The organism is Flavobacteriaceae bacterium, from assembly GCA_014075215.1.
In the GTDB taxonomy this organism is placed as follows: Bacteria; Bacteroidota; Bacteroidia; order Flavobacteriales; family Flavobacteriaceae; genus Polaribacter.
Window position 1 is genome coordinate 2,938,941 of record CP046177.1, and the last position, 57,671, is coordinate 2,996,611.

Annotated in this window: 62 protein-coding genes and 4 pseudogenes (2 of these 66 cut by a window edge); 27 read left to right on the forward strand and 39 right to left on the reverse strand. The window is 33.7% G+C overall.

Annotated elements, in window-relative coordinates; all coding sequences use genetic code 11:
- Window positions 1–1,154 carry the 3' portion of an alanine dehydrogenase gene (locus tag GKR88_14525; GenBank protein QMU65383.1) on the forward strand. 43 nt of this gene lie to the left of the window's left edge, so 1,154 of the gene's 1,197 nt are visible here — the last part of the coding sequence; the start codon falls outside the window, past its left edge; it ends in the stop codon at window positions 1,152–1,154.
- Window positions 1,155–1,173: 19 nt separating this feature from the next.
- Here GKR88_14525 and GKR88_14530 read toward each other — a convergent pair whose 3' ends face one another.
- On the reverse strand, window positions 1,174–1,317 hold the full coding sequence (locus tag GKR88_14530; GenBank protein ID QMU65384.1) for a hypothetical protein: 144 nt from the start codon (window positions 1,315–1,317) through the stop codon (window positions 1,174–1,176).
- Window positions 1,318–1,392: 75 nt separating this feature from the next.
- On the opposite strand from GKR88_14530, the gene GKR88_14535 reads away from it, so the two are divergent.
- Entirely contained in the window at window positions 1,393–1,764 is a 372-nt protein-coding gene (locus tag GKR88_14535; protein ID QMU65385.1) for a DUF4258 domain-containing protein, read from the forward strand.
- Between the two features lie 4 nt (window positions 1,765–1,768).
- Here the strand turns inward: GKR88_14535 and GKR88_14540 are convergent.
- Together GKR88_14540 and GKR88_14545 are read right to left on the reverse strand one after the other, a co-directional pair.
- A pseudogene (locus GKR88_14540) lies at window positions 1,769–2,356 on the reverse strand (hypothetical protein).
- Window positions 2,357–2,365: 9 nt separating this feature from the next.
- Window positions 2,366–2,770 (reverse strand): VOC family protein, encoded by a 405-nt coding sequence (locus GKR88_14545; protein QMU65386.1) that lies wholly within the window; start codon window positions 2,768–2,770, stop codon window positions 2,366–2,368.
- A gap of 172 nt (window positions 2,771–2,942) precedes the next feature.
- Between GKR88_14545 and GKR88_14550 the strand changes: the two genes are divergently transcribed.
- Complete coding sequence (locus GKR88_14550; GenBank protein QMU66733.1) at window positions 2,943–3,635, forward strand: NAD-dependent deacylase; 693 nt, start codon at window positions 2,943–2,945, stop codon at window positions 3,633–3,635.
- Here the strand turns inward: GKR88_14550 and GKR88_14555 are convergent.
- The 7 genes from GKR88_14555 to GKR88_14585 form a co-directional block, all read right to left on the reverse strand.
- On the reverse strand, window positions 3,607–4,074 hold the full coding sequence (locus tag GKR88_14555) for a hypothetical protein (protein QMU66734.1): 468 nt from the start codon (window positions 4,072–4,074) through the stop codon (window positions 3,607–3,609). The genes GKR88_14550 and GKR88_14555 overlap by 29 nt on opposite strands.
- Before the next feature lie 70 nt (window positions 4,075–4,144).
- The gene (locus GKR88_14560) at window positions 4,145–4,594 is read right to left on the reverse strand and encodes a 50S ribosomal protein L9 (protein ID QMU65387.1); all 450 of its coding nucleotides are present in this window, start codon (window positions 4,592–4,594) and stop codon (window positions 4,145–4,147) included.
- 17 nt (window positions 4,595–4,611) lie between these two features.
- Window positions 4,612–4,911: a 30S ribosomal protein S18 gene (gene rpsR / locus GKR88_14565; protein QMU65388.1), complete on the reverse strand. Its 300-nt coding sequence runs from the start codon at window positions 4,909–4,911 to the stop codon at window positions 4,612–4,614.
- A gap of 3 nt (window positions 4,912–4,914) precedes the next feature.
- Window positions 4,915–5,256, reverse strand: coding sequence for a 30S ribosomal protein S6 (locus GKR88_14570; protein ID QMU65389.1), 342 nt, complete (start codon window positions 5,254–5,256; stop codon window positions 4,915–4,917).
- Window positions 5,257–5,615: 359 nt separating this feature from the next.
- Entirely contained in the window at window positions 5,616–6,707 is a 1,092-nt protein-coding gene (locus GKR88_14575) for a hypothetical protein (protein QMU65390.1), read from the reverse strand.
- A 23-nt stretch (window positions 6,708–6,730) separates the two neighbouring features.
- Entirely contained in the window at window positions 6,731–7,567 is an 837-nt protein-coding gene (locus GKR88_14580; protein QMU65391.1) for a hypothetical protein, read from the reverse strand.
- A complete protein-coding gene (locus GKR88_14585; protein ID QMU66735.1) occupies window positions 7,557–8,117 on the reverse strand; it encodes a sigma-70 family RNA polymerase sigma factor in 561 nt (186 codons plus the stop codon). Before GKR88_14585 ends, GKR88_14580 begins: the two co-directional genes overlap by 11 nt.
- Window positions 8,118–8,499: 382 nt before the next feature.
- On the opposite strand from GKR88_14585, the gene GKR88_14590 reads away from it, so the two are divergent.
- Both GKR88_14590 and GKR88_14595 read left to right on the forward strand, forming a co-directional pair.
- A complete protein-coding gene (locus tag GKR88_14590; GenBank protein ID QMU65392.1) occupies window positions 8,500–8,796 on the forward strand; it encodes a hypothetical protein in 297 nt (98 codons plus the stop codon).
- Window positions 8,781–9,227, forward strand: coding sequence for a hypothetical protein (locus tag GKR88_14595; protein QMU65393.1), 447 nt, complete (start codon window positions 8,781–8,783; stop codon window positions 9,225–9,227). Before GKR88_14590 ends, GKR88_14595 begins: the two co-directional genes overlap by 16 nt.
- Window positions 9,228–9,429: 202 nt before the next feature.
- On the opposite strand, the gene priA is transcribed toward GKR88_14595, so the two are convergent.
- Window positions 9,430–11,874 (reverse strand): primosomal protein N', encoded by a 2,445-nt coding sequence (gene priA / locus GKR88_14600; protein ID QMU65394.1) that lies wholly within the window; start codon window positions 11,872–11,874, stop codon window positions 9,430–9,432.
- Window positions 11,875–12,232: 358 nt separating this feature from the next.
- Between priA and GKR88_14605 the strand changes: the two genes are divergently transcribed.
- On the forward strand, window positions 12,233–13,453 hold the full coding sequence (locus tag GKR88_14605; protein ID QMU65395.1) for a T9SS type A sorting domain-containing protein: 1,221 nt from the start codon (window positions 12,233–12,235) through the stop codon (window positions 13,451–13,453).
- 71 nt (window positions 13,454–13,524) lie between these two features.
- Here GKR88_14605 and xerD read toward each other — a convergent pair whose 3' ends face one another.
- The 4 genes from xerD to GKR88_14625 all read right to left on the reverse strand — a co-directional run bounded on the left by xerD (window position 13,525) and on the right by GKR88_14625 (window position 18,469).
- Window positions 13,525–14,427, reverse strand: a complete 903-nt coding sequence (gene xerD / locus GKR88_14610) for a site-specific tyrosine recombinase XerD (GenBank protein QMU65396.1) — start codon at window positions 14,425–14,427, stop codon at window positions 13,525–13,527.
- A 20-nt stretch (window positions 14,428–14,447) separates the two neighbouring features.
- Entirely contained in the window at window positions 14,448–16,925 is a 2,478-nt protein-coding gene (locus tag GKR88_14615) for a TonB-dependent receptor (protein QMU66736.1), read from the reverse strand.
- Window positions 16,926–17,013: 88 nt separating this feature from the next.
- Window positions 17,014–17,355: an arsenate reductase (glutaredoxin) gene (gene arsC, locus GKR88_14620; GenBank protein ID QMU65397.1), complete on the reverse strand. Its 342-nt coding sequence runs from the start codon at window positions 17,353–17,355 to the stop codon at window positions 17,014–17,016.
- A gap of 22 nt (window positions 17,356–17,377) precedes the next feature.
- Complete coding sequence (locus tag GKR88_14625) at window positions 17,378–18,469, reverse strand: peptide chain release factor 2 (protein ID QMU65398.1); 1,092 nt, start codon at window positions 18,467–18,469, stop codon at window positions 17,378–17,380.
- 254 nt (window positions 18,470–18,723) lie between these two features.
- On the opposite strand from GKR88_14625, the gene GKR88_14630 reads away from it, so the two are divergent.
- From GKR88_14630 to GKR88_14645, 4 genes and pseudogenes are all read left to right on the forward strand, one after another.
- Complete coding sequence (locus tag GKR88_14630) at window positions 18,724–21,114, forward strand: DUF5117 domain-containing protein (protein QMU65399.1); 2,391 nt, start codon at window positions 18,724–18,726, stop codon at window positions 21,112–21,114.
- 5 nt (window positions 21,115–21,119) lie between these two features.
- A pseudogene (locus GKR88_14635) lies at window positions 21,120–21,443 on the forward strand (threonine aldolase).
- A 288-nt stretch (window positions 21,444–21,731) separates the two neighbouring features.
- Entirely contained in the window at window positions 21,732–22,727 is a 996-nt protein-coding gene (locus GKR88_14640; protein QMU65400.1) for a transposase, read from the forward strand.
- A gap of 54 nt (window positions 22,728–22,781) precedes the next feature.
- Window positions 22,782–23,484: pseudogene (locus GKR88_14645) on the forward strand (hypothetical protein).
- Window positions 23,485–23,563: 79 nt separating this feature from the next.
- Here the strand turns inward: GKR88_14645 and GKR88_14650 are convergent.
- Window positions 23,564–23,791 carry a hypothetical protein gene (locus tag GKR88_14650; GenBank protein ID QMU65401.1) on the reverse strand — a complete coding sequence of 76 codons (228 nt, stop codon included), beginning with the start codon at window positions 23,789–23,791 and terminating at the stop codon, window positions 23,564–23,566.
- A complete protein-coding gene (locus GKR88_14655; protein QMU66737.1) occupies window positions 23,778–25,106 on the reverse strand; it encodes an MATE family efflux transporter in 1,329 nt (442 codons plus the stop codon). Before GKR88_14655 ends, GKR88_14650 begins: the two co-directional genes overlap by 14 nt.
- Window positions 25,107–25,273: 167 nt before the next feature.
- Here GKR88_14655 and GKR88_14660 point away from each other — a divergent pair, with 167 nt between their 5' ends.
- The 5 genes from GKR88_14660 (at window position 25,274) to ribB (ending at window position 31,561) form a co-directional block, all read left to right on the forward strand.
- Window positions 25,274–25,780 (forward strand): thiol peroxidase, encoded by a 507-nt coding sequence (locus tag GKR88_14660; GenBank protein QMU66738.1) that lies wholly within the window; start codon window positions 25,274–25,276, stop codon window positions 25,778–25,780.
- Window positions 25,781–25,927: 147 nt separating this feature from the next.
- Entirely contained in the window at window positions 25,928–28,279 is a 2,352-nt protein-coding gene (locus GKR88_14665) for a DNA translocase FtsK (GenBank protein ID QMU65402.1), read from the forward strand.
- Entirely contained in the window at window positions 28,263–28,937 is a 675-nt protein-coding gene (locus GKR88_14670; GenBank protein QMU65403.1) for an outer membrane lipoprotein carrier protein LolA, read from the forward strand. The genes GKR88_14665 and GKR88_14670 overlap by 17 nt, the downstream gene beginning before the upstream one ends.
- A gap of 30 nt (window positions 28,938–28,967) precedes the next feature.
- Window positions 28,968–30,416 (forward strand): LptF/LptG family permease, encoded by a 1,449-nt coding sequence (locus GKR88_14675; protein QMU65404.1) that lies wholly within the window; start codon window positions 28,968–28,970, stop codon window positions 30,414–30,416.
- Window positions 30,413–31,561 carry a 3,4-dihydroxy-2-butanone-4-phosphate synthase gene (gene ribB / locus GKR88_14680; protein QMU65405.1) on the forward strand — a complete coding sequence of 383 codons (1,149 nt, stop codon included), beginning with the start codon at window positions 30,413–30,415 and terminating at the stop codon, window positions 31,559–31,561. The genes GKR88_14675 and ribB overlap by 4 nt, the downstream gene beginning before the upstream one ends.
- A 131-nt stretch (window positions 31,562–31,692) precedes the next feature.
- On the opposite strand, the gene GKR88_14685 is transcribed toward ribB, so the two are convergent.
- The 4 genes from GKR88_14685 to GKR88_14700 all read right to left on the reverse strand — a co-directional run bounded on the left by GKR88_14685 (window position 31,693) and on the right by GKR88_14700 (window position 33,827).
- Window positions 31,693–32,226 carry a DUF4252 domain-containing protein gene (locus tag GKR88_14685; GenBank protein QMU65406.1) on the reverse strand — a complete coding sequence of 178 codons (534 nt, stop codon included), beginning with the start codon at window positions 32,224–32,226 and terminating at the stop codon, window positions 31,693–31,695.
- 128 nt (window positions 32,227–32,354) lie between these two features.
- A complete protein-coding gene (locus GKR88_14690; protein ID QMU65407.1) occupies window positions 32,355–32,891 on the reverse strand; it encodes a DUF4252 domain-containing protein in 537 nt (178 codons plus the stop codon).
- An 11-nt stretch (window positions 32,892–32,902) separates the two neighbouring features.
- Entirely contained in the window at window positions 32,903–33,331 is a 429-nt protein-coding gene (locus tag GKR88_14695) for a hypothetical protein (protein ID QMU65408.1), read from the reverse strand.
- The gene (locus tag GKR88_14700; protein ID QMU65409.1) at window positions 33,318–33,827 is read right to left on the reverse strand and encodes a sigma-70 family RNA polymerase sigma factor; all 510 of its coding nucleotides are present in this window, start codon (window positions 33,825–33,827) and stop codon (window positions 33,318–33,320) included. Before GKR88_14700 ends, GKR88_14695 begins: the two co-directional genes overlap by 14 nt.
- Before the next feature lie 155 nt (window positions 33,828–33,982).
- On the opposite strand from GKR88_14700, the gene GKR88_14705 reads away from it, so the two are divergent.
- On the forward strand, window positions 33,983–35,410 hold the full coding sequence (locus tag GKR88_14705; protein ID QMU65410.1) for a peptidase S41: 1,428 nt from the start codon (window positions 33,983–33,985) through the stop codon (window positions 35,408–35,410).
- Between the two features lie 201 nt (window positions 35,411–35,611).
- On the opposite strand, the gene GKR88_14710 is transcribed toward GKR88_14705, so the two are convergent.
- The 3 genes from GKR88_14710 to GKR88_14720 all read right to left on the reverse strand — a co-directional run bounded on the left by GKR88_14710 (window position 35,612) and on the right by GKR88_14720 (window position 37,657).
- Window positions 35,612–36,070 (reverse strand): hypothetical protein, encoded by a 459-nt coding sequence (locus tag GKR88_14710; GenBank protein ID QMU65411.1) that lies wholly within the window; start codon window positions 36,068–36,070, stop codon window positions 35,612–35,614.
- 97 nt (window positions 36,071–36,167) lie between these two features.
- Complete coding sequence (locus GKR88_14715; protein ID QMU65412.1) at window positions 36,168–36,626, reverse strand: hypothetical protein; 459 nt, start codon at window positions 36,624–36,626, stop codon at window positions 36,168–36,170.
- 2 nt (window positions 36,627–36,628) lie between these two features.
- Window positions 36,629–37,657, reverse strand: coding sequence for a hypothetical protein (locus GKR88_14720; protein ID QMU65413.1), 1,029 nt, complete (start codon window positions 37,655–37,657; stop codon window positions 36,629–36,631).
- Window positions 37,658–37,873: 216 nt separating this feature from the next.
- Here GKR88_14720 and GKR88_14725 point away from each other — a divergent pair, with 216 nt between their 5' ends.
- The 3 genes from GKR88_14725 (at window position 37,874) to GKR88_14735 (ending at window position 39,702) form a co-directional block, all read left to right on the forward strand.
- The gene (locus GKR88_14725; GenBank protein ID QMU65414.1) at window positions 37,874–38,119 is read left to right on the forward strand and encodes a hypothetical protein; all 246 of its coding nucleotides are present in this window, start codon (window positions 37,874–37,876) and stop codon (window positions 38,117–38,119) included.
- Window positions 38,109–38,411 (forward strand): type II toxin-antitoxin system RelE/ParE family toxin, encoded by a 303-nt coding sequence (locus GKR88_14730; GenBank protein QMU65415.1) that lies wholly within the window; start codon window positions 38,109–38,111, stop codon window positions 38,409–38,411. The genes GKR88_14725 and GKR88_14730 overlap by 11 nt, the downstream gene beginning before the upstream one ends.
- 125 nt (window positions 38,412–38,536) lie before the next feature.
- Window positions 38,537–39,702, forward strand: a protein-coding gene (locus GKR88_14735) for an IS3 family transposase (protein QMU65416.1) whose coding sequence is annotated in 2 segments (ribosomal slippage) — window positions 38,537–38,801 and window positions 38,801–39,702 — 1,167 coding nt in all. Because the reading frame shifts where the segments join, the coding sequence is not laid out codon by codon here.
- A 140-nt stretch (window positions 39,703–39,842) separates the two neighbouring features.
- On the opposite strand, the gene GKR88_14740 is transcribed toward GKR88_14735, so the two are convergent.
- The 7 genes from GKR88_14740 to GKR88_14770 form a co-directional block, all read right to left on the reverse strand.
- The gene (locus GKR88_14740; GenBank protein QMU65417.1) at window positions 39,843–40,358 is read right to left on the reverse strand and encodes an IS3 family transposase; all 516 of its coding nucleotides are present in this window, start codon (window positions 40,356–40,358) and stop codon (window positions 39,843–39,845) included.
- Window positions 40,355–40,708 (reverse strand): IS3 family transposase, encoded by a 354-nt coding sequence (locus GKR88_14745; GenBank protein ID QMU65418.1) that lies wholly within the window; start codon window positions 40,706–40,708, stop codon window positions 40,355–40,357. The genes GKR88_14740 and GKR88_14745 overlap by 4 nt, the downstream gene beginning before the upstream one ends.
- A gap of 333 nt (window positions 40,709–41,041) precedes the next feature.
- Window positions 41,042–41,272 (reverse strand): hypothetical protein, encoded by a 231-nt coding sequence (locus GKR88_14750; protein QMU65419.1) that lies wholly within the window; start codon window positions 41,270–41,272, stop codon window positions 41,042–41,044.
- Window positions 41,273–41,277: 5 nt separating this feature from the next.
- Entirely contained in the window at window positions 41,278–41,406 is a 129-nt protein-coding gene (locus tag GKR88_14755; GenBank protein QMU66739.1) for a hypothetical protein, read from the reverse strand.
- Between the two features lie 84 nt (window positions 41,407–41,490).
- A complete protein-coding gene (locus GKR88_14760) occupies window positions 41,491–42,417 on the reverse strand; it encodes a hypothetical protein (GenBank protein QMU65420.1) in 927 nt (308 codons plus the stop codon).
- Window positions 42,418–42,424: 7 nt separating this feature from the next.
- Window positions 42,425–42,748, reverse strand: coding sequence for a hypothetical protein (locus tag GKR88_14765; protein QMU65421.1), 324 nt, complete (start codon window positions 42,746–42,748; stop codon window positions 42,425–42,427).
- 25 nt (window positions 42,749–42,773) lie between these two features.
- Entirely contained in the window at window positions 42,774–44,327 is a 1,554-nt protein-coding gene (locus GKR88_14770) for a hypothetical protein (GenBank protein QMU65422.1), read from the reverse strand.
- Between the two features lie 202 nt (window positions 44,328–44,529).
- On the opposite strand from GKR88_14770, the gene GKR88_14775 reads away from it, so the two are divergent.
- The 7 genes from GKR88_14775 to GKR88_14805 all read left to right on the forward strand — a co-directional run bounded on the left by GKR88_14775 (window position 44,530) and on the right by GKR88_14805 (window position 51,488).
- Window positions 44,530–45,426: an IS982 family transposase gene (locus tag GKR88_14775; GenBank protein QMU66740.1), complete on the forward strand. Its 897-nt coding sequence runs from the start codon at window positions 44,530–44,532 to the stop codon at window positions 45,424–45,426.
- Window positions 45,427–45,701: 275 nt separating this feature from the next.
- Window positions 45,702–46,871 (forward strand): hypothetical protein, encoded by a 1,170-nt coding sequence (locus GKR88_14780; GenBank protein QMU65423.1) that lies wholly within the window; start codon window positions 45,702–45,704, stop codon window positions 46,869–46,871.
- Between the two features lie 110 nt (window positions 46,872–46,981).
- On the forward strand, window positions 46,982–48,142 hold the full coding sequence (locus GKR88_14785; GenBank protein ID QMU65424.1) for an IS4 family transposase: 1,161 nt from the start codon (window positions 46,982–46,984) through the stop codon (window positions 48,140–48,142).
- Window positions 48,133–48,744 carry a hypothetical protein gene (locus tag GKR88_14790; protein QMU65425.1) on the forward strand — a complete coding sequence of 204 codons (612 nt, stop codon included), beginning with the start codon at window positions 48,133–48,135 and terminating at the stop codon, window positions 48,742–48,744. The genes GKR88_14785 and GKR88_14790 overlap by 10 nt, the downstream gene beginning before the upstream one ends.
- A gap of 458 nt (window positions 48,745–49,202) precedes the next feature.
- Window positions 49,203–50,003 carry an ion transporter gene (locus GKR88_14795; protein QMU66741.1) on the forward strand — a complete coding sequence of 267 codons (801 nt, stop codon included), beginning with the start codon at window positions 49,203–49,205 and terminating at the stop codon, window positions 50,001–50,003.
- A complete protein-coding gene (gene miaA / locus GKR88_14800) occupies window positions 50,004–50,903 on the forward strand; it encodes a tRNA (adenosine(37)-N6)-dimethylallyltransferase MiaA (protein QMU65426.1) in 900 nt (299 codons plus the stop codon).
- A gap of 69 nt (window positions 50,904–50,972) precedes the next feature.
- Window positions 50,973–51,488 (forward strand): OmpH family outer membrane protein, encoded by a 516-nt coding sequence (locus GKR88_14805; GenBank protein ID QMU65427.1) that lies wholly within the window; start codon window positions 50,973–50,975, stop codon window positions 51,486–51,488.
- Between the two features lie 316 nt (window positions 51,489–51,804).
- On the opposite strand, the pseudogene GKR88_14810 reads toward GKR88_14805, so the two are convergent.
- The 6 genes and pseudogenes from GKR88_14810 to GKR88_14835 all read right to left on the reverse strand — a co-directional run bounded on the left by GKR88_14810 (window position 51,805) and on the right by GKR88_14835 (window position 55,492).
- Window positions 51,805–52,717: pseudogene (locus GKR88_14810) on the reverse strand (pyridoxal-phosphate dependent enzyme).
- A 397-nt stretch (window positions 52,718–53,114) separates the two neighbouring features.
- The gene (locus GKR88_14815; GenBank protein ID QMU65428.1) at window positions 53,115–53,423 is read right to left on the reverse strand and encodes a helix-turn-helix domain-containing protein; all 309 of its coding nucleotides are present in this window, start codon (window positions 53,421–53,423) and stop codon (window positions 53,115–53,117) included.
- A 4-nt stretch (window positions 53,424–53,427) separates the two neighbouring features.
- The gene (locus GKR88_14820) at window positions 53,428–53,769 is read right to left on the reverse strand and encodes a type II toxin-antitoxin system RelE/ParE family toxin (protein ID QMU65429.1); all 342 of its coding nucleotides are present in this window, start codon (window positions 53,767–53,769) and stop codon (window positions 53,428–53,430) included.
- Window positions 53,770–53,879: 110 nt separating this feature from the next.
- Entirely contained in the window at window positions 53,880–54,737 is an 858-nt protein-coding gene (locus GKR88_14825) for an IS3 family transposase (protein ID QMU65430.1), read from the reverse strand.
- The gene (locus tag GKR88_14830; GenBank protein ID QMU65431.1) at window positions 54,737–55,108 is read right to left on the reverse strand and encodes a transposase; all 372 of its coding nucleotides are present in this window, start codon (window positions 55,106–55,108) and stop codon (window positions 54,737–54,739) included. The genes GKR88_14825 and GKR88_14830 overlap by 1 nt, the downstream gene beginning before the upstream one ends.
- Before the next feature lie 192 nt (window positions 55,109–55,300).
- A complete protein-coding gene (locus tag GKR88_14835) occupies window positions 55,301–55,492 on the reverse strand; it encodes a type I addiction module toxin, SymE family (GenBank protein QMU65432.1) in 192 nt (63 codons plus the stop codon).
- Window positions 55,493–55,551: 59 nt separating this feature from the next.
- Between GKR88_14835 and GKR88_14840 the strand changes: the two genes are divergently transcribed.
- Window positions 55,552–55,770 (forward strand): helix-turn-helix domain-containing protein, encoded by a 219-nt coding sequence (locus tag GKR88_14840; GenBank protein QMU65433.1) that lies wholly within the window; start codon window positions 55,552–55,554, stop codon window positions 55,768–55,770.
- Between the two features lie 327 nt (window positions 55,771–56,097).
- Here GKR88_14840 and GKR88_14845 read toward each other — a convergent pair whose 3' ends face one another.
- Entirely contained in the window at window positions 56,098–56,760 is a 663-nt protein-coding gene (locus GKR88_14845) for a hypothetical protein (GenBank protein QMU65434.1), read from the reverse strand.
- Between the two features lie 4 nt (window positions 56,761–56,764).
- A protein-coding gene (locus GKR88_14850) for a hypothetical protein (GenBank protein ID QMU65435.1) crosses the window boundary here: on the reverse strand, window positions 56,765–57,671 show its 3' portion. 179 nt of this gene lie beyond the right edge of the window; only the last 907 of its 1,086 coding nucleotides appear in the window; its start codon lies beyond the right edge, outside the window; it ends in the stop codon at window positions 56,765–56,767.

Genomic DNA, 57,671 nt, shown 5'->3' on the forward strand with positions numbered 1-57,671 from the left:
AGGCAGAAATGCTTGAAATAAAAAAACAGAAAGGAGAACTTCTTATTGGCCTTCCCAAAGAGACTCATTATGAAGAAAAAAGAGTATGCCTCACTCCGGACGCAGTAGCAGCACTTTCTGCACAGGGGCACAGAGTAGTTATTGAAACAGGCGCAGGTGAAGGTTCAAATTATACTGACCGGGAATACGCTGATGCCGGTGCTAAGGTTTCTTATGATATCAAAGAAGCTTTTGCTTGTACTATTATTTTGAAAGTTGCTCCTCCATCTCTTGAAGAAATTGAGTTTATCAATCCGCAAAGCATACTCATATCTGCATTGCAATTAAAAACTCAAAAGAAAATATTTTTTGAAATCCTAGCTAAGAAAAGAATTACTGCCGTAGCTTTTGATTATATAAAAGACGAACACGGAGTATATCCTGTTGTGAAATCATTAAGTGAGATTGCCGGTACTGCTGCGATTTTAATTGCCGGGGAGTTTATGAGTAGTGTTCACAAAGGAAACGGGCTGCTGCTCGGAAATATAGGAGGGGTACCTCCGACAGATATTGTGATTCTTGGTGCCGGAACGGTGGGTGAATTTGCAGTGAGAACCTCTTTGGGTTTTGGTGCAAGGGTAAAAGTGTTTGACAATTCTATTACTAAATTAAGAAAGCTGCAACGTTTTTTTAATACGCCTTTATATACATCAACCGTACAGCCCAAAACGCTGGCAAAAGCACTCAGAAGGTGTGATGTAGCCATAGGTGCCATCAGGGGGAACAACAGGTCGCCTGTTATAGTTACCAAAGAAATGGTTGAACAAATGAAAGACGGAGCCGTTATCGTAGATGTAAGTATTGACAGAGGCGGATGTTTTGAAACTTCCGGTGTTACCTCTCATAGCGACCCTACTTTTATAAAATATGGGGTTACTCACTATTGCGTACCCAATATACCTTCCAGATATGCAAGAACGGCTTCTTTTTCAATCAGTAATATTTTTACTCCTTATTTGTTGGACATAGCTAATGAAGGAGGATTTGAAAATGCTGTCAGATATGATAAGAGTTTAAGAAACGGTATGTATTTTTATCATGGAATACTAACTAATAAAACAGTTGCTAATTGGTTTGATTTACCTTATAAAGACATTAATTTATTAATTATTTAAGGAACTCATTTAAACTTTTTCAATTTGCTAAAAAATTACTGTTTTCCGCTCTGTTTTTATCTTTTTTTCCTTCCGTAACGCTGCTATGCAACTCAAAAAATCCTTCAACAGCCCTAAAAACTTCTAATTTTCGCTTACATCCAAAAAGTTTAAATGAGTTCAAGGAATAAAAAGCGTTAAAAATAGTTATCAATCTTTAATTTCAGTTATTTTTGTAATTCGTTAGTAATTATTTTGTGTGCGACTTATAAAGCGAATCGGGTATTATGTAGTAGGCCTTTCATTAGGAAGTGTCGTTGTATTCTTTATTTGGAAAGAAAAAGGTGTTACTTTTGATTATGGTCCGGATGCAAGGACTTTAAAAACCATAAGAATCAAACATAGATTGTATTCTGAACAAGCAAAAAGAACATTATTAAAAAATAACTTGGATACCTTAGCAGTCAATTCAATTCTTAAACATGGGGATGTACATTTTGGAAAAAGCAATCAACATAAAAAGCCCTGTGCAGAATACTATATCAGTGACACATACGATAGTAAAAAATTAGCTATTTGGGTAATTCGCTGCGATTCTACAGCCACGATAGATACTATTTGGTTACGATAGTTTTTCAACATTTTTTATACTTGTCATGTAGGCCTACTCTTTTTATAATCATAGGAATAATCTTCTCCAGACGTTTTTGTTTTGTGGTTTCTCTTTTGGCTTCGGAAATATAAGCTGCATATTCCCTTTTACAACTCAAAGACAACGATTCAAATTTTTCTTTTAGCACTGTATTTATATCCAATTGTTTTTGTAAATCGTCGGGTATGATCAAAGGTTTTTTTTGTTGTTTTATAACTTTTCCCTGTTGTTGGTTTTGGATAGCCTCCAAAATGTATTTCTTAATAATTGATTCGTCAATATCATGAATACTTGTAAATCTCCATTGGCGCATAGCAGTAGTTTTTCCTTCTTGTGCATTCACAAGTTTACCATGTGTGTCTTTTAACAAAGCACCTTGAACAAACCATAAACCAAAATGATGTTTAAAGCCTGATATTCCAACAATATTTTTCCCTCCGCTGGTATAAAAAGGAACTCCTCACTTTATTGTTTCTTCAACAGGCAGTTTTAATAAAATAGTGCGTACTAATTTTAAGGCTTCTTTCCAGGTAGTTTGTTTTTCTATATATGCAGTAACTTTTGCATTCATGATCAATTACTAATGCGGGCTGCTAATCATCCATTGTATTCCAAATTTATCAATAAAGCTTCCAAACTTACCTCCCCAAAATACATCCTGATATGGCATCTCTATTTTACCTCCGTCAGCTAATCCGTGAAATAGTTTCTCTCCGTGTTTGGCATCATCTGCCATAATAGATATATGATAGGCACTGCCTTTTACAATAGGTTTGTGAAATGCATCGGAAGCTTTTAACTCACACCCCTTACCGAAAGTCATCGTAAGATGCATTATTTTATCTTCCGCACCTTCGCTGAGATATTCCGGTGGCCCGTCCGAATAACGCATAAGCACTTGAAACTCTCCGTTTAATACTTCTTTATAAAAAAGCATCGCCTCTTCACAATTTCCTTCAAAAGTCAGGTATACATCACATTTCATAAATAGTTCTTTATGTTTGTACTATAAATATATCATTTATGAGCTATATTTTCAAAATAATGTTTCTTAATTTTTTCTACATTTTTAATCGTTTTCTCAATCCATTCCAGATATAGCTCCTCTTTTTCACAGGTCTCTTACAAACATAATAAAATTTCCTACTTTTATGAGTATGAAAAGATTGGTAGTTTTGACCGGTGCGGGGATGAGTGCGGAAAGCGGATTAAAAACGTTCAGGGATGCTGGTGGCTTATGGGAAGGGCATGATATCATGGAAGTTGCTACACCACAGGCATTTGAAAGAAATCCGGAATTGGTATTGGAATTTTATAATCAGCGTAGAAAGCAACTTTTAGAAGCAATACCTAATGACGGGCACCATCAGTTAAGACATTTGGAAAACTATTTTGATGTACACGTCATTACGCAAAATGTAGATGATTTACACGAAAGAGCGAAAAGCACTCATGTTTTGCATTTACACGGAGAGCTTAAAAAGGTACGAAGTGTTTCAAATGAAAACCTTATTTTAGATTGGACCGAAGATCTAAATATAGGTGATTTGGCAACTGACGGCAGCCAGTTAAGACCTCATATTGTTTGGTTTGGAGAAGCAGTTCCTATGTTAGATAGGGCTATTGAAATCACTAAAAAAGCTGATATGCTGGTTATTATCGGAACATCTATGCAAGTATATCCTGCTGCGAGTTTGATTAACTTTATTGAACCAAACATACCTATCTGTTTTATAGACCCGAAACCATCTATAGTCGGGTATTACAACCAAAATTTGACCATCATAAAAAAGAAAGCTGTTGACGGGACTCGGGAACTGGTTAAGTTATTAACCCGTCAAAAAATTTGAATAATCTCCCTTCGGTAATAATACTGCCTTTTTCTATCAGGCTAAACAGTTCCGTATTTCTTTCCGGAGTGTATTTTTTCTCTCCGGTCAAGTATGTTACGGAAGCATCTTTTGGATGATGCAGTAACCATCGATATCCTTCTTCCGTAAACAAATCAATATCGGAATGAATAGTAATCACAATTCTTTTGATAACTGTTTTTCCGCATTCAAATAAATTCAAAGATTTTTTGGAAAAGTGTTCCAAATACTGCACTTTATGCAACACATCTTCCCATACAAGATCGCTATATACGTTTAGCTCCTCTTCCACCAAAGAAGGTTTTTTAACTTTTATGATCTCCCATTCTTTTACATCGATCTTTTGAGTGGCTAAGAATTGTGCAAATTCTTTGTGCAAAGATTCAAACTGTTCTTTGGAAAGCTGCCTGTATTTCATTTTAAAAATAAAAAAGCCCGCCAAATGGCAGGCTTTCATTTATTATTTTACATCAATTATTAAGTGGTTTTTATTTTTCAGCGACTACTTCAAAAGTAATATCGGCTACCACTTCTTTATGTAGTCTTACGGAAGCACTATATTTGCCTAGCCTTTTGACTGATCCGCCGACTACTTTAATGTATTTTTTATTTATTTCCGTACCGGATTTTGCAATTGCTTCCGCAACATTTATATTGTTTACAGAGCCAAATAATTTATCTCCCGCACCTACTTTAGAAGGAATTTTAATTTCCAAACCTTTGACAGTCTCTGCCAGTTTATTGGCATCTTCAATTAATTTAGCTTCTTTGAATGCGCGCTGCTTTAAATTTTCCGCCAATACTTTTTTAGCAGAAGAAGTAGCTAAAATTGCAAAACCTTTAGGAATCAAAAAGTTTCTGCCATAACCGTTTTTAACGGTTACTATATCATCTTTAAACCCCAGATTTTCTACATCTTGTTTTAATATCAATTCCATAATACTACTTCTTTTAATTATTTTAACATATCTCCAACATAAGGCATCAAGGCTAAATGACGAGCTCTTTTAATGGCCTGTGCAACTTTACGCTGGTATTTTAATGATGTTCCTGTCAAACGTCTCGGTAAGATCTTACCTTGTTCGTTTACCAAATACATTAAAAAATCCGGATCCTTATAATCTATATATTTAATACCGCTCTTTTTAAAACGGCAATATTTGGCTTCTTTTTTAGTATCGATATCAAGCGGAGTTAAATAACGTACTTTACCTTGCTTGTTTCCTTTTACTTGTTCTTCTATGGATGATGCCATGTCTTACTTTTTTGCAGATGTTATACGTTCCCTTCTTTTTTCAGCCCAAGCTGCAGCATGTGCATCTAACTTTACAGTTAAATAACGCATAACGCTATCATCTCTTCTGAACTCAAGTTCAAAAGGCGCTACGGCTTCTCCGGCTATTTTATACTCAAATAAGTGATAAAAACCACTTTTTTTATTTTGAATGGGGTATGCCAACTTCTTTAAGCCCCAATCCTCTTTGGAAATCATTTCGGCACCTTTGGAAACCAAATAGTCCTCAAACTTTTGTACTGTTTCCTTTATCTGAGTATCAGATAAAACGGGATTCAAAATGAAAACAGTTTCGTAATGATTCATAATAGGTATTAATTGTTTTTTAAATTGAGGTTGCAAAGGTACAAAAAAAATCAACATTTCAAATTTATATACTCATTTAACCCAGGGTAAACGCATTAAAGTTAACATGCTTTTAATCAATACTTTATGATTTTTTGATCCAAGTTAACCTGTAATTATTTTCAAAAAAATGAATAATCATTAAAGGTAAGTTTAAAAAATTACGAATAAAATCCATTATTAAATGTCAATTCTTTAATGAAAAATTAGTTTTATTGATATATTCATAAAAGTTTAATGCGTTTGCCCTGTCATTTAACCCGAATGATGTTTTTCGGTGTACGGGATCCTTTTCCAATGAAAAGAAGTTTTTTTAAGAACTAATCAAAATCAAACCGAAGCCCCATAGAAATATTTCTAGTTTCCGTATTCTTAAACAATGAATTGAGGTCGTATTTTACATATAAACCGTAACTCCGATAAGCCAAATAAGCACTCAATCCGTAATTATAAATATTGGTATTGAAACCTGCTTTTTGTAACTCCTCTACCCTGATTCCGGAAGCATTTCTGTATTTCAAATATTGTCTTGTTCCTAACTTAAACCCTAGAAAACCTCCCAAACCCACTCTCCATGATTTGTTTCTACGATCGCTAATCGTTCCGTCATCATACGTTCTGTTTTTAGAAAAATCGATTTCCAAATGAACCGGAAAAATCATTTGTACATGGCGCAATCTACTTTCTGATGTCGAAAATTGAAATACTTCCAGTCTTGTATTTCCACCGTCCACTACGTGATATTGATTACCTTCAGGTCTTAAATTATTCCAAAGAAATGAAAAACCATATTTCAAATAAGCTTTGGATGCTTTTTCACTTAAACGATATTTAAAAGTAAAACCTACTTCATAAAACCTGGATTTCCAAAACTTATATGGAGAATCATTTAAAGAGGTAATTCGATGGTTTGTTAATATATTATTTGCACCTAATGCAAAGACAAACTGACTTGTAGTTCTTCTATTTCTCCTTCTTTTAGAGCGCCTTTCTCTTCGCCCCCTTCTTCCTTCGTCATCTTCCTCTGTAAAACGAAGTTGAAATGTCTTTCCTCCTATAGAGAATGTACTTTCTTCATAATATCTATCTTCCCCTAAAATTTTCCCATCTGTTTTTGCCTGTACTAAAAGTTGAAGATTCCGTTCTTCAATTACTACTAAAGTTTCAATTCTTTTTGCATGATATGCTGCAGCTTCTTTTTTTAATTGATCTGCCTGAGTTTTGGTAATTTTTCCTTCTTCCAGTTGCATATTGATTTCTTTCACCCTACTTTTTAGAGAATCCTTCTGTTGTTTGATAATTTGGTCGATATTTTTTGAAATTTTTTTTACTTCGCTCTCAAAAGTTTTATTTTGAGATATGGCAGTAGCTGTATAGAACAACACTACTATAAATAGTATGCTTTTCATGATAATATACTTTAAATTTTTTGGTATTAGTTATTTCTATTGGCAATAGCTATTGCCACATCTGAAACTCTTTTTTTAATAAACTGATAAAAATTGTTTTGAAAACTTTCTTCCCGAACATCTCTTTCTACTTCTGCTAAAATGATTTTCGGATCTATTTTTAAATTTGTTTTTTGCAATTCTTTTTCAATGGCTTTTAAAACTGCTGCCCGAGATACCTTATACTTTTGATAATACTTTTTTACTTCCTCTTTTGTATGTGTTACTGCATACAAAAGAGCATCACTACTAACTGAAATCCTATAATTGGTTTCTTTAAAATTTGTTTCTTTGTCCCATATACCATCCTTATTAACCCGGGTTTCGACAACTGTTTGTTTTTCTTTTTGAGGAATGAATACTTTTTTTTGAACTTTCAAATCTGTCACTAATTCTTTTTGAAGGTTTTTTTGAGCAGTTGAAAGTTGTTTTACAGCTACCTGAGATAATTTACCTTCCTGTATGTTCCTATCAGCTACTTCTTTCCGTATTATCCGTTTGGCGGAATTTGTAACGACCGCATCTTCTTGTTTTACAACTTCTTTTACTTTCTGCTTGTCAATTTGAGGAATAGTCATATCTTTTTTTACAATAGTATTTTCCAGTATGATTTTCTCATTTTTCGAAGTATCATTCAAAAAAAAGAACAGCGAAATCATCAACAAAACAGACGCTGCATACCCTATGTATAAAAACCGTCCTCTCTTTTTCTTCTCCTCCAAATAATTTAACTGATAAGACAAACGCTCCCAGGCAGAGGCCGACGGTTGTATTTTTCTAGTCTGTAATTTTTTTCTAAACTCTTTGTCTAACTTATTTTCCATGAGTACTCATATAATTTATTTTGTGATAATGCTCTTGTAACCATTTTCTTGCTTTAAATAATTGTGATTTGGACGTGCTTACCGTAATGTTCAATTTTTCGGCAATCTCCGTATGTTTATACCCTTCTATAGCATATAAATTAAATACCATTTTATAACCTTTCGGTAAACCATCAATCAATTTTTGTATATCTTCCGTTGAAGTATTTTCCAAATTCTCAGCTGCATAATTATTGTATACATACTCTTCATCCGTCATCTGTATAGCGTTCTTTTTTCGTAAATATGACAGACATGTATTGACCATAATTCTCCGAATCCAATTCTCAAAATTTCCTTCGTGCCTGAACTTGTGTAAATGTGTAAAAACTTTTAAAAATCCTGACAACATCAATTCTTCCGCATGACGGCTGTCTTTTACATATTGTCTGCAGACACCTAGCATTTTTGGAGAAAACTTATCAAAAATTGCTTTTTGGGCTGTTCTGTCTCGTTGTATTGCTTTTTGTATTACCAATTTTTGCGAATGATGTAATGAAATAATTTTCATGAGTGATTCTTCTACTATAAATGAACTCAATAATTAAAATTTATAAATATGTTTTTCACCTCAATTGTTTTGTTTTTACACATGATATAATTAAAGACTACATCAAAAGTAAAAAGGTTGCTCCAAATTATGAATTGAAAGAATGATAAAGCACAACATGTATTTTCTAAAAATAATTTTACTAGCTTAGCTTAACGTTTTTTTGAATATCCGTTAAATGCCTAAGAAAAATACAGTTGAAAAGTTGAAAAATTTGAAAGTTGAAAAATGTAAAAGCCCGCATTTTAGTGCTTATTTTTAACTTTAAACTATATTAGGTGTCATAACGGGTAATCAAACGTATTTAATTCTCGGAGGAACTAGTTTCTTAGGCCCACACCAAGTGGCATATGCTATTTCCGGAGGGCATTCGGTCAGTATTTTTACCAGAGGAAAGACAAAACCTACCATTCACAAAGAATATTTTGAGAAAGTTGAACATTTGATCGGCGATAGAGAAGACAATCTAAAAGCATTGGAAAATAGAAGCTGGGATATTGTGATTGATAATTCGGGAAGAAAAACAGCATGGACAAAAAAAACCGCAAACCTCTTAAAAGAAACTGATAAGGTACTGCTAAAAGAGCCTGATAGCATTGAAGATGAAACCTTAAAAATGGAATATTGGTATGCGTTATGAAAGCTACTTCCGAGTTAGAAGCAAGCAACGCTTTTGGAAAAGAAAGAACCATTATTGTAAGACCGACCTATGTGTTTGGCCCGGGTGATAGAACCGATCGTTTTACACATTGGCCGATTCGACTGGCAAAAGATGGCGATATTCTTGTTCCGGGAGAAAAAGAGGATCCCGTACGGTACATCGATGTCAGAGGTGTTGCCGAATGGTGTATCCGACTGGCAGAAAACAAAGCTTCGGGAACATATAATGCGGTAGGATCATCGGAAAATATTACTATGCACGGTTTTATTGACAAAGCAAAATCAACTTTTGATGTGGAATCGAATTTTGTATACGTAGATAATTATGATTTCTTAAAAGAAAATAATCTATACTATATTCATTCCCTGGATCATACAAGATCAATACACCTACGGTTCAGCTCGAATTAATAATGATAAAGCAAAAAATAACGGATTGACCTTTAGAAATTTAAATACTTCCATCAAAGAAACTCACGATTGGTGGTATTCCGACACATTAACTGATGAGAGAAGAAACTAATTTGAGAAAAATCCGAAATCTATTTTATTTAGGGAACAGGAACTTCTAAAAAAATGGAAAGCATTTAAGAAGCAGTAATACTTCGGCAATTCAATACGCATCCACATCAATGATAAAACGAATCGGGCGAAAATCTGCTACTGCCTGAAATGTATTTTTGATTTTATCCACTTGCCTTTTGGTTTTTCCAAGAGATTGTTTTGGCGGAATCTTAATCGCCAAATTTTTAATATATTGATTGCGGATTCTGGAAACCGCAGGAGCCGAAGGGCCAAGAACGTTTTCAAAAAACACGTTTTGAAATGCCTTTGCCAACCAGGTAATTCCTGCATCTACTTTCTGATAATTTTTGTGTTTTAATGTAATTTTTATCAGGCGATAATACGGCGGATAATGAAATTGCCATCGATCTTGTAATTGTTCTTTGTACATTCCCCAATAATCTGTAGTGGAAACTTGCTGTAAAATCCGATGATACGGGTTATAGGTTTGTATCATTACTTTTCCCTGCTTGTACGAACGCCCTGCCCTACCCGATACCTGTACCATCAGTTGAAAAGCGCGCTCATGTGCTCTAAAATCCGGGAAGTTCAGCAACGCATCGGCATTTAAAATCCCAACTAACGAAACATTATGAAAATCCAGCCCTTTAGACAGCATTTGTGTTCCTACCAATATATCTATTTTCCCGGCTTCAAAAGCACCGATAATCTTCTGATAACCGTATTTTCCCCGAGTAGTATCTAAATCCATACGGCCGATAGTATGGTTGGGAAATAACTCTTTTAACTCCAACTCTATTTGCTCGGTTCCAAACCCTTTGGTGCCTAACTGATTGCTTCCGCAAGCTCCGCAATTATTCGGCATGGCACGTTGGTAATTGCAATAATGACAACGCAGTTCATTTTTAAACTTATGGAAAGTCAAACTCACATCACAATTAGGGCACTGTGGCGAAATTCCACAAGTTTTACAGATGACGATCGGTGAAAAACCACGCCGGTTTTGAAACAGGATGATTTGTTGTTTTTCATCCAGAGTTTCCTGAATCTGCTTTACTAAAACATCTGAAAAATGACCGTTCATTTCTCGTTTTTTGTTTTTTTCTTTGATGTCTATCAGTGCTATAGTGGGTAGTTTGATATCACCGAAACGACGTGTGAGTGCTACAAATCCGTATTTGTTTTCCTGTGCATTAAAATAGCTTTCCAATGACGGGGTTGCTGATCCTAGCAAAATTTTAGCCCGGTACATCTTAGCTAATACAATGGCAGCATCGCGAGCATTATATCTTGGCGACGGTTCGAATTGTTTATAAGAGGTTTCGTGTTCTTCATCTACTACAATCAATCCTAAATTAGAAAATGGTAAGAAAATAGCTGACCTGGCCCCCAAAACAATTTGCGCTTTGGGTTTGTTTTCAAGTATATTATGCCATACTTCTACCCGTTCGTTCATTGAATACCTGGAATGAAATACGGAAATCCGGTTTCCAAAATAATTTTGTAAACGTATAATGATCTGTGTTGTCAGTGCAATTTCCGGAAGCAAAAATAATACCTGTTTACCGGTATCTAAAGCCTCTTCAATCAGTTTGGCATAAACTTCTGTTTTACCCGAACCGGTAATTCCATGCAAAAGCGTTACGTCTTTTTTCTGAAACGAATCTTTTACCTCCTGTAAAGCCCGGGTTTGATAATCATTCAGTTCCTTTAAAACATTCGTTTTCCCTTGGTAAGATATTCGGTCTGTTTGCATATGGTAAAACTCAAAAATTCCCTTATCTGCCAGTGCTTTTACGACAGCAGAAGAAACTCCGCTTTGCGCTTCCAAACCTTTTGCTTTTACCGGTTTTTTAGAAGCAAACAATTGAAAATATCCTAATACGGCTTCTCTCTGTTTTTTTGCTGCGGAAAGTGCTTCCAGTAAAGGTTCCAGAAAACGTTCATCATTGTATTGAGGGCTTAACCGAACGTATTTTACCAGTTTTGGTTTGTACTGTTCATATATCTCTTCTTTAACATATATCGCCGATTTACGAATCAATTCATTGATAATGGGTACTACTTTTTTCTTGGCAAGGATCTCAGAAACCTGGTGAACCGTTAATTGTGATTGATGTTGTAGTGCTTCAAAGATCAAAAACTCGTCATCATTTAAAATTTCCTGATTTGAAAACGCTTGATTCTTATAAACGATCGTTTCACTCTCCAGTAAAAATGCAGAGGGCAAAGCCGCCCTATATACATCTCCCAAAGCACACATATAGTAATCGGAAATCCATTCCCAGTGGGCCAGTTGTAAGGTATTTATAATAGGCTTATCATCCAGTATTTGATAGATCTCTTTTGCATCATATAAAGTAGGTGCGTTTTGGTGAATAGCTATAACCAACCCTGTATATATCTTAGAATTCCCAAAGGGAACTGCTACACGATACCCTTCCTTCAGAAAATCAGCTTCCGCTTCACTTACCCGATATCGGAAAGATTTTTGAATGGGAATGGGTAATATAACATCTATAAAATAAGACAATTATAAGCTGCTTGGTTTAGATATATGCCGTTTCGATATAAAAAAAATACTCAATAGTTTTTTTACTTGCTCCAAATACTTAAATGCCGGCATCAGTGATACAATGACTTCATAACTCCATTCGAATGGGTATCGTCAAAATTACTGATTTTTTTCTATATTTAGACCTTTGCAGCATTGATTTGACAAAAAAGCCCGACGCCCGAAGAAAATTTTCAACCGGAATAACCTGTTGGTTTTGAGGGTTTAAAATTTTCGAGAAGGAAGAAATTTGAAGTCAAATCAATTTCAATACGGAATATATTACTATCTTGCAAGGGTCTCATATTGTAATATCAAAACTACTAAGCTAAAAATAATGAAAATAAGCTTTTTTTTATTTCTTTTTTTATATAATTTATACGCATTTTCGCAAACAGCTTCAGGAGATTTGGAAGCTTATTTAAACCTCTCGATTTCTAATATACCCGAAAATTCAGGGGATGATTATAGAGTACCCGCTAATACTGAGTTAACTTCCTGGGAAAACTGCATTCAAACGCTATTAAACAACGATTTGACAACTGCCAGAACTCATGCGGATATGATAAATTACCAAATTGTAGCATATACCCATACTGCAAATAATAATATGTATTATATTGTAGAAGAAAAGGTCCCGCAAACCAATTATTGGGGTACCTACGTATTTGCTCAAAACCCGGCTACAAATGCATTAATTATTCAGGCACCGCATTCGAGTTTTGATTTTAACACAGGAAAACAAGCTATTTACTCTTTTGTCCGGTTAAATAATGCTGCATTATTCTTAAATGGGGCACATCGCTGTAATCATAGTACCGCTTCCACATGCAGTGGGACTACAAGTGTCTGTAGCAGTACTTCGGAAGCTTATAAAATTTCTGATATGGCTCATAATTCCGATACTGTTTGGCAAAAAACAACAGCATTAATGAATAATGCCCATTCGGTTTTTGTTCAGCTTCACGGATTTTCAAAACAACCGAGTGATCCTTATGTTATCTTAAGTAACGGAACAGATCAAACGCCTGCTACGGATTACGCCGTTATGATTAAAGATGCGCTATTTAATCAAGATAATTCTTTAACGTTTAAAATTGCACACATAGATAATTGGACTCGCCTGGTTGGTTTTACAAATACTCAGGGGAGATTGCTCAATGAGAGTACAAATCCCTGTACTACTTCAGCTGCAAGTACAACAGGAAAATTTATTCACATTGAGCAGGAAAAATCCAAACTAAGAGAAAATGCTTCAGGCTGGGAAAAACTATTTCAAGCCTTACATAGTGTGTTTATTGCTTCTTTATCTACGGATAGCGTTAACAAGGTCGTAATGCTAAGTGAGAATCCTTTTAAAAAGACCATCCGGTTTTCAGGAAACAATATTAAAAATATTACGCTTTATAATATTCTTGGTAGTAATTATTACAAGGCTAACAACGATAATAATCAATCAGAATTTTTAATCGATACGTCAAATTATCCGAATGGGATTTATATCTTAAAAATGTTGAGTGAATCCGGGATAGTCTATAAGAAATTAGTTCGTAACTAATACAGTTAGAAAGTTTTGAGTTTCAAAAATGCCGAAAAAACAAAATCTTTGAAAATGGATATATCTGCTTTCTAAATGTGTCTCCTCGGATGGTATGTTTCTACAACATCTTTTAAGTGATTTTTATCCAGATGTACATAAATTTCGGTAGTTACAATACTTTCATGCCCTAACATCTGTTGTATGGATCTTAGATCCGCTCCATTTTTTAATAAATGCGTTGCAAATGAATGTCGTAATGTATGCGGGCCTATCTTTTTAGTAAGGTTAACGGATAAAGCTAAATCTCTTAGCAATATAAAAATCATTTGCCTGCTCAACCCCCTTCCGTTACGGTTTAAAAAAACAGTATCTTCAAAACCTTTTTTAGGTTGCACGTGCACTCTGATATCCCGAATATAAGACAGGAGGTATTTTTGAGCATTAGAATGAATCGGTATAAAGCGTTGCTTATTTCCTTTTCCTATTACTCTTATGTATCCTTCCTCAAAAAATAAATCAGATAGTTTTAATGTAATCAATTCGGAAACCCTGAGTCCACAGCTATATATGGTTTCAATAATAGTCCTGTTTCGTTCTCCCTGAGGATGACTCAAATCAACGGCTTTAATTAATGTATCTATTTCTTCTTCAGATAAGGTATCCGGTAGTTTTCTACCTATTTTAGGGGCTTCTATCAAATCGGTGGGATTGGTTTCCCGATAACCTTCAAAAACCAAATAGCTAAAAAAATTCTTTAATCCGGATATCAGCCGGGCCTGACTTCTCGGGCTCATTTCTTTTGCTATGTTATAAATAAATTCTTGTATGGTAACCTCTTCAATTTTAAAAGGGCTGATATGTATATCGCATGCTATTAAGTAATCGGATAGCTTTTTTAAATCCCTACCGTAACCATCTACAGTATTTTTGGAAAATCCCCTTTCTATTTTTAAAAAAGTAAGATATTCTTTGCTAACGGACTGCCAGTTCATCTATGATATGTGTTTATGATTTACCCTCCGAATTCTTCATCTCCAACATCATCGTTACGGTTTCTTTGCGGTCTTCCCCTCTTTTTCTTTTGATTGAATCGGTATGTGAAATTTAAAGACAGTTGACGTTGTCTCCATTGAAATTCTTGGTTGGAAATACTGGTAGGGTTTTCCATACTCGGAGCATGTGTCAACGTACGCCTTTTACGTGAATTAAACACATCACTAACGTTAAAAACCAATGTGCCTTTGTCTTTTAAGATATCTTTGCTAAGGGCAATATTTGCAGAAAATATCCCTTTTGTGTCATTTTGAGCCGTCTGTCCGGGGCCTCTGTAAAATAATCTTGTTTCCCATTGAATTTTTGCAGGCAGGGTAATTCGCGCATTAAACCTGGTAAACCAACTCCGGTTTTTGTTCCCCAAATCTTGTAAAACAGGAGTCATGATAATATTTCCAAGATTGTCCTGAGAGAATTGATTGTATTGATAAGTTCCTTTGGTTTCTGACTGAAAAAAATTAAAACTACCGGATAGTCTGACCTTTTTTGAAGGGTTAAAATTTGCTGTAAATTCAAAACCGTACCGATCTTCGGATGCTAAATTAATGGGTTCTCTGATAGTGACAATCTCAGAAACGTTGTTAATCAATCTGATTTCATCTCTATTTACTCTTTGAATCGTATTTACCGAATGTTGGTAATATATGGACGAGTTGAATGTAAACTTTTTTATTTTTTGTAAAAATCCGATATCAAAAGAGCTGGTAAATGTCGGAATCAATCCGGGATTTCCTTTAAAAATTACATTCTGGCTATTCCTGGATTCAAAAGGATTCAAAAACCAAAAACGGGGTCTTCTCAATCTCCTGCTATATCCTAAGGTAAAGCTTTGAGTTTCTGACCGTTCATATCCTAAATTAACCGTAGGAAACAATTCCGTATAATTGAAATCGAAATTTTCATTGGTATTGAGCAATCTTACTTTGGTATTTGTTATTTCGGTTCGTATGCCCAGTAAAAAGGAAAACTTCTTTATCTTACTTCCGTATTGTGTATAAAAAGCATTTATATTTTGCTTAAACTCCAAACTGTTAGAAGGGTTAAATTGCGGGTCCAGAGAAGGGGCATTTACCACAAAATCCGAGGTTAAGTACTGAAAATCACCCCGGTATCCGGCTTCAAATTGTGCGTTTTTTCCGACAGGCAATATATAATCCGACTGAACGAGTGTATTTTTGGAAATCTCATCGGTTCTGGTATTTTCATTTTCAGTTCCTTCCGATATCAGACCTATTTCCGTTTCACGACTATCACTATATTGAAAATCTGCGGTCAGTTTTTGCCCTTTTTTATTAAAATTATTCGTGTAATTCAAAGAAAACTGGGTGGTTTTATCATCTTCATTTTCATCTTCCAATCTTACAGAATTAGCAGTTGTGTTTCCATCCTGATCAAACTCGGAAATGGTATTAGTCGAGAAGTTTTTGTTGTCGGAGTCACGCAGGAAAAATGTTCCTGTCAGTGAACTGTTTTTGGAAAGAAAGTATTCCAGACCCGCATTTATATTATAACCTTTTCGTTTTCTGCTCCACAATCTGTCTTCAATTCTTCTGCTGTTGAACAACCCATTGTTAAAGGTGGTCAATTCCGTAAAGGAATTTCCGGGGCCTTTTCTATCATTATAACCCAAGTTTGAAAAAAGATTCACTTTTTTAGTTCTTAGATTTAAGTTAGTGGATAGCTGATATTGCCGGGGATCGCCAACAGTCGCATTTACAGCACCATTAAAACCCGCTGCTTTCCCTTTTCTTAAAATAATATTGATGATTCCGGCTGTTCCCTCCGCATCATATCTTGCAGAAGGAGACGTAATTACTTCAACACTCTCTATCGCATCGGCGGGCAATTGTCTTAACACATCCGTACCGCTTAGTCCTACTAAAGCCGAAGGTTTTCCGTCAATTAAAATTCGTACATTTTCATTGCCTCGCAAACTTACGGTTCCTTCTACATCTACATTCACAGAGGGTACATTATCTAACACATCAGAAGCATTGCCTCCCTTTACCGTCATGTCTTTCCCCACATTGTAAATCCGTTTGTCCAATCTGATTTCAACAGTAGATTTTTCTGCTATAATATTGATCTCATCCAGCGTTTCGGTATCCTCCGTTAACTGTATCGTGCCAAAATCCGTATTTTTATATATTCGTTTTTCGGGTAGCTTTTTTGTTTTAAAAGAGATAAATTCAATACTCATCTCATAAGTACCTTTAGGTATCTTTACGGTAAAAATTCCTTTGCTATTTGTAATTCCTCCACTTATTTTCTGTGTTTTAATATCTTTTAAAACAACAGTTGCATACTCCAGAGGTTTGCCGGTAGCAGCATCCGTAACTTTTCCTGAAATGGTTACCAGAGGTAGTGTTGACTCTTGTGCTGATACACCGGAGATAAAATATATGAAAACAGCAAACAGTACGAATGTTTTTTTCATTGTAATATATCTGGTCATGTTTTTTAGACTATAAAGTTGCTGTTAAGTTTAGTAGCGCATTGTAAATAGAAACGTATGTAGCTGAAAATCAAAGAATTTTTTTAATATTTTCAGCAGGCCTTCCTATGATTGCCTTGTCATGATACACAATTATCGGGCGTTCAATGAGCTTTGGATTTTCTACCATTATTGTAATGAGTTCTTCGTCTGTCAACTCTTTTCCTTTATAATGTTCCTTCCAGATAGCTTCATTTTTCCTGATGAGCTCAACAGGTTTTATTTTTAATACATCTATAATTGAAGACAATTCTTCAAAAGAGAGCATTTCTTTCAGGTATTCAACAATTTGAAATTCTTTCCCCGAATTTTCTAATAATTCCAGGGCTTCTCCGGACTTCCTGCAACGTGTATTGTGATATATTGTAATCATTTTATATATCTTTAAAACAGATTTATTTTTTTTGTCCGTGTAACATCAAAAATGCTTTTAAAAAAGGGTGAATATTTCCATCCATTACAGCATCTACATTTCCCGTTTCATGGGCTGTTCTCACATCTTTTACTAATTTATAAGGGTGCATCACATAGTTGCGGATCTGACTCCCCCATTCATTTTTCAATTTATTCGCTTCAATATCGGCTCTGGCAGCTTGCCTTTTTTGCAATTCAATTTCATATAATTGCGATTTTAACATTTGTAAGGCTGTTGCTCTATTATCGTGTTGAGATCGGGAATTGGAACATGAAATCTGGATTCCCGTGGGTTTGTACATTAATTGCACTTTGGTTTCTACTTTATTTACATTTTGTCCGCCCGCTCCACTTGATCTGGCAGTGGTTATTTCCACATCAGCAGGGTTCATTTCTATTTCTATGGAATCGTCTGCAACAGGGTATACATAAACCGATGCAAAGGAGGTATGCCGTTTTGCATTACTGTCAAAGGGAGAAATCCGAACTAACCTGTGTACCCCATTTTCGCCTTTTAACCATCCAAAAGCATAATCGCCGTCAAATTCAAGAGTAACCGTTTTTATACCCGCCGTATCTCCTTCCTGGTAATTTAATGTTTTTGTTTTATAGCCTTGTTTGTCCGCCCACATCGTATACATACGCATTAACATTTCCGTCCAATCACAGCTTTCCGTTCCTCCTGCACCTGCGGTTATTTGTATAACAGCACTTAAATTATCACCTTCATCGGAAAGCATATTTTTAAATTCAATATCTTCTAAAAAAGATTGTGTTTTGTTGAAATGATCAAGAACCTCTTCCTCTTGTACCTCACCTTCTTTATAAAAATCATATAAAACGAGTAAATCATCATGCAATGTAACGGCTGTACGGTAATCTTCTACCCACTTCTTTTTTAAACGTAAAGATTTCATTAAGATTTCGGCCTCTTTCGGATGGTTCCAAAAATCCGGATCGGCAGTTTTTTCCTCTTCATTACTAATTTCTATTGATTTTTTCTCTATCTCCAGATAAGAACTGAGCTTGGAAATCCGTTCAGCAATGTCTTTTAGTTGATCCTGTGTTACCATAACGTCATGCAAAAATAAATTAAATATTTGAGACCTTGCAGCATTGATGTGGTAAAAAAGTTCAACGCCCGAAGAAAATTTTCAACCGTAATAACCTGTTGGTTTTGAGGATTTAAAATTTTCGAGAAGGAAGAAATTTGAAGCCAAATCAATGCAATTACAGTGGGTTACCTATTTTGCATAAATATCTATTTACAATTCTGCTTTCTTATTATTAATTGTATTTTTATGAGCGATTATAAAGATGTTTATTTATGAAGAAATACATATTATTCCTATTCCTGACGGGATTTAACTGTCAGATTTTTCCACAATTTTTTCAAGGCAATAAAAATATTACCAAATACGAAGGCTTTATAGATATGTATTATGATGATAGCTCGGATAAAATATATCTACAGATTGAACATCTGGAACAGGAATTTTTATATGTATATGCGCTTTCCGAAGGGATAGGTTCCAATGATATCGGTTTGGATCGCGGGCAGCTAGGAAAAGGTGTAGTCGTATATTTTAAAAAAGCAGGAAATAAATTACTATTAATCCAGCCGAATCAGAGATACAGAGCACTTACTGACAATATTGAAGAGAAAAAATCCGTGAAAGAAGCTTTTGCAAAATCTGTCCTATTTGGATTTAAAATTAAAGAAGAAAAACAAGGAATTTATTTAGTAGATGCCACTTCCTTTTTTATGCAGGATACGCATGGTGTGAGTAACAGATTATCAGCCAGAAAGCAAGGCAATTATGTACTTGACAAATCTAAAAGTGCATTTAATACAAAAAGAACAAAGGCATTTCCTAAAAATAGTGAAATAGATGTATTATTGACCTTTAAAGGAAAACCTAAAGATAATACCCTGCGCAGTGTTGTGCCTAATGCAGCTTTGGTAACGGTACGTCAGCACCATTCTTTGATAGCATTACCTGACGATATGTACAAACCGAGAAAATTTGATCCTCGATCGGGTTCATACGGAATGACCTATTTGGATTATGCAACGCCGGTAAACGAACCTATTCAAAAAAGATATATATACAGGCATCGACTAGAAAAGAAACATCCGGAAGCAGCCGTTAGTGAAGCTGTAGAGCCCATTATCTATTATTTGGACAGAGGCACACCGGAACCTGTTAGATCTGCTTTGCTAGATGGAGCAAGGTGGTGGAATCAGGCCTTTGAAGCTATCGGATATAAAGATGCTTTTCAGGTAAAAATACTCCCTGAAGGAATAGATCCTTTGGATATACGATATAATGTTATCCAATGGGTACACAGGTCTACCAGGGGTTGGAGTTACGGAGGATCCGTATCCGATCCCAGAACCGGAGAAATTATAAAAGGGCATGTAAGTCTGGGATCGTTGAGAATACGGCAAGATTTTTTAATTGCGCAGGCATTACAGGCGCCGTATAAAAATAATGATACGGATGATGCATTTGCTCTGCAAATGGCAATTGCCAGAATACGACAGTTGGCTGCACATGAAGTAGGACATACGCTGGGCTTTGCACATAATTTTGCTGCAAGTACTACCGGCAGAGCTTCCGTTATGGATTATCCGCATCCTATGTTATCCCTTAAAAACGGTAAGATTGATTTTTCAAATGCATACGATACTAAAATAGGTGCCTGGGATAAAATAACGGTAGCCTACTCCTACCAAAATTTTGAAGAAAACGAGGATTTTCATTTAAAGAAACTCCTGAATGATGCTTTTGCAAAAGGATTGCGATATATATCAGATGCCGATGCAAGACCCAAAGGAAGTGCACACGCTTCTGCCCACCTTTGGGATAATGGTACGGATATTATTAATGAACTGGAAAATGTACTTGCTATTAGAAAAAATGCCGTCAAGGCGTTTTCTGCCGATAATATCAAGTCTTCGGAGCCATATTCGGTTTTAGAAGATGTTTTTGTTCCCTTGTATTTTTTTCACAGATATCAGACAGAAGCGGTTGTTAAAATTATTGGAGGTCTGGATTATAACTATGCTGTAAAAGGAGGTAATCAGACTATAATTAAAAGAGTGAAAGGTAAAAGAGAACGCAGGACCTTACAAGCTATTCTAAAAACACTGGATGTTACTGAAATTGCTATTCCCGAACATATTCTTTCGTTATTTCCTCCCAGGGCAATGGGATATGACAGAACCAGAGAATCTTTTAAGAGTAAAAACGGGGTTTCTTTTGATCCTTTTGGGGCTGTGGAAACAGCTTCTCAAATGACTTTAGAATTGGTATTACACCCTCAGAGAGTATCAAGATTAATACAGCATAAAAGTTTGGATGCGAGTCAATTAGGTTTTATAGAGTTATTGGATGAACTGATCAAAGCAACTATTAAAAAATCACATAAAAAAGCATATCATCAAGAACTCCAAAATGTTATCAATGTTCAGGTATTACACCAATTATTTTCTTTATCATTCAATACTGAAGTATATAGACAGGTAAACGCTATTGCTAATAGTAAAATTGATGAGATCTACAATATATTAAACGATGTCAAATCAAAAGGAAATCAAAAAATATATAATCGGGAACTGTTGAAAATGATTACTGATTTTAGAAAAAATCCTAAAAGTTTTAAAAAAGCAACTGCTCCGAAAATACCTGACGGCTCCCCAATTGGAAATTAAAGATAATGCAAGCAATAGATTTAATAAGTGATACGGTAACCCGGCCAACTTCGGAAATGCTGGCAGCAATGATGCAAGCCAAAGTGGGTGATGATGTTTTTAAAAGTGATCCTACCGTCAACGAACTACAAAGAAAAGCAGCAGCTATGTTTGGCATGGAAGATGCCTTATTTTTTCCTTCGGGAACAATGGCTAATCAAGCGGCAATAAAGCTGCATACACAACCTGGTGATAAGCTTTTTTGCGATAAATGGGCACACGTATATAATTATGAAGGTGGCGGTGCTGCTTTTAATTCAGGGGTAACATGCCATTTAATAGACGGACATCCTTTAGATTAGCAAATAGAAATAATTACTTAAAATAAAAACATAATAGTTATGATGAAATTTCTTTTTTTGCTTCTTTTTTTCTTTGTTAATAACTCTTATTTTGTTGATAACCAAAAACACAAAAGAACGGAGTGAACTTTAGCGGCCAGCTAGCTTTTTAGAGCCATCCCCCGTATTAGTCTCCGTTCTTTTTAAAAGTTACTTAGAACCATATAGAATTTCAGTTTCTGCCCTTATTAAAGGTCTTAGTTTAAGTAACTATTATTAATATCTAATTACAAAATTATGAAAACAAATGAAATTATCGGAATCGATGTCAGTAAATTATTAATTGATGTTTGTATCTATTCTAAACAAATTGTTCAACAGTTTGAGAACAGTAAATCTGGATTTAAATTAATGCTAAAGTGGAGTTTTAAAAATTCGTCTTTCTCTAAAGAAGAAACCATGTTTGTATTTGAACATACAGGAATGTACTCTCATTTATTATCTGTGTCTTTAACTGAACAAAAATTATCTTTTTTCATAGCTTCTGGTTTAGAAATTAAAAGATCTATTGGTATTGCTCGTGGAAAGGATGACCAAATTGATGCCAAACGCATTGCTCTATATGGGTATCGATTAAAAGAAGAACTTAAACCCAGTAAGCTACCTAAAAGAAGTATATTACAACTAAAAAGTCTCTTATCTTTAAGGACAAAACTTAACAAACAAAGAGCTGGTTTTAAAGTTACTTTGAAAGAACAAAAAAGAATTTATAAAGCAAAAGAGTATAAAATAATCTTTGACGTTCAACAAAAAATGATTGCAGAACTAACCAAACAAATACACAAGATTAATACTCAAATGCAAGCTATTATTGACCAAAATATAATGTTAAAAGAAACCTATAAACTTGTTACTAGTGTTAAAGGTATAGGAATGCAAACTGCTATAATGATGATTGTGTTTACTGACAATTTTTCAAAATTTGAAAACTGGAGAAAGTTTGCCTCTTATTGTGGTGTTGCTCCTTTTCCTTACCAATCTGGAACTAGTATTAAAGGACGTACAAAAGTCTCTCATTTGGCTAATAAAAAATTGAAAGCAATTATTAATATGTGCGCTATTTCTGCTATACAACATAACCCAGAAATGAAATTATACTATCATAAAAGAATAAAACAAGGCAAAAGTAAAATGAGTACCGTTAACATTATTAGAAACAAATTAATAGCAAGAGTGTTTGCCGTTGTCAAACGACAAACACCCTATGTAGATACTTTTAAATTTGCTGCATAAATTAGTAAAAATAATATCTCAACTTTTACTTGTTTTTATCATAGAATACGGGGAATGTTTACGGCTACTCAGTTAGAAAAGGCAGTGGCAGGAAGAGCCGATATACATGTACCTTATTTCAAGGTTGGTATGTATTGAAAATACGACAAACAAAGGCGGAGGAGCTTGTTGGGATTTTAAAGAGCTTCAAAAAATAAAAAAAGTATGTCAGGAAAATAATTTAAAATATCATTTGGATGGTGCCAGGCTGTTTAATACTTTGGTAGCAAAAAATGAAACTCCGAAACAATATGGCAACTTATTTGATACTATTTCTATTTGCTTGTCTAAGGGTTTGGGTGCTCCTGTGGGTTCTATACTATTAGGAACCAAAGCTCATATTGAAAAAGCATTGAGGATACGAAAGTTATTTGGAGGATCTATGAGACAAGCCGGTTTTTTGGCGGCGGCAGGCATCTATGCCCTGGACAACCATATAGAAAGGTTAGCAGAAGATCATGCAAGGGCAAAACAAATAGCTGCCGTTTTAGATACATTGCCTTATGTGGAAAAGGTAGAGCCCGTTGAAACAAATATTGTTATTTTTTATGTAGATGAAATATTAGGAGCTATGGGTTTTATAGAAAAAATGCAATCTAAAGAAATCTTACTAACCCCCATGGGAGAAGGAAAAATTAGATTAGTTACTCATTTAAATTTTACTGATCAGATGTTAAATATATTGTTAAACGAGTTGAAGGAGTTACAGAGTACATAAGTTTTTGGGAAGATTAAGCAATTTCAAGCCGGAAAGCTCCACAACCTTATCAGGCCTACGGAAAATCAGGGAATATCCTTTACTCATCATACCCTTTCATTTGCTCATCGTAAAATTGAGAAGCATCTTTTATTAAATTAGAAACTTCATTGGTAATATCATCTTCGCTTTCTCCAGATAAATCTTCAAACCATTCTATTTCGTCATTTTTCAAATTAATTAAAAAACGTGGAAATTCGGTATGAAACACAAAAATATCTTCAGGGTAATTGCTATTGTCAGCTAACAAATACTTAGGTAGATTCATATGATTTTGTTTTAATAAGTTGTAAGCTTAAATAATTAAACCGGATATACAATAATATGGCTGCTACTGTTAAACCTGCCAACAGCCCTAACCAAATTCCAAAACTTCCGTAAACATGTTCTTTGCCAAGGAAATAACTAATCGGAAAACCTATTCCCCAATAGGCAATAAACGTAATCAATGTTGGTATTTTAACATCTTGTAACCCACGTAAAGCACCCAGAACAATTACCTGTATGCTATCACTAATTTGAAAGATGGCCGCTGCAAACAACAACTTGGCTGCAATAGTAATCACTTTCATATTATCTGCATAATTTGTCATATCATTCATGTCTACATAAATTTTTGGGAGTTGCTTGTGAAATATAAAAAACAATGTACCAAAAAATAACGCTATTATAGTACCCAGCAAAAAGATAGAAAATGCAATCCTTCTCAATTCTTTAAAGTCCATTAACCCTTTCTGATTACCCACACGCACCATTGCTGCTACACTTAACCCCATAGCCACCATAAAAGTCATGGAAGACAAATTTAACGCTATTTGGTTAGCTGCCTGAGGGTTCTTTCCCAGCAATCCGCTTAACCAGATAGCTGCCGTAAAAATAGCAACTTCAAAAAACATTTGCATAGCGCTTGGTGCTCCTAAACCAATAATTTTTTTTAACATTAAAGTATCCAATACAAATAGTTTGATTTTTGTTACCAGTCTTCCGGAACGTTCCTTTTTGGCTAATAGCAACCATAGATAAGCCACCATAATAAATCGGGAAGCTAATGTTCCGTAGGCAGCACCTACTATGCCTAATTTTGGAAAACCAAAATGGCCAAAAATCAATACGTAATTGAGGCCTATATTTACTAAGTTGGCCAAAATGGTAGCATACATAGGGAATCTGGTCATAGACATTCCATCACTAAATTGCTTTAAAGCCTGAAAAATAATCAACGGGATTAATGAAAAAGCAACCAAATCCAAATAAGGAATGGCCAACCGGACTACTTCGTCAGGTTGATCCATAAAATACATGAGTGGTTTGGCAAAAAAAATCATCAGAAACAGTAAAATGCCTAATACGGTACACAAAAACAACCCATGCTTGAATGTAGACTTTGCCTGATTGAAATTATTAGAGGAATCTGCTTCTGCAATCAATGGGGTAATTGCAGTAGAAAACCCTATTCCCAGAGACATGGCAATAAACATAAAACTATTCCCCAAAGAAACAGCAGCCAACTCGGCAGTTCCCAGCTGTCCAACCATGATATTATCAATAAAACTTACAAAAGTATGTCCCAGCATTCCCAGCATTACGGGAACCGATAGTTTCCAATTGTATTTGAATTCAGACGTATAGCGGGTTAGATTCACGTGCTATTAGATAATTTTATGCGAAGGTATTGATAATAATTAACAAAATTATAGTAACCACGATTCATCTAAATCATGTATTTTTGACATTATTAAAAATTTATAAAATGGTCCATATCACATTAAAAGGAGATGCTGTAAAAACATCAGGTGATTTACCTGCAATTGGTTCGAAAGCTCCCGGATTTTCAATGGTAACAACTAGTTTATCAAAAAAGAATTTAGAAGATTACAAAGGTATTCATTTGGTGCTCAACATTTTTCCAAGTATTGATACCGGAACCTGTGCAACATCCGTCAGGGCATTTAATAAATCTGCAGCAAGTTTATCAGATACCAAGGTATTGTGTATTTCCAGAGATCTTCCTTTTGCTCAAGCTCGTTTTTGTGGTGCAGAGGGTATTGAAAATGTAGAAATGTTATCTGATTTCCCCGAAGGTGCTTTTGGAAGAGATTATGGTTTGGAAATTCAAAACGGCCCATTAGCCAAATTGCATTCCAGGGTTGTAATTGTTTTAGATAAAAACGGGGTTGTAAAATACACCGAGCAGGTATCTGAAATTGTAGACGAACCGAATTATGAAGAAGCCCTACATTCTTTGAAAAATATATAGATAAAAAACGTTAAAAACAATTTTATAAAAACTACAGATACTATTGAAGATATAGCTACTCATTTCGAGAGGTACATATTTATGACAGATAGTACTGTGTTTCTGGGTAAATAATTATATTTACTATCGATATAATTTTATAGTTTAATGGCTAAAAAGACCAAGGTTACTTCAAAAAACACAAATGGCATCCGTACCGTTGGTTCTTTCTTTAAAAGTAGGCAAACACAAACCGTTATAGGTGTTTTTTTAGTAGTGTTTTCTATTTTTTTATGTATCACTTTTATATCTTTTCTCTTTAACTGGGAGGAAGATCAAAGTAGTATCAATCAGCTTACCGATAGTACTGTTAAAAGCAAAAATTGGTTGGGAAAAATCGGAGCCGTATTGAGTCATTATGGAATATATGAAGGCTTTGGAATAGGTGCTTTTTTACTGCCGTACCTTTTATTTATATCGGGATTATTTTGGTTGCTTAAAACGAAAACCTCCAAATTGATTATCTCCTGGAATTGGGGCATGTTAAGTATGCTATGGATTTCCGTAGCATTTGGTTTTGTCAGTAAGAAATATACTGTTTTATCAGGGATCGTTGGATATGAATTGAATGATTATATTCAGACATTTACCGGCAAAACCGGTTTGGCAATGATACTGATTTTCTTTTTTATTTCTTATTTGACAATACGGTTTAAGATAACCCCGGAAGTAATTACCAGCAGGTTTAGAGCTCGTAAAAAAGAAGTAACAGATGAGTTTCCGGATTCGATTTTAAATAGGGATCCTGAAGAAGCTTTGGATACCTCCGGGCAAAAATCGGAATTTGAATTATCAATTGAAAACTTGCAGCCTACCATTGAAAAACATTCCGATACTTCTGATATGGAAGAAGAAAATACTATTGAAGAAGTAGCCATTGATGTAAAAGAAATTGCAGAAGAAAAACATGTTACAGAGAATTTATCTGCAAAATTGGTAAAAAATTTTGGTGAGTTTGACCCAAAGTTGGAATTGGCAAACTACAGGTTTCCCGCATTTAATCTGTTAAAGCAATACAATGAGAGCATATCCGTAGACCCTCAAGAACTGGAGTTAAACAAAAACAAAATTGTAGAAACGCTCAGGAACTACAAAATTGGCATTGCACAAATAAAGGCTACTGTAGGCCCGACAATTACCTTATATGAAATTGTCCCGGATGCGGGAATCAGAATTGCAAAAATTAAAAACCTTGAAGATGATATTGCATTGTCTTTATCTGCATTAGGTATTAGAATTATAGCTCCTATGCCCGGAAAAGGGACCATCGGTATTGAAGTACCTAATAAAAAGTCGACTATTGTTTCCATGCATTCTGTCATTTCTTCCAAGAAATTCCAGGAGTCCAGTATGGAATTACCCGTTGCACTTGGTAAAACCATTTCTAATGAAACGTTTATAGTGGATTTGGCAAAAATGCCTCATCTGCTGATGGCTGGAGCTACCGGGCAAGGTAAATCCGTAGGTTTAAATGTAGTATTGACTTCTCTACTGTATAGAAAACATCCTGCTGAAGTAAAATTTATACTGGTAGACCCTAAAAAAGTCGAATTGACTTTATTCAATAAAATAGAACGCCATTATTTGGCAAAATTGCCGGGATCGGAAGAAGCCATTATAACGGATACTACTAAGGTGGTACATACCCTGAACTCTTTGTGTATTGAAATGGATAATCGGTACGATTTGCTTAAGACTGCCATGGTGAGAAACATCAAAGAGTACAATATAAAATTTAGATCCAGAAAATTAAACCCGGAGTTTGGACATCAATTTTTACCCTATATCATATTGGTTATAGATGAGTTTGCGGATCTCATAATGACTGCCGGAAAAGAAATAGAAACGCCTATTGCACGATTGACCCAATTAGCCAGAGCTATAGGAATCCATTTAATAGTAGCCACTCAAAGACCTTCCGTAAATGTAATTACAGGTATTATCAAGGCAAATTTTCCTTCAAGGATTGCTTTTAGGGTAACTTCTAAAATAGATTCAAGAACTATTCTAGACGCACATGGTGCAGACCAGTTAATTGGGCGCGGAGATATGTTATATTCCGGGGGGAGTGATATTATAAGAATTCAGTGTGCTTTCATAGACACTCCCGAAGTAGAAAAAATTACTGATTTTATAGGATCTCAAAGAGCGTATCCGGAAGCTTTTCTACTGCCGGAGTACATAGACGAAGATGTCGATGGCACAGATATTGCCATTGATATAACCGACAGAGATAAGCTCTTTAGAGAAGCTGCGGAAATTATTATTACAGCGCAGCAGGGATCGGCTTCTTTGCTACAGAGAAAATTAAAATTAGGTTATAACAGAGCAGGCAGATTAATAGATCAATTAGAGGCAGCAGGCATTGTGGGTCCGTTTGAAGGGAGTAAAGCAAGACAAGTATTGATCTCCGATTTTACAGCTTTAGAACAATTATTAGAAAATGAAAAAAATATTTAGACAAAAAAATAGTGTATTGTTAATTTTAGCAGTACTGTTCAGCTTCGCTAGTTTTTCACAGAACGAAAAAAAAGCAAAAGCGCTTTTGGATGTTGTTTCAAAAAAAATGAGTGCTTATGAGAACATGACTATCGAATTTAGTTCTTCGTTGGTCAATGAAGAAGCAGGCATCAAAGAGGGTGATGAGGCTCCGATAACGGGAAAAATAATATTACAAAAAGAAAAATATTATTTGGATTATTTGGGAAATACATTCATTTTCGACAGTAAAAATTTGTACGTGATTAACAATGAAGATAAAGAAGTAACTATCAGTAATGGGGATATTGATGAAGATGACGGTTTTATTTATCCGTCAAAACTATTAACATTTTATAAAGAAGGTTATCATTTTTCATGGGGGTCTTTGATGACGGAAAAAGGAAAAAAAATTCAATATGTCAATCTAATCCCCATAGATAGTACATCAGATATCAAAAATGTTCAATTAGCTGTCAATACCCAAACAAATCATATTTTCAAATTGATACAAACGGGTTCAAACGGTGCCAAAACAACTCTTTCCATAACTACTTTCAAAAGCAATCAAGTAGTATCTGATAAGTTATTTTCTTTTGACAAGGAAAAATACTTACAACTAGACTATATTATTGATTAATAGCAAATTCAAAAAGTTTAAATGAGTTCAATGAAGATTTTAGATAAATATTTATTAAAATCGTTTTTAATACCATTTTTTGCTACTTTTCTGGTAATCCTTTTTGTATTGGTAATGCAAGCGTTGTGGCTAGTATTTGAAGATATTGCAGGAAAAGGGATAAGTGTTTATTTTATTTTAAAATATTTATATTATACTTGTTTAATTGTCTCTCCACAAGCGCTCCCGATTGCCGTTTTACTTTCTTCAATTATGGCGTTGGGAAATTTGTCCGAACGTTATGAATTTGCTGCAGCAAAGTCAGCTGCTATTTCATTATCAAGACTTTTGAGGCCTTTAATTATTTTGACATTCTTTTTAAGTGCTCTTGACTTTGTATTTTTAAACAATGTTTTTCCATACGCCGTATTAAAAAATAAAAATCTATTGATTAATATTCGCAAGAAAAAACCGGCATTAGCACTGGTTCCGGGAAGTTTTAATTCCGAGATACCTAATTACCAAATCAAATTCGACGAAAAATACGGAAAGAATAAAGAGCTTTTAAAAAATATATTGATCTATGATTTGACATCACAAAAAGGAAACCAAAAAGTAATTACCGCAGAAAGAGGGAAAATTATTTCCGAAGATGGCAGTAAATATTTAACGATGGTTTTATATGATGGGAGGTTTTATGAAAATCATCTGAAGCGTCGAAAAAAGTACGGGGAAGTAGACAAAATGCTGGCATCAAGTGCCCTATTCAAAGAATATACCATTAATATAGATGTCTCAGCATTTTCCGAAGACGATTTGGAAATTGAAAAGCTCAGAGGGAGTTTCAATATGCTAAGCTTAGGACAGTTAAAAGATACTATTCCTATCATGAAGAAAAATTTTGATGCACTTATAGATATCAGAGCCGGTGACGTCTATAACACTCTGAAAGGAGAACGATTAGGATATGTTCACGATAGTGTTTCAAAAAAGAAGCTCGCTCCTGAAATTTTAGATAATTTTGATATTCACCAAAAAATAGGGGCATTAAACACTGCCATATCAAAAATCGAAAGGTCTATAAACAATTTAAAAAATAATAAGTCTACATTAAAAATAAGAAGAAAATACTTAAATCTGTATGATGTAGAATATTATAATAGAATAGCATTGGCCTTTTCTTGTTTGATCTTATTTTTTATAGGAGCTCCATTGGGGTCTATCATAAGAAAAGGAGGCTTTGGGTTTCCAATGATACTGGCAATTGTGATCTATTTGATTTATTTTTTCTCTAATACTTTTGCAAGAAACTTGGCAGAGGAAAGTAAAATAACCGCATTTCTGGGTTCCTGGATTTCCGCCATGATCATGGTACCTTTCGGGTTTTTCTTAATGAGAAGAGCTACCAAAGATATGGGGATAGTTAATATCGACGTATTTTTGAGATCCATCTCAAAATTTTATACCATATTTAAATTGAAAAGATCTTCCAAAACATGAGTTCAAAACAAATTTTAGAAAAAAAGATTCAATTGAATACTATTTCAGAAGCCATTGACGATATTAAAAATGGAAAAATAATCATTGTTGTTGATGACGAAAACAGAGAAAATGAAGGCGATTTTATAGCTGCAGCAGAAATGGTTACCCCGGAGATGATCAACTTTATGGCTACTCACGGACGTGGATTAATTTGTGTCCCTTTGACAGAGAAAAGATGTAGATATCTTCAATTGCATATGATGGTTAGCAATAATACCGATGCAATGGAAACGGCTTTTACAATTTCTGTTGATCTGAGAGGAAAAGGGGTAACTACCGGTATTTCTGCCTCTGACAGGGCAAATACCATACAAGCTTTAATTGATGATGATACAAAACCTTACGATTTAGGCAGGCCCGGACATATATTCCCTTTAAAAGCAAAAGAAGGGGGTGTTTTAAGAAGAACCGGACATACGGAAGCTGCCATAGATTTTGCAAGGTTAGCAGGATTAAGGCCTGCAGGCGTTATTGTTGAAATTATGAATGAAGACGGTACCATGGCCCGGCTTCCCGAATTGATAAAAGTCGCCAAAAAATTCGATATTAAAATTGTTTCCATTGAAGATTTAGTTGCCTACAGAATGGAACATGATTCATTAATTGAAAAGAAAGAAGATTTCAATATTAAAACCAAATTCGGAGAATTCAGGTTGCGTGCTTATCAGCAAACCACTAATAAACAGATACATATAGCTCTGACCAAAGGGATATGGTCTAAAAATGAAGCTATTTTAACCAGGATAAACTCAACATTAGTAAATAATGATCTTTTAGATATTTTGACTAATGATACTGATAAACCATTAGATAACATGTTTCAAATTATTAATAAAGAAGAAAAAGGAGCTATGTTATTTATCAATCAACAGAATCAATCACTGAACTTTTTAAAAAGGCTACACATTTTAAAAGAGAATCAAGCAAAAGATATTTTGACAGCGCCCAAAATAACCATGGATACCAAAGATTTTGGCATTGGTGCACAAATCTTACACGATATTCATATTAGTAAACTCAGGTTAATTACGAACACACAGCAACCTAAGCGCGTAGGTATGATAGGCTATGGGTTAGAAATAGTGGACTATATAAATTACTAGGCAAAATCAATACTGTACAAAACTCCTTCGGGTAAAAAATCCAAAATAAGAACATGCAGATACCTAAATAATATTGTTTTTTCAAGTATCTGCATGTTATGAACCTTAAACTTTGCAATTCCAAACTGCCATTATTTGAATACAGCATTAAACTGCCCTAAATTTAATTTGTCAGCGTTCATTTTTACGTTTTGCATCATTTCAATTATTTTTCCCGGGTTCATATTCTCTCCCAAAAGCCTTGCTATTCCTACACCGGCTTCTTTACTATAACCAAATGCAATCACTTCATCAATAGCATCGCTATCTCCCGTGTAATAGAGGTTTACTTTCATTCCTTTGACATTCATTCTCATTAAACTTTTATAATTTGTATTAGAAAGAATTGCAGTGAGTTTTTCCTTTTCAACTTCGTATGCTTCTTCGTTTCCTTTATATGGTAAACCCACCAAATTGATCTTTCGGATACTCTTTATCGTTTGCTTAATATCTTCGGAAACATCCTCGTTTTTTAATTCTAAAAAACTTACCGGTAAATCTACGGTTATGAAACGTTGTTTCTCCTGGCTCTCTACTAAATAACCTTGTAATGATGCGTTCTTTTTACACGATGTCATTATCAGAACGACAACAAATAAAGAAAGTATGGTTTTTAAATTTTTCATTGTGATATCTTTTATGGTATTAATAACGGATGTATTTTACTTAAGTTTCTATTATTTTAATTTTTCTTGCGAAAGGAATGCTATTTTCTCAGTTTTTAAGATTTGAACTTTCAAACTTTAAACAGTTATTATTTATTTTTACTGACTTTTACATCCTTAGTAAATGTGTCTGCAATTTTTGACAACTTGTTAATATCAATATTTCCGGTTAAGGAAACAATAACTGCCTCTGATTGACCATCTGTTTTTCTATCAATACCTTTTATAAACATCAGCACCTCGCTTACGTATTCTTTATTACTTGTAGATTTTACATAGATTTTTATTCTTGAATTTCCTTCTTTCATTCTCATTAGCTCTGTTAATTCAGAACTTTTTATAGCTTTTGATACCATATTCTCCATTTTAGAAGCAATATTTTTATCGCGTGTAGAGAATACTTTCAGTTCGTTTAAATCCTTAATTATATTAAAAATCTCAATCGCTTCATTGCTTTCTCCTTCATCGCTTGAAGGTGTTTTAAATTTGGACAAAATTTCAAACATATCTTTGTTTACGATAATGGCGTCTACTCCGTCTATGTTTTCTAATGCATCAAACATGGATTGCCCATAGCCTATCAAAGGTGATACTATTAATGTGATTAATACAATTACTTTTTTCATGATTATAAATTTTACTTGGTTTTAAATATTTTATGTACGGTGTTTTCGTAAGTATATAAGTTATTAAATGCATTCTTCCCTTTGTTTAAATTTACAGAAAGCATTTTTAAGGCGTTTTCTACTTGAGCATATTTTTGTTCCATTCGATACTCATCGTATTTAATTTTACCTGTATATATACTTATCATCAAGACTACTGACACTGCTATAGATAACCATTTCAAGTTCTTACGATTTGTTTTCTTAGATTTTAACCGAATGGTTTTTGTATAGGTTTCGCCTCTGCTATCCTGAAAATAACTAAACATTAGTTGATATTCTTCCAAATGAGGTGCCACCCTATTTGATAAAAAATAATCTCTTAAAACAGCTTCCTCTTGTATAGAAGTTGTTGCGTTTAGGTATTTTTCTACTAATTTTTCTATGTTAACTAACTCCATAGTTATGTGTTTTTATTAGTTTCTCTCTTATAGATTTCCTTGCTCTTGACAACGCTACCCTAACAGTATTTGGCTTCATATTTAACATGTCACATATTTCGTCAAAACTGTACTGTTCCACATCTCGTAACTGTATGACTAATTTTTGCTGCTCGGGCAAATTTTCAATGAGCTTATGTACTTGGTTTACACTATCCTGATATTCAATCTTTCTATCTAAACTCGTGTCTTTTTCTTTATAATTGCTATGCACCAATGTTAAATTATTTGCCTGCTTGGATTTTAACCTATCATAACAATAATTCTTGGTCATGGTCATTGCAAATGCTTCAACATTTTTATAGTCGGACAACTTTTTATTGTTTTTCCAAAGTTTAAACAATAATTCTTGAGTTGCATCTTCTGCTTCTTCGGTCGAAACTAAGAGTCTTTTTGCCAAACGAAAGACTTTATTTTTAAATGGTAAAACAACTTTCAAAAAGTCTGATTGGTTCATTCGTCTTTATTTTTGTAAAATATCGATCTTCTTTTCGTCTTATATAATTAGTATTACATGCTTACGACGATGATAAGGAGATTTTGTTACATCTAAAAAAAATAGAATACTAAATATTGCTTACATTGCGTTAAAGTATTACAAATTCATTATATATGAAATCATTAAAAGTTTTTATATACGCCTTTATATTATTATGTAGTTTTTCATTATCCAATTGTACTAAATCCGAAAGCATTCCTGCAGATCTGGAAGTAAATGATTTTGTATGGAAAGGATTAAATACGTATTATTTTTGGCAAGATCAAATTCCGGACTTATCAGATATCCGATTTTCTTCTCAAAGCCAGTTAAACAATTTTTTGAGTACTCATGACACTCCTAATAGTTTATTTTTCAGTTTGTTGTATAATTATCCGACCATTGATAAATATTCTTGGATTGTGAGTGATTATGTGGCCCTGGAAAATTCTTTTCAAGGGATTAATCAAAGTAACGGAATGGAATTTGGCCTGGTAAGATATATGAGTACTTCTTCAAATTTATTTGGATATGTACGCTATGTATTGACGGGTTCTGACGCTGCAATGGATGGCATTACAAGAGGAATGCTTTTCAATCAGGTCAATGGTCAGCAATTGACGGAAACGAATTACAGGAACCTGCTTTTTTCCAACGCCACTTCATATACGATCACATTAGCAGATTATAATAGCGGAAACCCGACTGCCACAAGTACTACCATTATGCTTACCAAAAGTGAATTGCAGGAAAATCCGGTGAATACGGTCAAAACTTTTACAGAAGGAAGTAATAAAATAGGGTATTTGATGTATAACCAGTTTGTAACTGTTTTTGACGGGGCATTAAATACAGCATTTGCAACTCTGAAATCCGAAGGAGTTACGGATCTGATTGTGGATTTAAGGTACAATCCCGGAGGGTCTGTCAGAACAGCAACCTATCTGGGACAGATGATTACCGGGCAATTTTCAGGGCAGTTATTTTCAAGAGAAGTATGGAATAGTAAAGTTCGGGCAAATATAAGTGCCGGTAATTTTGAAAATAACTTTACTGCTCAAATAAATAATGGTATCATTACCGAAAACATCAATAGTTTAAATCTAAGCAGGGTATATTTTATAGTAACAGGAAGTTCGGCGTCTGCGTCGGAGTTACTCATTAACAGCCTGAGATCTTATATAGATGTTAGATTGATAGGTACAGCTACAGAAGGTAAAAATGTAGGGTCTATTACGTTGTATGATTCCGAGAACTACAGAAGATCAGGGGCAAATCCCAATCATACTTGGGCTATGCAACCTATTGTATTGGAAATTCAAAACAGAGATGGTACTACTGCCCCTGGTGGTTTTACTCCCGAAATAGTTTTGGCAGAAGATTACAGTAATCTTGGTGTATTGGGAGAACGAGGCGAGCCTCTATTAGATAGAGCTATTTCGTATATTCTTACAGGGGCTAGATTTAGCAACCAGCTAACGACCCCAAATATGGAAGAAATTTCTCATTCCAAGTTATTTACACCAACAGGGAATAATATGTATACCTGTCTTAAAAAATGAGACCTTTGCAACAATCATAACCTTCTTTTTTTTGATACGAAGATGTAGTACTAATTAAGGGAAGCTTACATTGTTGGTTAGAAGCGGAAAAGCGTATATTTTACTTTTATCTTTTACTTTTGCTAAAGAATCTTTATTTTGAACAACTGCAAATGGAATTTTCGCTCTATTGCCTTGTTCATCAACATAGAAAAAATCATGTCACTGAAAACCATAGTTTGAACCAAATTGTGTTTTTAGTACCCCACTTTTGGGGATTCTATAAACCCTCTTGCCGTCTTCGTACTCTTTGGGTTCTCCATTTTTTTGATCAAAAACAACCAAAACAGGGCCGATATAACCTTCGGGAATCAGCCGTATGATATCTTCTGCTTTTCGGTATGTACAGCTTATAAAACCAAAAACAACCCCAGCCATCTTAATCCCAAAAGGATAATAATTTGATTCCGAGGCCATTACAGTCCCGGACGTATTGCCTTTAACAATTTGTATATCATCAAACCACACCTTTCCTGCATTATTATTGTCTATTCGTACGTTTAGCTTGTCAATATGTGCGGGTACTAACACTGTTTTTTCCAATACTACCCATTGATTAGCCGTTGTGGTTCTTTCGTAACTTATCTCGGTATAATAGCCCCTCTCGTCATTGGTTTTCATAAACAAGAACAAATCGGCACTATTACCGGATACGCTCTCCAGAAAACCCTTGCAGATACGGTATAGTAGGTAGCCTGGTCTTTCATCCTAAATTTGACTATCGTATTTTAAAATTACTATGCAAATGATAATCTCTAGAAACCTCCATAATCAATTCGAAGTCTTCACTAAAAATAATAGTTTCCCATTGTGTACTGGCTAAGAAATCTTCCCAATCCTTAATAAAAATTCCAGTTGGTATTTTAACCATAGGTTCTTTCCAACCATAGGTAATTATTACGTTCTCTTTTTTAGACAATAAAGAATTTTTAAAAGCCTGTTCATTTAATTCTTCTTCACCTTCTGAATCAAAAAAGAACTTATAATACTTATGCATTGACAACCAATTAATAAGAGTATCGCTTTTATATAGGCCTGAGTCACTATCTACAGGGATTTTTAATTCTTTTAAAAGATGATTTCTTTCTCTGATTGAATCTTTAGCAATAATTGTAACAAATTCCGATATTTCTTTAAGCTTCCAATTGTTAATTTCATTTTTTCTTAAATCATTCATAATTAAAATACATTATTATCAACTATACTCTTTGCCATTCTTTCTCCTCCTGTAAATGGGACAGATCCTTTTTTCTTACCATTCCACCAATTAATATGAGCTTGACCAGTTTCTTTATCAATATCTATTCTATAACCCCTTTTTCCATCAGTGGATACCTTACCGTTTACTTTTCCTTCAAATGGCCCTTTTCTACCTATGTAATTAACTGCATCATCTCCTAAATCTCCAACCACATCACCTATAACAGTTTTTGCATCTTTGAATGAACCTGTTTTAGTTATTGTAAAGATTTCTTTGCTATTTTCGCTTAGTTTTCCAGTTACTTTTATTAAATCAGCTACTTCATCCGAGTATTTCAGTAACTTAGCTCCATCTCCAAAGTAAGCAAATATACCAAAAGCTGTTAATCCAGCATTTAAATAATCTCCCTCGGCAGCATATACCCCTGCATGTGCAAGATCAATAATTCCTGTCGGGTCAATGGTTCCTGTAGCATCGGCAACTACATGTCCCAGATCTCCGGTAGCCTCTGCCATTTGACTTAGACCGGATGTTATTTGAGTAACCATTTGTTGCCTGGCACTTTCAGAATCAAAACTCGGATCAGGAGTACTCATTTTTTGCATTAAACTCTCGTTATGAGCCTGTTGAACTTTTCTAACTCCTCCATTAAACTTCTCTGTGGTTTTTTGAACTCCTTGTGAAAAAGTAATAGCAGCACTGGTAGCTATTTCAGTAAATAGTTGAAGCTCTTTACCTTCCAGTTCGATTCCCAGTCCAAGTTTGTTCTCAGAAAATGCATAGGTTGAGTTATAAGCATAATCTTCCGCTATGGGGTCTATACTCCAAAAACGTGCATATGTTGCATCATAAAAGCGATACTTAAATTCATGTACATTCAACCCTAACTCATCATGGAACTCTTGACCTTGATATGTTTTATACTTCTGCGCCACATGATTCCCATTGGAACTAACTACATTATTATACCCTTTATGAAGCAGTCCAAACGGATAGTACCACCCCACCTTTTTTGAGGGCTTTTACTCTTTTTTTACCAATGCCTCACTTTTTCTAGCTGGCTATTTCAATGAACTTCTAATTCCAATACTAAAATAATTCTTTGTGTTTTACCTACCTAATTTTTTAGCTATAATTTCTGTTTGGAATATTTTTTGTGATACTAAAACCAAATAACTTATGTTATAATTTGTGTATATTTGTTAATAGTAATACCAATTATTATGAGTACGGTAGAATTAAGAAATAAAATAATAGAACAGTTTAATCAGTTCATTCAAGATGATTCAAAACTCTTAGCTTTGGATGGTGTTTTCGATTCGCTTACTACAACAGATTCCCAATCATTAGTTTCTGAGGAGCATTATAAAATTGTTGAGGAACGCCGTCGTAAATGGCAAGCGGGAGAAACTAAAGGACGTAGCTGGGATGAAGTAAAACTTCAGCTAAAGAAAAAATATGGGTTCTAAAAAACTCGAACTTACTATTGACCCAGAAGCACAGATTGAAATTGACAAGGCTATTGAAAATTACGAAAAAGCTAGAGAAGGTTTAGGAGAAGAATTTTACTACTATCTTGATGGATACTTTGAGGTACTAAGAGAAGATAATGTTTTCTTTAACATAAAAAGAAAACCTGCTTTTCGAGAATTACCTTTAAAACGTTTTCCTTATGTAATTATCTATGAGCATACAAAAACTGAAATTTATGTGTTTTCTGTTTTTAATACTAACCAAGACCCAGCAAAGAAAAGACACTAATTTTCTGAATTATTACTTCTTTCAGCTAAATATTTTAGTCCTAAACCTAATATAAGTAAAACTGGAGTTGCTACATTTATTAGCACAAAGAGTTAAGCTTATTTTTATCTAAATAACTTAACAAAATGAAACGAAGAAAATACAGTAAAGAGTTTAAAATTAAAGCAGTAGAATTGAGTAATGTACGAGGTAATACCAAAGAGATTGCTATCGAGTTGGGTATCAGTGGATATCTTATTTACAGATGGCGTAGAGAATTAGAGCAGTGTCCTGATATAGCTTTCAGCGGTAATGGAGTCAAACAGCTAACAGAAGATCAAAAAGAGTTAGAGCGTTTACATAAACAACTCAAGGATGTTACCATGGAAAGAGATATCTTAAAAAAGTCCGTGAGCATTTTCTCCAAGAGCGATCGGAAGTATTGAAATTTATCAAAGACCACAGTAGAGAATATCCGGTTGGGAAGATGTGTAAAGTTTTTAAAATTAGCAAGAATAGTTATTACAGGAGTAGGAATTATATTCCATCAGATAGAGATGGAGAAAATCGTATGTTACTTTCTGAGATTCACCGTATCTGTGAGCGAAGTAAATCGACTTATGGAAGTCCTAGAATTACAGAGGAACTCAAAGCTAAAGGGTTTAAGGTATCTAGACCCGGAGTAGCTCGATTGATGAAAAAACATGGGATTAAGGCTGTTCGTAAAAAGAAATTTGTTGTCACAACAGATTCTAAGCATCAATATCCGGTAGCTGATAATGTATTGTATAGAGATTTTAAAGCTACCGCAGCTGCACAGAAATGGGTCTCTGATATTACCTATCTCAAAACAGCACAAGGATGGTTGTACTTAACGGTAATTATTGACCTCTTTGATCGTAAAGTCATCGGTTGGTCTTTGAGCAATGGACTCAAAGCAAGTCAAACTATCATTGCTGCATGGAGGATGGCTGTAAACAACAGAATGCCTTGTAAAGGTATGATTTTTCATTCTGATCGGGGAGTGCAATATGCATGTCATGCATTTGTTAATATCCTTAAAAGTTATCATGTAACACCCAGTATGAGTAGAAAAGGAAACTGTTGGGATAATGCAGTAGCAGAATCTTTTTTTAAAACAATTAAAACAGAACTAATAATCAACAATAAGTTTATATCTAAGAAAAGTCTTCAAATTAAAGTCTTTGAATACATAGAAACTTGGTACAACAGGTACAGAAGACATTCTGCAATTGGATACAAAAATATCATTGAATTTGAAAAATTATATCCAATCAAAAATGTAGCTTAACTTTTTGTATATAATTCCCCCATTGATAGGACAGATTTTATTAAAACTTAAATGAGATAATGATGTTGAAAGAGGGGGGTCCGGGAGGAGACTGATAACTCTCATTTTTTGTGAATAACTCCCCAAAGTATCATCATACCTCATGCTGCTATTTTTAGGGTTTGTTGATAAATGGTTTGAGGATGTTGATTACCGATACTTTGATGTATTCTTTGTGTATTGTAATACTCGAAATACTCCTTTAAACCTCTATAACATTCTCTACCGTCACTAGCTGGAAACAAATATACATGTTCGTATTTGACACTACGCCATAATCGTTCAATGAAAATATTATCAATAGCTCTTCCTTTACCATCCATACTGAGCTTGATGGCTCTATCAGGATGAGTTACCCAATCGCAGAACTCATAGGCAGTAAACTGACTCCCCTTATCTGTATTGAGAATCTCTGGTTTTCCATGTTTTTCAATAGCCTCTTGTAAGGTTTCTCTGCACCGGTTACTTGTCATCGTGTTGGATAATGACCAACCCACTACATAACGACTGTAAAGGTCTATAATAGCACATAAATACAAATACCCTCCCTGAACTGGAATGTAGGTAATATCCATTGCCCACACTTGATTGGAATGTCTAATCTTTAACTTACTCAACAGGTACTTATAGATTCTATGCAAAGCCCTTTACCTCTTTTGGAAGTATTAGGATTGGGGCCAACGGCAGACAACCCCATGAGTCTGTAAAGGCGTTCTATGCGCTTTTTGTTGATCTTATAACCCTTATCCATATTGAGCCAAGTAGTTATACGAGGAACTCCAAGCCATGGGTGAAGCAGATGCTCCTCATCTATCAATCTCATGATCTCCAGATTCAATGAACTCTCTCCCTTTGGAATGTAATACACACTACTACGATGAATTTGTAATAAATCACATTGCTTTACAATAGACAGCTTACTTGCCTTGTCAACCTGTTCTTTACGCTGTTTTGAACTCTTATTCATGACAAGGCTTTCTTTAAAAAATCAATCTCCATCTTTTGCTGACCGATCTTCTTTAAATAACGATCTTCTTTCTCTTATGACTCTGTTTTTGAATCCTTTACCGGACGATCAAATACAGCTTGACCATTCTTTAAAAATTGAGCCTTCCAATTGGTAATTTGGGTTGGATGGATATCATATTTACGAACCCAACTCTTGAATCGTATAACGCTCGCTCAAGGATTCTAAAAACACCTTGAATTTAAACTCTGATGTGAATCTTCTTCTACTCATGATACAGTAAATTTATAATTAAAAATCTAACTTAAATTACTGTCCGATTTTTGGGGGAAATTATAGCCCTCCTGCCTGTTTGGCAATATTCTGTACGGGCCGGTCCAGACCGTCGTAATACACAATAGTCTCTGTTTTTTGGTCATTGACTATTGTGGCTCCATTTGTTGCATGCGTATTTCCGTCTGTAGTCTCTACTTTATAAGCGGTATTTTTAATATAATTTTCTGTGCTGGTTTGTGTCCATACTGTCACGGGTATAAACGATAAGATATAGATTAGTCTTTTCATAATTTTTAGTTTTTGTAGTTATATTCATTTTTACTTAAAATATTACCTTCATTATCTTTTATATGTTCCAACCTGTTAAAATTGTCATAGGTATAATACATGGTTTCTCCTCTTGTGTCTGTAATACTTGTTATTTCCTATTAAAGGATCGTAGGTATAGGTGGTAATGCGGGCTTTTGACAATTCAGGTACATTTCTTAGATTATCCAAAGCGTTTCTCAAAGCTCCTTCTTTTCCAGTATAGCCAAATGTCCGATCATTATCCTGATCTGATAAATTGTGTAGATTTGGAATATAACGGCAATATCATCATAACTTGCCACATTTTCTATTTTAGCGATTACTTTGCTTTGTTTATACCCCCAAATAAGAATAGTATGCATTTCGCCTTTTACATGATACATCTCAGGATTACCTAAGTTATCATACCTGTCATAAAGAAGTCTTTCTGTTAACCTGCCATCAATGGTAAGCTCATTTACATTTTCGACTACTGCCGATGAAAAACTTAATACTTCTCCGTTGGTATTTTCTAATTTATAATATTTTGACATATTGATTTTTCCTGACAATTTGTTATATGATATGATTTCGGAAGAAAGCACTTTGCTCCCGTTAGATTTATTTACCTCTATAGGATAGCTAAGCATATTTTTATCTGCCATATCTTTGTAGACATTACTAACCGGGCCCTCATACTGAAAATCAGGATCAGAAATGGTTTGTTCTAATGCAAAATCTTTGGGATATTTATATGTAATAATAAATGGTTCATTTGATGAATCTCTTGTAGTAACTTCTGAAACTAAAAAATCGTCATTGTACTTATATTCTACTTGAGTGTCCATCGTTAGTCCGTTATCAAAATATGAAGTCGTTGTCTCCTTTATAACCTCATAATCCATATAAAAGAGCTTATATGCATTTCCATAAGTATCTGTATAATCTCCACATAATGCCAGTTGTGTGTATTCAAAAGCTCTTACATACTTATTTACATGGGGAGTTTGATTTATATCTAGATATTCTCGAACGGTTCTCGCTTTTAAAACCTCATTTGAGTTCCTTTTTTGAACCTCAATAAGTTTCCCTCTTAAAAAACTTCTATCGCTACCTTTATTAAATATGGATTGTTCAACATTCAATGTTCCTTCATACAGCTACGTCAGGAAAATTATTGTAGTTAGAATATTTATATGTCGTACTACTATTATCGGTATATTTTTCTGTTATAGTATCATAACTTATATGACTTCCATTTATACTTGACAGCGGAACTAAACTATTTATATCAAAAACATAAGATTCTCCTATACTGTTTCCTCCGTTCCAATAAGGAATGAAAGAAGTGAAATCGTGCATCAATATCCCTCCCTCATAATGAAATGTTATTATTTCAGGGGTTGAGTAGCCGTTATTTTTTTCTATACGTTTAACCCTGGTTCCTCCAATGGGTGTCGATATATTATAGGGCATAAGTTCCTTATTGTTATCTACTTTTTTATTGCTCTATGTGCTTCATATTCAAAAGAAGTAAATCCTTTAGTCGGATAGATAATTTTTTTAACATTCCAATTATGGCGAAGTTTTCATTAGAAGCCCTTGAGGAGTCGTGTTCAGAAAAATGATCATCAGGAGGGCTCTGACCTAAAGCCCATGTCCACCCCTCATAATTCATGGAGCGTACAATATATTCCTGGCCATTATAAAACCCCCATTTATCAATTTTTTTGGATAAATAATTTGGCAGTTCATTAAATCTGTCGTATTCAAAAGAATACATCGTTTGTATCTGATTTGCTTCAATATTATTGTGTATAGCCTTCAGATTCAATCTCAAATTATTACCTATTGTGTGATATTCTAAACCTATCGAACGCACCAATTTGTCGTTGTAATTATAGATTTTTATTTGATCTAATTTCTTCCACTCCATATCATCATGTGTAAAATGATTTTCAAAAGGTTTCTTATTTATGTTGGTAATTTCAAATTCAATACGATTTCCACTATACGTTTGAATATTTTTTAAATATACAGGGTAAATTCTGGTAGTTCTAAAATTGTCTCCATGTGTTCTATCATAGGTTATTGTATAAGCTACTCCATTTTCCGATAAACATGAACCTATTTTAAAACTATTATTTCTATAGACATGGATAATTGGCTCAACTCTTTCATACTCAAAATTATATAGTGTAATACCCTTACTATTCATGACACTGGATAAATACCAAGTACTTGGTCTTTCTATAAACTTTGCACGTAAAATAGTTTCCGGTATTGGTAAGGAATATTCAATATGATCATTCGTGCTCCCAAAGATATATTGATTCCCTTTTTCGTCGGTAATTATAATTTTTCCTATATCATTTCTTACATCGCTTGACGGCTCGTTGGGTGTACCGTCAAATCGATCCTGAAATAGATTAGGAGTTACTCTTTCATAGGTTTTTATTTTTAATTTTGAATTCGATTGCACTCTCCAATTACCATTATTATCAAGAAAAAATTTACCGGTAATTCCCATGAAGTTAAATGTAAAGATATCCGGTTCTAAATCCATATTGTGGTACGGATTGGGTGTATCAACTAAATTAGATTCATGAACCAAATCAGTCAAGGAGTTAGTTGTACTCCAATTCGTGTTATTTAAGCGATGTCCGGCATATTTAAACCCTTTACGTGAGTATTGATAGTTATGTATACCCCAGTTAAAATTATAATTAAGTACATCTACTTTATCTCTAATACTCCTTGTAATTACCCCACCGGCATTCAAAGACCAATTTTGCCCTACCCAACTTGCAACTGAGTTAACTCTTATTCCCCCGGAATCATAATTCAAATAGATTTCTAAGGGAATTTCTCTTTCATTAATAGTATATAGAGGAATAGCTACATTAGTAGAGCCGTTATAATGACTTACAGGAATATCGCCATATTTGCCCAAGCTGGAAGCAGTAGGGCTCTTAACATCCAATGGAGGGTTTACCAATTGAGAAAAAGATATTTTGTAAGAAAAAAGGATGAGTAGTACGAGTATTTTTTTCATATTAATTGAATTTTGCTTTTTAATTATGTACTGATATTAGTGATCTAAACTTAAAAAGTACATCAAACTTATGTAGCCTTAGATATTAATAACCTGAGTTCGACCAAAGAAAAGTGATTTTTTACCAAAGAAAAAGCAGATTATTTAGTATATTAAAGTATTGAAATTCAATATTCTAAAATAATTTCTGCTTATGGTTTCTATAGATAAAGTTACTGATATTTTTTGTTCCATTGATGATTTTTGTCAAGTTTTTGAACCAGCTTTACAAAAAAGGCTCATTTCTGAAGGAAAAAAGAAAAGAAAACGAGTTTTTACAATGTCGACCAGTGAAATTTTAACCATAACTGTACTGTTCCATACTAGCGGTATTAGAACTTTCAAACATTTCTACCTTTTTTATCTTCAAAAGCATCTAACAAAAGAGTTTCCTAATACTGTTTCCTATAATCGCTTTGTAGAATTGATGCAATCTAACATGCTTCCTTTAATAATCTATATGAAAACTTGTTGTTTGGGACAATGTACAGGTATTTCATTTATAGATTCTACGCCTTTGAGAGTTTGCAACAAAAAGAGGATTAGAAACAATAAAGTATTCAAAGGTCTTGCAACTACAGGGAAGTCTACTATGGGGTGGTTTCACGGTTTCAAACTTCATATTTTAATCAATGATAAAGGCGAACTTCTCAACTTTATTATTACTCAAGCCAATGTCGATGACAGAACTCCTATTAAGGAACATAATTTTCTCAAAGAAATAGTTGGAAGTTTATATGACGATAAAGGCTATATCTCTAAGGAAATTACTCAAATGCTTTTTGATGACGGATTACATTTAGTAACTAGCATTAAGAACAATATGAAAAATATGCTAATCACAATGCGTGATAAAATACTTTTGAGAAAACGTTCTGTTATAGAAACCATTAATGATCAACTTAAAAATATAAGTCAAGCAGAACATTCCAGGCATAGAAGTTTTGGAAATTTCATAACAAACCTAGTCGCAAGTCTTATTGCTTATTCTTTTCAAGAAAAGAAACCAGCTATCAAATTTGACAATCAAAATTCTACACAATTAGAACTCTTTTGCTAAATTCTTACGTCGAACTCAGGTTAATAAGTATTATATCTTAAGATACGTTAAAAATTAGAACTTCTTTTTGATGTTTTTGTTTTTTAATCTTGTAGAGTTATAAGACAAGCAGATGATACCAAAGAGGATAATAGATCAATTTAAAAGTTTTTTTGCATCAACAGATTTAGTATACAAAGCATAGAAAGAAAGACGAATATTTGTTTCTTAAAGAATTTTATACTAAAATTGTAAAAGCAGAAAACGCATACATAGAATTAGAAAAGAATTAGACTATGAAAAAAATAGCACTATTAGTACTAATACACATAACTGCCTGTTATTTTGCACAAAGAAAGTCAACAAAAACAGGAAGAGCTACCTTAGCTGAACTCAATATGAAAAGCTATGAGAAAGACTCCACAGCAAGAGCACTGGTTTTGTACGAACATGCCAACTTGTATATGGAGACAAAGAAATACGATTTTCAAACGGATTTTTATTTTAGAAAGAAAATTTTCACCAAAGAAGGAACGGATGTGGCAACTGTTAAAGTTATAACTTATGGTAAAGAAAGAATCAAAGATATTCTTGCTGTTACTTATAACCTGAGAGAAAATGGCAGTGTCGAAAAAACCTATCTTCAGAAAAAAGATATTTTTAAAAATCAGTTGAATGAAAAATATACCGAAACCAGTTTTACATTGCCAAATGTTAAAGAAGGGTCGGTTATTGAATATGTATATAGTCTGATATCTCCCTATCCTAGCCTTGATGATTTGTATTTTCAATCCGATATCCCAAAATTGCAAAGTGATTATGACTCGGCTATTATAGGTAATTATAAATACAATGCCAGGATTATAGGAAACCCAAGGCTGACAAAAGACAATCCTTCCGTACTAAAAAAATGTATTTATATAGAAGGAATCGGCCAGGCTGCTTGTGCGGTAAGATCTTTTAGCATGACAGATATTCCTGCATTTAAGGAAGAAGATTATATGCTGAGCAAAAAAAATTATATTTCAAGAGTTGCTTTTGATTACGTTTCTTATACGGATCTTAGAGGAGGGGTGAGGCACTATTTAAATGATTGGGCAGCAGCAGACAAATCATTAAAAAACGATTTTTTAAAAAATCAATCCAATAAGAAAAACTTTTTTAAAAAGCGACTTCCCGAAAGTGTATTGCAGATTAGTAATCCGTTGGAAAAAGCAAAAGCAATTTACAGCTATATCCAGGAAAACTATACCTGGAATGGAAAAAAACGGTCTTCTAAAAACAACAAGATGCGAGCTGTTTTTGAAGAAAAATCAGGAAGTGTTTACGATATCAACTTAGTACTGTATAACAGCTTACAAGCTGCTGAAATAGAAAGCTATATAGCCATGGTTTCTACCAGAAATAACGGATTGCCTACAAAGTTGTATCCGATTATAGCTGATTTTAATTATTTAATTGTTTAGTACATGACAAAAAATATAATTAATTGATTATCAGTAAATTAAATGTTAAATAATTAAAATAAAGCATTGATTTTCAGTATATTAGAAGAATAACATCACTCATTTTTCTAATGAAAAAAACCAATGCTTCCACTAAAAGTAGTGAATTAAATTCAGTTTTAAGTTCTCATTTCCAAGGTAAGATCAATTTGGCAAGAATCAAACTCATATCACATTTCATTATCGCCCTCTGTAAGGTACAGACAGTTACCTTTGAAAAGGTAGCCAACGCTTTTGAGACCTCAGTAGATTCGAAGTCATCACTCAGACGTATTCAAAGATTTATTGCTGATTATTCGTTGGATGGAGATTTGATCGCTCGTCTTATATTTAGTCTCCTTCCTAAGCAAGAGGGATTGATCTTGAGTATTGATAGGACCAATTGGAAGTTTGGTCAGACCAACATCAACATTTTTATGTTGGGAGTTGTCTATAAAGGTGTTGCCTTCCCATTTATTACACGCTTATTAATTGACGGTGCCGTGTTGGGAGTTGTCTATAAAGGTGTTGCCTTCCCATTGTTATTTACTATGTTAGATAAGCCAGGGAACTCTAACAGTCAGGAGCGTATTGATCTTGTGAATCGTTTCATAAGACTTTTTGGCAAAGATGTTATTAAATCCATTGTAGCCGATAGAGAGTTTGTAGGTAATCATTGGTTGGATTTCTTGAATACAAATGGAATCAAATATTATATCCGCATTCGAAACAACTTTAAGGTAGAGCTTCCTGATAAGAACAAAACCATCAAAGTATTTCACTTGTTTAATCCACATAAGATCAATGAGTTTGTGTATTATCCTAAAATTGTACGTGTTAATGGTCAGCTTTGTTTCCTTTCCGGATGCAAGTTGTACCCAAAAAATGGAAAGCCTGATTTCTTAATCATTGTATCGTTCAACGCTCCTGATAAGGCCTTTGAACAATACAAAGAACGATGGCAGATAGAGATGTGTTTTAAAGCAATGAAAGCCAGTGGCTTTGATATTGAAAACACACACCTGCAAGATATTAAGCGTATTGAAAAATTAGTACTGCTTGTAATGATGGCTTTCGTATGGTGTTACAAAGTTGGTATATATTTACATCAGATTAAGCCTATCAAAATAAAAAAGCATGGAAGAATGGCTAAAAGCATATTCAAATATGGATTAGATTATATCGCTTCTGTGCTATTAAACCCTGTAAATCAAAACAATATGAACTTGACTAAATTTTTGTCATGTACTTAGATTTAATTGTTAAAGTTATTGTAGACGGAAATGCTTATTTTTTAGACGCTACGGATAAATTTTTGCCTTTTGGACTGGTTCCCTTTAAATGTTTGAACGGGGAAGCGCGTATCATGGATTTTAAAAACGGCAGTTTCTGGGAAAAAATTTACCCGGCTAAAAGATCGTTTATAAATACCAAAGTCAAATTTACTTTAAACGAAAATGATGAGCTGGTAGGAGATTTGACAATAAGAAAAGGCGGATATGACGGATTACGACAAAGAAAGAAAAGACATGAAGTGAAAGAAGAAAAAATTCTGGAAGGATTTGAATCTGAAAATGTAGATTTGGAGGTGGAGGCATATAAGCAAATTGATTTTGAAAAACCGGATATTCCCACCGAAGAAGTATATAGTGTGCTATTTGAACCTGATGCTGTTGGTGCCGGTACCTTAAGAATGAATCCGTTTCTAATTGATAGGTTTACCGTCAATCCTTTTAAATTGGAAGAAAGGTTATATCCTGTTGATTACGGATATGAACGAAAATATACATATGCCTTTTCTTTTGAAATTCCCGAGAATTACGAAATAAAAAGGTACCTGAAAGTAAATCTCTGACACTACCGAATGACGGAGGGTTTTTTGCATTCAAAGCGAGGTACAGCCCTTATAAAATAACCTTCTATTTTAATTGTCTGATAAAAAAAGTATTATTTTCAAATGTAGAATATCACTATTTAAAAGAATTTTATAATGAAATCATAAAAATTCAGAGCTCTTTTATTGAATTAAAAAAAATATAGTGCGGTTGAAAGGTTGTAAAGTATAAAAGTTTAAAGTGTGAAAGTGAAAAGATACAAGATGCGGTAAAGCAGTATTTTATATAAATTTCAAATTTCATCACTAAAAATACTCGACATAGGCTAGGGCTATGCCTGTGTTTTTTAACTCGAACTTTGAAATTTTCCTTACACCATCTTTAGGCCATTTTAGTATTCTTTTTGGTATAAAAAAATAATTGTAGTATTGTAGCAATATTCAATTCGACGTTTTTGAATTCAAAAGAAACATCAGGTATTTCCTGGAGACATAAACTCCATGAAGTGATTTATGAAGCAGACACAAGAGCCGGCAAACTCTTTGACGTTGTATTGTTGATAGCGATATTAACGAGTATTCTTTTTGTGATGCTGGAAAGTGTGGTACCTATACAAAAAAAATACGGATATTTATTAAATATTGCCGAATGGGTTATTACCGTATTATTTTCTGTCGAGTATTTTTTAAGAATTATTTCCATAAAAAATCCCATTAGATATGTTTTTAGTTTTTATGGTATTATAGACCTACTTTCCATATTACCTAAATACTTGTCAATTATACTGGTAGGCTCACAAAATCTGGCTGCTCTGAGAGCTTTGCGTTTATTGAGAGTTTTTAGAATATTGAAGCTAGGGAGATATATAGGGGAGTCTAACAGGTTATTAGTTGCACTAAGAGCCAGTAGAGCTAAAATAGCTGTATTTCTGTTTTTTATCGTTATTATGTGTATTATCCTGGGTACGGTCATGTATATGATAGAAGGTTCAGAAAACGGATTTACGAGTATTCCCAGAAGTGTATATTGGTCAATCGTTACTTTAACTACCGTAGGATATGGAGATATCGCACCTCAAACCCCTTTGGGTCAGTTAGTTGCAAGTATTATTATGATTTTGGGATATGCCATTATAGCCATTCCAACAGGGATTGTTAGTTCGGAAATGACTAAAACCGTTATCGATACCAATACACAAGCCTGTCCTCATTGTTTGGCATCTCATCATAAAAAAGAAGCTGTGTTTTGTCATAAGTGTGGAGGTAAATTAAATGAGTAAATGGCTACATTGATTACTGTTGTCGGGCCTACGGGTATTGGTAAAACTGCATTGAGTATACAACTTGCTCGTTATTTTAATACTGAAATTATCTCTTGTGACTCAAGACAATTTTATAGAGAAATGCCTATTGGAACTGCTGTCCCCGATGATAAAGAAAGGGCCTCAATACCACACCATTTTATACAAAGCAGAAGTATTACGGAGGCGTATAATGTAGGCCGGTTTGAAAAAGATGCTTTGACAACATTAACCACACTATTTAAAAAATATAAGATTGTCATTATGGTTGGCGGAAGTGGTTTATATGTTGATGCAGTACTGAAGGGTTTAGATCATTTTCCGGACGTAGACAAAACAATAAGAAAAAAATTAATAGCTGATTTACATAAATTTGGAATTGAACATCTGCAAGATCAGTTACGGAAATTAGACAGAATTTCTTATAAAACTATTGCAATAGATAACCCTCAAAGACTCATTAGAGCATTGGAAGTATGCTTATCTACCGGGTTGCCTTATACCACTTTCAAAAGCAAACCGAAAGAACCCAGACCTTTTACCTCTGTAAAAATCGGATTGACTGCCGACAGAGAAATCATATATCGTAGAATCAACGAACGTGTTACAAAGATGATGGAAAACGGACTACTTGAAGAGGTAAAGCAATTATTGCCCTATAGAAAATTAAATGCACTGCAAACAGTGGGATATAAAGAACTTTTTTTGTACTTGGAAGGCAAAACTTCTTTGGAAGAAGCCATATCCGAAATAAAAAAAAATACCAGAAGGTTTGCAAAAAGACAGCTCACCTGGTTTAGAAAAGATACGTCTGTTATTTGGTTTGATTATTTGACCGATCCCGATGAGATTAGTAGTAAAATAGCAGCAAAACTTTAACGCTTTTATATGATAGGTAACCTTTTATAAATCAATCCCTTTTTTATCTTTGCCCAAAATGTAATAATTATGAAATTAAAATTAACACTTGCGGCTATTTTATTTGGATTAGTAGTAAAAGCTCAAACAAAAACAGGAACGGTTAATAGCGAACTTATTATCGGGCTAATGCCGGAAACGAAAAAGGTAATTGCACTCATACAGGATTATGGTAAACGATTAGACTCTTCTTTTCAAGTTAAGTATAAAGAATATCAAGACAAGGTTACCGTTTTTGAAAAAAACCAGGAAGATTATACAGATAATTTAAAAGCATTGAAGTATCAGGAATTGGCTAATATGGAGGAGGAGTTACAAAAAAACAGAAAAAACGGAAATCAATTGATGGAGATAAAACGCAATGAAGTGATGAGACCTTTGTATAAAAAATTAAGAGATGTCATTGCTGAAATAAGTACAGCAGAAGGCTATACTCAAATATTGACTACGACCGGTAATGAATTTGCTTATATTGACAAAAAATTTGATATTACTCAAAAAGTGATGAATAAAATGGGGCTCAAACTTCCTCAAGCTGATGAATAGGTAGTATTTGTATTTTTTATACCGGTTATTTCAAGTGATAAATGGTATTATTATCAAATTTAAACCTATTAAACTTCGTTCTCAAACGGTACACAATGCCAATCAAACAAAAAAAGTGAAAAGTAAGGCAAAAGTCCTTGTTTTTAATGATTCTAAAAATAAGAATCCCTAAAAACGAAAAATTAGCTGCTTGTAAGCCATCTAAATTTTTAGAAAACATAACTTAAAAAAGCAAACTTCTTTAAATGAACTTAAAACGAACCTCTATTTTTGAGAACTAAGAGTTGTGCAACAGCTACCCTTGTTGTATGCCGTTTTATTCATATAAATCACCTTGTAGATATTTGATACCCGTATCACAAACGACTGTTACAATTTTTTTTCCCTTTCCAATTTCTTTTGCACGTTTTAATGCTGCCCAAACATTTGCACCTGACGTTGCCCCACCAAAAATCCCTTCTTTTTTCGCTAAGGCATTTGCTGTTTTATAAGCGTCTTCATCTTTTACTGATATTACTTCATCTATAAGGTCTTTTGCGTAAAATAGATGGAACAAAAGATAGTCCAATCCCTTCTAGCTTGTGAGTCCCACTTGTATCTCCACCTGATATGTTTCTAACGTAATAAGGTTCAACTCCTATTATTTTCATGTTTGGGATTTGTGCTTTTAATATTTCAGAATTTCCAGAAATACAACCGCCCCCACCAACGGCCATTACAAATTCATCAATATCATTCCCAAGCTCATTCAATATTTCATTTCCCATAGGATGATAACCAAGCTTATTATCGAGATTATTGATTTGATTAACCCAAAAAGTATTTGGTTCTTTAATTATTTCCTTGGCCCTTGCAATCATCCTGTTGATTATATCGGCAGTTAGTATTCCATCTTTTGCAGGTATGATTTCTACCGTTGCTCCAAACGCACGCATTGTTTGTAATTTCTCTTCTGCAAATCCGTTTGAAGAAACAAAGTGTGCTTTATATCCTTTTCTGGCGCATACCATAGCTAATGAACTTCCCGTACTTCCTCCAGTATATTCTACTACTGTCATACACTTGTGCAACTCACCTCTTTTTTCAGCCCCTTCTATCATTGAAAGTGCCATTCGGTCCTTCATACTTCCAGTAAGATTAGCCCCTTCGAATTTGATATAGATATCTGCACTATTTGAATCCGTAAGATTTTGAAGTCTAATTAATGGAGTGTTTCCTATTCCTTTCATTATTAGTTTCTTTTCAATGGCATACAACGGCAGTTTGTCTCAAAAGTAGCACAAATTTCTTTTGTATTTATAATAATAGGCTATTTTTGAGTAAACATGCTCATTTGAAAAAAGAAGTTTCATTTTTATAACTGCTTTCAAAATTTGTTTGTATCTGTTTTTAATGGTCAAAACCAAACATAAGACAGGTCTTAAAAACAGATGTAATGGTTGTTTTAGGGCAGCTATTAGTGCTTTTATACTAATAATTGTTTATCATTCTTTTTAAGTTGTACGCAATAGCTGTCAACCCACCTTAAAATCATCATCATGAACTAAACAAAAAAAGAAATATTATCTTTGAAGAACTGGGCTAGTGCTTTTCATAGGATACGTTGTTGTGCAGTCGGCTTTCAATTCAGTATGCTAATTTTTGTTCATTTAACTCAACATCAAACTTAACTTTCGCTCCTAAAACTTTAAATACTTTCATTATTGTTGAAAATCTTGCGTCAGTCGTGCTATTCTCAATTTTTGAAATTTGAGCTTTCTTAACTCCAACTAACTCTCCGAGTTGTTCTTGGGTTAGATTCCTCTGTTTTCGTGCTTTTTTGATTTCATACCCAAGAAGGTCAAGCCGCAGTTCATTTTCAAATTCCTCACGCTCTTTAGTCCCTTTTTTTCCTATGTATTGGTCAGTTAATTCTTCTAATCGGTATGTTCTCATTTCTTTATGTTTTGTCTTTAAAATACTGTGTTCTTATTCGCTCCGCTTTTTCAATCTCTCCTTTAGGGGTTTTGTCAGTCTTTTTTATGATTCCGTGTGTTGAAATAACAATAGTATTTTCTTTATTTGTTTTATCCCAAAATGCAAAAAGTCGATAATAAGTTCGGTTGAATTTTGTCCTAAATTCCCAAATCTCACCTTTTAATTTTTTGAAGAGTTCTTTATCGTTCGTACTTCTTGCCTTCCAAATGTTGTAAATAATTTTCTTACGACTCTTTTCATCCAAGTTATCCAAAAACTGTTTAGCCTCTTTTAGTAACTCGACTCGGAATTTTAGGTCACTCATTCAAATCTTTTTTCAAAGATAACTATTTCTTATTTAGGAAACAAATCGTTTTTGAAGTTCGATTTTTAGCTGTCTCGTCCTAAAATAGGGCTACAGTTAATTATTAAAATTTATGCTACATTTTTGTGCACGTAATTAGGTGTTTTATAATCTAAAGATAAATGTAATCTTTTATTATTATATAATTTGATTGCATTTTTTGTTGCTTTTTTGGCGTGATTGATATTTGTAAATGTTTGGTCGAGGAAGAATTCATCTTTTAAAATTCCGTTAACTCTTTCGGCCATTGCGTTTTCGTAGCAATGATTTTCTTGGGTCATACTGATTTGTATCTTTTTTCTTTTCAAAATTTGAGTATAAACATTGCTACAATATTGTATTCCTCTATCAGAATGATGTATGATTTCTTCGGTATTTTTAGTTTGATAAATAGCTTTATTTAAAGCTCTAACACAGCCTTTAAGTTCTAAACTATCACTAATATCATAGCCTACTATTTTTCTTGAATACATATCAGTAATAAGTGCTAAATAACAAAATCCATTTATAGTTCTTATATAGGTAATATCCGAAGCCCAAACTTGGTTAGGTCTATTAATGATCAGGTCTTTTATGATATTTTTATATTTATAAAAACGATGGTAAGAGTTGGTTGTTTTAGAAGAATATTTTTTCCTTCTAATTAACAAATTATTTTCTTTTAAGATTCTAAATAACTGGTCTCTACCTATATTTATATTCTGTTTCCTAAAATCATTATGTAAGGATTTCATTAGCTTTCTAGTACCTTCTCTGGGTAATGTTTTCCTGCTTTTTTTAACAAGCATTATTACATTTTGTTCTATTTGTTTTTTAAGAACAAACCTTTTTTGATATTTGTAATAAGCATCTCTTTTTAACTCGAAAGCATTACAAATAGTAGCGATGGCGTACCTTCTTTTTTTTCTATTAATCGGTGCTATTTTCATTAAGGCTTTATGTTTAAGTTTTTTTTTAATTCTTCAACATTTTTATAGCCAAGATTTTCAGCAGCTACTTCAAGATAACTATCATTCACAAGTTTATCTAGATCCTTTTTAATAAGAAGATCTTTGAGTTGTTTTAGCTCTTTTTGAAGGGCTTTAATACGGGATAATTCGTCGTCTGTTTGCACGGTTACACGGGTGTTCATTAAATCTTTACGGTCATATTTTTTAATCCATACGTTTATCGTACTAGATTGTATGCCGTAAGTTAAGGCAATTTGTCTTTTGGAATGGTTTCCTTTGGTAAGTTCTGCTAATACTTTGAGTTTAAAACTCTCACTATAACGTCTTACATATCCATCATTTTTATACATATACTTGTTGTTTTTTGTATACATATTTCAGGACGGGTCAAAATTACACACAACGATTTAGTATATGAAAAGTAGCGGACTTAAAAGCACTGACTTTTCAATTTATACCTAATGCTAAATTTACAAAACTAACTTTAAATGAAGCACTTAAACCGCTATTTTTTATATACCGTGTTGGGCGTATGTTACTTTTCATTCGTTTTTGTCAGTTAGTGTAATAGTCAGTTTATTTTTTTGTTGGTCAATCTCAATTTCTTTTCCGATTTCAAATCCAAGTTCTCTCAACCATTTTCCTTCAAGTCGAATTTCAGGAACAACAGCATATTTACTCCATTCGCGAGATTGGTATTTTTGATAAATTTTTAGCTTTCTAAATCGACTCATTAAAAACTTGTTCGTTATGACGAACACAATATATAAATAATTTATCTAAATTCGGTATAGTGAACACAAAAGAATTAAAATATTTTAAAAAATTAGGTGCTAAAATCAAGCAATTAAGAGAAGAAAAAGAGATTGACCAAAAGTCTTTTGCTTTTGATTGTGGAATTGGAAGAACTCAATTGTATATGATTGAAAACGGAAAAACGAATCCTCGTTTGTTTACTTTGATGAAAATTGCTGATGGATTAGAAATTTCGGTTTCTGTACTTCTAAAATAGCTCAATTTTACTGTATTACTTTAGATGTATGATTCCACTTTATTTGATAACCAACAGATTTTATCATTTTATTGCCAATTGCGCCCAACGGTCTTGTGTATGAGTAGTAGCGGATTTCTACTCACAAATCTTTCAGTTTGGCACTGACCTTTGTTTTATGTTTATACTTTTGTTTTATCACTTAAACCGCTATTACTTATACACCGTGTTAGCACAAGTATTTAGAAATATTTTCGTTTGACCTCATTCAGTTCACTTGAAGTTGGATTTAAACTACCTCTATATTTAAATAGCTTTCCTTTTCCATTACATATTTTACATTTAACTTTATAAGTAACTGTTTCTTTTTTTTCCATAACACCCTGTACAAGTTTTTAATGTACCTCCACTTAACCCACCATAACCATTGGAAGTAATTTTTGTATATCCTAAATTACCCACACCCCAGCAGGTTTGACAAGTCCTTGTTCCAGTTTTAGTTACTTTTCCACTTGAACAGTAATTAGTACATCTTACATAAGAGCAGTCCTCACTTATCTTTTTTAGTCTCTCTTTTTTTACTCTTTCTTTTTCTAACCTTGCTACTCTTTCTCTTTCTTTTATTTTTCTTTGTTCCGCCAATCTGATCGCTTCTTTGTTTTGTTCTTCGACAGATTTTTCTATCCTCACAAAATAGCTTAAAGTCTCATTTTTGATTTTTTTAGTAGCATTCTTTTGATGCTCATTAATGAATAGATTTAAAGCTATTTCAGCTTTTTTAAATTTTCCATCATTGTAAAAAGCCTTAATCTTTAAATTAAGAGTCCTAGCATTAGGAGCACCTAATTCTCGTTCTGCTTTTTCTACATATTCAATAGCTTGAGTATAATTATTTTGATTGAATTGTTTTTCTGCTTCAACAAAATAAAGCTTTGCTTTTGTGTTCTCATCTAATTGCGAATAAGAATTAAAACTAATTAGAGATAATAATAGTATTAAAAATGCTCTCATTTTTTTAAAATTTAGTGATTAATAAAGTTCCTGTAAAGCCTGTAAGTAAATTCCATTCTTTAGAAGATATTAGTTTTCCTGTGTCGTCATAAACATCAAACTTTGCGGTATTTGGTCCAGCAGTTCCTTGATTTAATGCTTTAAAGTCTATACGATTCATACCCCATTTTAATTGGATTTTAAATGTTTTTGGGGAATTAGTTAAATATATATTAGATTCTACAATTGATTTATTGTTAAGTAAAGCCACTCTGTCTCCATCTTCACTTCCGTGGTCTTTACATACAATTCTTATGTATTTGGTATTGCTATTTATTTCACCGATAAATTGATTACTTTCTTTAGGCTTTGTTTTTTGTTTAAAATAGTCTTCTTCTTTTTGATTTCCCTTACCAGACCAAAAGTTTTCATCATTATTTTGTTTAGCTTTTTTGTTTGATTGTCCACCACTCCAAAAATCGTCTTTTCTATTAATGTTTGATGTTGCTTTTTTAGATTCTTTCTTACCGGACCAAAAATCATCCTCTTTATTATTTTGTTTTGATTTCTGAACTTGATTTTTAATTGACAATCTATTTATAACACTTTCAGCAGTTTCAAGACACTTTAAATATTTCGTTTCATATGTTCCGTATTTTTTTCTTTCATTTTTATTAAATTTAAAAGTTACCTTATTTATTTCTGCTGTTGCGTATGGTTTATCGAAAATATTACTCTCAAAAGTATAACTACCACCAGGTTTTATATATGCTCTACCACCTGAAGATTGATTTTTCCATTTCAGGTTTAAGCCTACTTCAAATTTGGATTTGTTAGTTATTACAATTTTATTCCACCTATCTCTTTTATTGTTACTTAATGTGTTGGCATCTTTTAAAAAGGCTTCATATTTGAGAAAGAAAAAATTTGTA

Coding starts and splice junctions, on each gene's coding strand:
- GKR88_14790 (QMU65425.1), top strand. CDS start 48,133: ATGTACTTAGATTTAATTGTTAAAGTTATTGTAGACGGAAATGCTTAT.
- GKR88_14545 (QMU65386.1), bottom strand. CDS start 2,770: ATGAAATGTGATGTATACCTGACTTTTGAAGGAAATTGTGAAGAGGCG.
- GKR88_14715 (QMU65412.1), bottom strand. CDS start 36,626: ATGAATGATTTAAGAAAAAATGAAATTAACAATTGGAAGCTTAAAGAA.
- GKR88_14570 (QMU65389.1), bottom strand. CDS start 5,256: ATGAATCATTACGAAACTGTTTTCATTTTGAATCCCGTTTTATCTGAT.
- GKR88_14665 (QMU65402.1), top strand. CDS start 25,928: ATGGCTAAAAAGACCAAGGTTACTTCAAAAAACACAAATGGCATCCGT.
- GKR88_14555 (QMU66734.1), bottom strand. CDS start 4,074: ATGAAATACAGGCAGCTTTCCAAAGAACAGTTTGAATCTTTGCACAAA.
- GKR88_14615 (QMU66736.1), bottom strand. CDS start 16,925: ATGAAAAAAACATTCGTACTGTTTGCTGTTTTCATATATTTTATCTCC.
- GKR88_14835 (QMU65432.1), bottom strand. CDS start 55,492: ATGAGTCGATTTAGAAAGCTAAAAATTTATCAAAAATACCAATCTCGC.
- GKR88_14745 (QMU65418.1), bottom strand. CDS start 40,708: ATGAATAAGAGTTCAAAACAGCGTAAAGAACAGGTTGACAAGGCAAGT.
- ribB (QMU65405.1), top strand. CDS start 30,413: ATGAGTTCAAAACAAATTTTAGAAAAAAAGATTCAATTGAATACTATT.
- GKR88_14660 (QMU66738.1), top strand. CDS start 25,274: ATGGTCCATATCACATTAAAAGGAGATGCTGTAAAAACATCAGGTGAT.
- GKR88_14675 (QMU65404.1), top strand. CDS start 28,968: ATGAAGATTTTAGATAAATATTTATTAAAATCGTTTTTAATACCATTT.
- GKR88_14710 (QMU65411.1), bottom strand. CDS start 36,070: ATGAAAACCAATGACGAGAGGGGCTATTATACCGAGATAAGTTACGAA.
- GKR88_14820 (QMU65429.1), bottom strand. CDS start 53,769: ATGAGTGACCTAAAATTCCGAGTCGAGTTACTAAAAGAGGCTAAACAG.
- GKR88_14825 (QMU65430.1), bottom strand. CDS start 54,737: ATGAAAATAGCACCGATTAATAGAAAAAAAAGAAGGTACGCCATCGCT.
- GKR88_14695 (QMU65408.1), bottom strand. CDS start 33,331: ATGGAGTTAGTTAACATAGAAAAATTAGTAGAAAAATACCTAAACGCA.
- GKR88_14640 (QMU65400.1), top strand. CDS start 21,732: ATGAAAACAAATGAAATTATCGGAATCGATGTCAGTAAATTATTAATT.
- arsC (QMU65397.1), bottom strand. CDS start 17,355: ATGATTACAATATATCACAATACACGTTGCAGGAAGTCCGGAGAAGCC.
- GKR88_14785 (QMU65424.1), top strand. CDS start 46,982: ATGAAAAAAACCAATGCTTCCACTAAAAGTAGTGAATTAAATTCAGTT.
- GKR88_14845 (QMU65434.1), bottom strand. CDS start 56,760: ATGAGAGCATTTTTAATACTATTATTATCTCTAATTAGTTTTAATTCT.
- GKR88_14690 (QMU65407.1), bottom strand. CDS start 32,891: ATGAAAAAAGTAATTGTATTAATCACATTAATAGTATCACCTTTGATA.
- GKR88_14730 (QMU65415.1), top strand. CDS start 38,109: ATGGGTTCTAAAAAACTCGAACTTACTATTGACCCAGAAGCACAGATT.
- GKR88_14550 (QMU66733.1), top strand. CDS start 2,943: ATGAAAAGATTGGTAGTTTTGACCGGTGCGGGGATGAGTGCGGAAAGC.
- GKR88_14700 (QMU65409.1), bottom strand. CDS start 33,827: ATGAACCAATCAGACTTTTTGAAAGTTGTTTTACCATTTAAAAATAAA.
- GKR88_14805 (QMU65427.1), top strand. CDS start 50,973: ATGAAATTAAAATTAACACTTGCGGCTATTTTATTTGGATTAGTAGTA.
- GKR88_14605 (QMU65395.1), top strand. CDS start 12,233: ATGAAAATAAGCTTTTTTTTATTTCTTTTTTTATATAATTTATACGCA.
- GKR88_14750 (QMU65419.1), bottom strand. CDS start 41,272: ATGAAAAGACTAATCTATATCTTATCGTTTATACCCGTGACAGTATGG.
- rpsR (QMU65388.1), bottom strand. CDS start 4,911: ATGGCATCATCCATAGAAGAACAAGTAAAAGGAAACAAGCAAGGTAAA.
- GKR88_14780 (QMU65423.1), top strand. CDS start 45,702: ATGAAAAAAATAGCACTATTAGTACTAATACACATAACTGCCTGTTAT.
- GKR88_14630 (QMU65399.1), top strand. CDS start 18,724: ATGAAGAAATACATATTATTCCTATTCCTGACGGGATTTAACTGTCAG.
- GKR88_14830 (QMU65431.1), bottom strand. CDS start 55,108: ATGTATAAAAATGATGGATATGTAAGACGTTATAGTGAGAGTTTTAAA.
- GKR88_14580 (QMU65391.1), bottom strand. CDS start 7,567: ATGGAAAATAAGTTAGACAAAGAGTTTAGAAAAAAATTACAGACTAGA.
- GKR88_14650 (QMU65401.1), bottom strand. CDS start 23,791: ATGAATCTACCTAAGTATTTGTTAGCTGACAATAGCAATTACCCTGAA.
- GKR88_14815 (QMU65428.1), bottom strand. CDS start 53,423: ATGAGAACATACCGATTAGAAGAATTAACTGACCAATACATAGGAAAA.
- GKR88_14655 (QMU66737.1), bottom strand. CDS start 25,106: ATGCTGGGAATGCTGGGACATACTTTTGTAAGTTTTATTGATAATATC.
- GKR88_14725 (QMU65414.1), top strand. CDS start 37,874: ATGAGTACGGTAGAATTAAGAAATAAAATAATAGAACAGTTTAATCAG.
- miaA (QMU65426.1), top strand. CDS start 50,004: ATGGCTACATTGATTACTGTTGTCGGGCCTACGGGTATTGGTAAAACT.
- GKR88_14770 (QMU65422.1), bottom strand. CDS start 44,327: ATGAAAAAAATACTCGTACTACTCATCCTTTTTTCTTACAAAATATCT.
- GKR88_14670 (QMU65403.1), top strand. CDS start 28,263: ATGAAAAAAATATTTAGACAAAAAAATAGTGTATTGTTAATTTTAGCA.
- GKR88_14685 (QMU65406.1), bottom strand. CDS start 32,226: ATGAAAAATTTAAAAACCATACTTTCTTTATTTGTTGTCGTTCTGATA.
- GKR88_14585 (QMU66735.1), bottom strand. CDS start 8,117: ATGAAAATTATTTCATTACATCATTCGCAAAAATTGGTAATACAAAAA.
- GKR88_14560 (QMU65387.1), bottom strand. CDS start 4,594: ATGGAATTGATATTAAAACAAGATGTAGAAAATCTGGGGTTTAAAGAT.
- GKR88_14625 (QMU65398.1), bottom strand. CDS start 18,469: ATGGTAACACAGGATCAACTAAAAGACATTGCTGAACGGATTTCCAAG.
- GKR88_14705 (QMU65410.1), top strand. CDS start 33,983: ATGAAATCATTAAAAGTTTTTATATACGCCTTTATATTATTATGTAGT.
- xerD (QMU65396.1), bottom strand. CDS start 14,427: ATGAACTGGCAGTCCGTTAGCAAAGAATATCTTACTTTTTTAAAAATA.
- GKR88_14765 (QMU65421.1), bottom strand. CDS start 42,748: ATGCCCTATAATATATCGACACCCATTGGAGGAACCAGGGTTAAACGT.